A 56731-nucleotide genomic window follows, 5' to 3' on the forward strand; every position below is an offset into this window, starting at 1 on the left:
CGGGCGTGCACGCCGGGCAGCCGGGCCTCGCCCTGGGCGTTGTTCTGCAGGACGAGCATCACCTGGAAGAGGGGGTGGTGGGCGAGGGTGCGGGTGGGGTTGACGGCTTCGACGAGTCGTTCGAAGGGGACGTCCTGGTGGGCGAGGGCGGACAGGTCGGTTTCGCGGACGCGTTCGAGGAGTTCGCGGAAGGTGGGGTCGCCGGAGGTGTCGGTGCGCAGGACGAGGGTGTTGACGAAGGGACGCCCGCCAAGCGCTCCGTCCAGTACTTGAGTTGAGTGCCGAGCGGGCTCCGCGGGTCGGCCTCGTCGCCGAGGGCCTCCTGCTGCCACAGGGCGTAGTCGGCGTACTGGACCGGCAGCGGCTCCCAGTCGGGCGTCCTGCCCTCCAGCCGGGCGGTGTAGGCGGTGGACAGGTCCCGCAGCAGCGGACCCGCCGACCAGCCGTCGGCCACGATGTGGTGCATCAGCAGGAGCAGCACGTGCCGCTTCGCGTCGACCTCGAACAGCGTGGCCCGGAAGGGCAGCTCGCCGCCCAGCGGGAAGGTCTCACGTACCGCGGCGGCCAGTACGGCCGCCGGCTCGCCCTCCGGCGTCTCGCGGACGGCGAGATCCGCTCGCGTGCCCTTCGCCAGGACCACCTGGTACGGCACACCGTCCCGCTCGGCGAACACGGTCCGCAGGCTCTCGTGCCGGTCCAGCACGTCGCCGAGCGCCGCCCGCAGGACCGGTACGTCCAGGGGTCCGTCCAGGCGCAGCGCGAGGGGGATGTTGTAGGTGGGGCTCGGACCCTCCAGCCGGTTCAGGAACCACAGCCTGCGCTGGGCGGGGGACAGCGGCAGTCGCTCCGGGCGGTCCCGGGGCACCAGCCGGGGGCGTGCCTGCCCGGCGCCGCCGTCGAGCCGGGCCGCCAGCTCGCGGACCGTGGGGGCCTCGAACAGGGTGCGCAGCGAGAGGCCGGTGCCGAACACGGTCCGGACGCGGCCGATCAGGCGGGTGGCGAGCAGCGAGTGGCCGCCCAGGTCGAAGAAGCTGGTGTCCACCGGGACCTCGGCCACGCCGATGACCTCGGCGAACAGTCCGCGCAGGATCTCCTCGCGGGCCGTGCGCGGCCCGGCGCCCGCCGCGGTCCGGGCGGGCTGCCGCTCGGGGGCCGGCAGGGCGGCGCGGTCCAGTTTGCCGTTGGCGGTCAGCGGCAGCTCGGCCAACGGCACGATCGCCGACGGGACCATGTACTCGGGCAGCCGTTCGGCGGCCAGCGCCCGCAGCTCCTCGACGGGTGCGTCGGAGACGACGTACGCGACGATCCGCCGGTCGCCGGGCCGGTCCTCGCGGACCACCACGGCCGCCTGCCGCACCAGCGGATGGCCGCCGAGCACGGTCTCGATCTCACCGGGCTCGATCCGGAAGCCGCGCACCTTGACCTGGTGGTCCACGCGCCCGACGAACTCCAGCAGCCCGTCCCGGTTCCAGCGGCCCAGGTCGCCCGAGCGGTACATGCGGTCACCGGGCGCACCGAACGGGTCCGCGACGAAGCGGCCCGCGGTGAGCGCCGGCCGGCCGTGATAGCCGCGGGTGACCAGGTCGCCCGCGATGTAGAGCTCGCCGGGCACCCCGGCGGGCACCGGGCGCAGCCGCGCGTCCAGGACGTACATCCGGGTGCCCCGCACGGGCCGCCCGATGGTGACGACCCCGGCGGGCACCGGCTCGCCCGGCGCGATACGGAACTCGGTGCAGCCGACGGTGGTCTCGGTCGGGCCGTACTCGTTGACGACGGTCGCCCCCGGATGCCGCTCGCGCCACTGCTCCAGCACCTCGCCCATCAGGGACTCGCCGCCCAGCACCAGCTGGCGCACCGGAGAGAAGCGGTCGTCGGACTCCAGCAGCAGCGGCAAGTGGCTCGGGGTGGCCTTCACGAAGTCGGGCCGGGCCGCGGGCGGCTGCTCGGCGCGGCCGTCCAGGTCGACCAGTTCGACCGTGCCGCCCGCGGTGAGCGGGGCGAAGATGCCCGTGACCGTCAGGTCGAAGGCGACCGGTGAGTGCACCAGCGCCCGGCCGCGCACACTGTCGTACGCCTCCCGGGCCCAGCCCAGATAGGCGGCCAGGGAGCGGTGTTCGACGACCACGCCCTTGGGCCGGCCGGTGGAGCCGGAGGTGAAGATGACGTACACCGGGTGAGCCGGGGTCAGCGGGCAGGTGCGGTCGGCGTCGTTGACGTCCTCGGCGGACAGGTCCGCCAACCGGCGCCGCTCCTCGGGTGAGTCGAGCAGCACCCGCCGGATGCCCGCGGGCAGCAGGCCGGAGTGCGCCCGGGCGGTGACCGCGGCGACCGGGCGTACGTCGTCCATGACGAACGCGATCCGCTCGGCCGGGTGGGCGAGGTCCAGCGGCAGATAGGCGGCGCCCGCCTTGGCGATGCCGAGGAGTGCGGCGATCTGGTCGACCGAGCGGTCCAGGGCCACGGCCACATGGGTCTCGGGGCCGGCGCCGAGCGCGATGAGGCGGCGGGCGATCCGGTTGGCGCGCGCGTCCAGCTCACGGTAGGTGAGGACGGTTCCCGCGTGCTCGACCGCAGGGGCGTCCGGGGTGCGCCGCACCTGGGCGGCGAACAGCTCGGGCAGGGTGGTGCCGACGGCCTCGGCGGGCGCGCCCTGCCAGCCGTGCAGGAGCTGGGCGCGCTCGGCCTCGTCCAGGATCTCCAGGTCCCCGATGGGCCGCTCGGGCGCGGTGGTGGCCGCGTCCAGGAGGCGCACCAGACGGGCGGCGAGCCGCTCCGCGCTGTCGCGGTCGAACAGGTCGACGGCGTACTCCAGGGTGCCGGCGAGTGCCTCCCCGTCCTCGGCGAACAGGAAGGACAGGTCGACCTTGGCGGAGTCGCGCTCCGCGGTGTCCACGGCGACGCGCAGCCCGGGCAGGTCGTAGCGGACCCGTTCGGCGCCCTGAAAGGTCAGCATCGTCTGGAACAGCGGGTGGTAGGCGAGCGAGCGCGCCGGGTTGAGATGCTCCACCAGCCGGTCCAGCGGCAGGTCCTGACGGGCGAAGTCGGCGAGGTCCCGGTCACGGACCCGTCCGACGAGCTCGGTGAAGGACGGGTTGCCCGAGGTGTCGGTGCGCAGGCACACGGTGTTGGCGAAGCAGCCGACCAGCCCGTCCAGGAGCTCGTCGGCACGGCCCGCGACGGCGGTTCCGACCGGGATGTCGCCGCCCGCGCCCAGCCGGGTCAGCAGCGCCGCCAGGCCGGCCTGGACCGTCATGAACACCGTGCTGCCGGTGCGCCGGGCCAGCGTGGCCAGCCGCGCGTGCAGCCCGGCCGGCACGGTGAACCGCACCCGGCCGCCACGGCCTGAGGCGACGGCCGGACGCGGCCGGTCGGTGGGCAGCTCCAGCACGTCCGGCAGGCCGGCCAGCCGCTCCTCCCAGTACGCCAGGTCCTCCTCGGGCCGCTCGACCGCACGCTGCCACAGGGTGAAGTCGGCGTACTGGACGGGGAGGTGCTCCCAGTCGGGGGCGCGGCCCGCGAGCCGGGCGGTGTAGGCGGCGGACAGGTCCCGGGCCAGCGGGCCCGTGGAGGCGCCGTCCGAGGCGATGTGGTGCAGCAGCACGAGCAGGGTGTGCCGCTCGGGGCCGGTGGCCAGCAGGACCGTGCGCAGCGGCGGGCGGGCCGCCAGGTCGAAGCGGTGGCGGGCCTGCCGGGTGAGCTCGGCGGCCGCCTCCTCCTCGCGGACGTCCAGGACGTGCAGCTCGGGGCGGGCCGAGTCCAGGACGACCTGGCAGGGCTCGCCGTCCTCGGCGCGGTAGACGGTGCGCAGCACCTCGTGCCGGTCGGTGAGATCGCCGAGCGCGGCGGCCAGCGCCGTCCGGTCCAGCGGGCCGGTCAGCTCCAGGGTGAGCGCGATGTTGTACGAGGTGTCGTCCGCGTCGAGCTGCTGCACGAACCACAGGCGGCGCTGCGCGCTGGACAGCGGCAGCCGCTCGGGCCGCTCGGCGGGGGCGAGCTCGGGGCGTCCGGCACCGGCGGCGGTGTCCAGGGCACGGGCGAAGGCCGCCGGGGTGGGCGCGTCGAACAGGGTGTTGACGGGCACGGACACACCGAGCAGCCGGCGCACCCGGTTGACCAGGCGGTTGGCGCGCAGGGAGTGTCCGCCGTGCGCGAAGAAGTCGTCGTCCGGGCCGAACCCGTCCGTGCCCAGCACCTCGGCGAACAGCCCGCACAGGATCTCCTCGCGGGGATCGCGCGCGGCCCGCCGGGCGGTCGCGGGGCGGTGGGCGGCCAGCGCGGCCCGGTCGGTCTTGCCGTTGGCGGTGAGCGGCAGCGCGTCGTGCACGACGACGGCGGCCGGGGCCGCGTGGTCCGGCAGCAGACCGGCGGCGAAGTCCCGTACGGCGTCCGCGTCCAGGGCGTGGCCCGGGGCCGGTACGACATGGGCGACGAGGGTGTCGTCGTGGGCGACGACGGCGGCCCGGGCGACACCGGGGGCGGTGAGCAGTACGGCCTCGGTGCCCGCAGGCTCGACCCGATGCCCGCGGATCTTGATCTGGTCGTCCCGGCGGCCGGTGAACTCGTGCGTGCCGTCGGGCAGTTCACGGACCAGATCGCCGGTGCGGTAGCGGCCGCCGAAACCCCGCGGCGCGGAGTCGTCGGCGTAGCGCGCCAAGTGGCGGGTGACGACGACGAGTTCGCCGTCCTCGACGGCCAGCTCCACCCCGTCGATGCCCGGGCCGAGCGGTACCCGGGCGCCGTGCCGGGTGCCGGCGGGGCGGCCCGGCCCGGCGGCGACGTGCACGGAGACGGCCTGCGGGGTCTCGGTGGTGCCGTACAGGTTGAGGATCCTGGCGTTCGGGGCGCGGTCGGCCCAGGTGTCGACGGTGCGCCAGGTCAGCGCCTCGCCGCCGAAGCCCACCAGCCGCAGCTCGGGCCAGCCTCCCTCGGGCGCGGCGTCGGCCAGGACGTCACCGAGGCCAGGGGTGAGATGGGCCAGGGTGATCCGCTCGTCGGCCAGCCAGCGGGCGATCGCGGCCGCGTCGCGCACGTCGGCCTCGGGGAAGACGACCGTGCCGCCCGCCCACAGCGGCACGAACACGTCCCGCAGCAGCGGGTCGTGCCCGAGCCCGGACAGCACCGCGCCGCGCACCTCGCATCCGATGCCCTCGGCGGCGGTGTACCAGCCGAGGAAGTGCTCGACCGGCCCCCAGCCGCCCAGGATCCGCCGGGGCTCACCGGTGGTGCCGGAGGTGTGGGCGACGTAGGCGACGGGGGCGTGGGCGGGAGCTCCGGCGTGCGTGTCGTCGCGGACGCCCGCGTTCGTGATCTCGCAGGAGGCCACGTCCGGTGCGTCGAACTCGGCTGTGAGCACCGGAAGTTCCGGGCCCGCCAACTCCTTCGGCAGCCCCGCTGGACCGCACGCGAGCCACGCCTTGACCCCCGAGCGCTCCGCCTGGCGGCGCGACTGCCGCACCGGGTGGGCGGCGTCGCAGATCAGGAAGGCGGCGCCGGTGCGGGCCACGGCCACCAGGGCCAGGGCGAGTGCGGGGGTGCGCAGCGCGTGGATCGCGACGGTGTCCCCGGGGCCGACGCCGGCCGATTTCAGCCGCTCGGCGAGCCGGGCCGTCGCCGACTCGAAGGCGCGGTAGCTCCACCGCTCCCGGGCCCCCGACACCGCGAGGGCGTCGGGTGTGCGGGCCGCGTGCTCCGCGAGCCGTCCCAGCAGACCGGCCGGCCCGCCGGCCGTGGACCGTCCCAGGTCCCCTATCGCCACACCTGACATGGATCCGACTCCTCAGCTCGCAGTCCACATGCCGGTGGACGTTAGGAGGGCGCTTTTTCACCGCGTTATCGCGCGCGTTTCGGCCATGCCGGGCGCGAGCGGAGCCGGCCGGGACGGGAGCGGAGCAGGCCGGGGCGAGGAGCGGAGCAGGCCGGGGCGGGGCGGGGAGCGGGCCGGGGCGGGGAGCGAAGCCATTCGATAAGCCATCGATAGAGGGGCTCCGTAGCGTCCCGGTTCGCCGCAGCAACCGCGGACCCTGAGAGGACCCGATGACGATCACGACCCCGGCGATACGCGCAACAGACCTGGTGAAGCAGTTCGGTGACACCCACGCGGTGCGGGGCGTGTCCTTCGAGGTGCCCGAGGGCACCGTCCTCGGGCTGCTGGGACCGAACGGAGCCGGCAAGACGACGACCGTGCGCATGCTGTGCACCCTCGTCAAGCCGGACGCGGGGCAGGCCTTCGTGCACGGCTACGACGTGGCACGCCAGTCCCGCGAGGTACGCAACCTGATCGGCATGACCGGCCAGTACGCGGCCGTCGACGAGGACATCTCCGCCTGGGAGAACCTCTATCTGATCGGCCGCCTGCTGAACCTGGGGCGGGCCGCCGCCCGCGCCGGCGCCGACGCCATGCTGGAGCGGTTCCGGCTCACCGAGGCCGCACACCGCCCCGCGAAGACCTACTCGGGCGGCATGCGCCGGCGGCTCGACCTGGCCGCGAGCCTCCTCGGTGACCCGAAGGTGCTCTTCCTCGACGAGCCGACCACCGGTCTCGACCCGCACAGCCGCAACTCCCTGTGGGAGGAGGTGCGTTCCCTCGCCGGCCGGGGCACCACGGTGCTGCTCACCACCCAGTACATGGAGGAGGCCGAGGCACTCGCCGACTCCCTCGTGGTCATCGACCGCGGTCAGGTCATCGCCTCCGGCACCGTCTCCGAGCTGCGCGAGCGCATCGGCGGCCCGGTGCTCCACCTCACCCCGCAGCACACGGCCGACCTGCCCGCCGTACGCAAGGCCCTGCAAGCCGCGGGCCTCGGCCCGGTCGCCGTCGACGAAGCGGACGGGCTGGTCCGGCTGCCGCTGGACCGGGAGGGGCGCACGGTCACCGCGGCGGTACGCGCGCTCGGTGCCTCCGGCATCCCCATGGCCCGCGTCGACACACGCACCCCGAGCCTCGACGACACCTTCCTCACCCTGACCGGCACCGCGCCCGTCACCGCGCTGACCGGCGCCGGCCACGCCGACACCGACACCGAGCCCAGGACCGAGACCGCCAGGAGCGCCGCATGAGCGCCGTCATCGCCCCGGGCCTGCTGCCCGGGTCCCGCCGAGCCGTCGGCCACACCCTGGCCATCACCCGGCGCAATCTGCGCAAGGTGCTCTCCAGCCCCGGCCAGGTGCTGGACGCCACCCTGATGCCGCTGGTGTTCGCGCTGATCTTCGTCTACATCTTCGGCGGCGCGATCTCCGGGAGCAGCGGCGCCTACCGGCAGTATGTGATGCCCGGCATCATGGCTCTGACCACCACCATCGCCTCCCGCACCTCCGGCATCAGCCTCAACACCGACTTCCACAACGGGGTGATGGACCGGTTCCGCACCCTGCCGATGACCGCCTGGGCCGTGCTCGCCGGGCGTATCCTCGCGGACACCCTGCGGATGCTGGTCAGTCTGCTGGTGGTGTTCGCGTTCGCCCTGCTGATCGGCTTCCGGGTGCACACCGGCCCGCTCCAGGCCGTCGCCGCGATCGGGCTGATCCTGCTCTACGGGGTCGCGCTGGCCTGGCTGCACGCGCTGATCGGACTGACCGCGCGCACGGTGGAGACCGTGCAGAGCGTGGGCATGCTCGCCATGGTGCCGTTGCAGTTCGGCAGCTCCATCTTCGTCGCCCCGGGCACCATGCCCGGCTGGCTGGGCTTCCTCGTCGCGCACAACCCGATGAGCTCGGTGGTCGACGCCTCCCGCGCGCTGCTGACCGGCGGCCCCGCAGCCGGCCATGTCACCGCCGCGCTGGCCTGGAGCCTCGCCCTGATCGCCGTGACCGCCCCGCTCGCCGCCCGCCGCTTCGCCAGGCGGAGGTGAGCCCGGTGACGCCGTCCGTTCCCGCACGCACCGCCGCTGCCCGGTCGCGGGCCGGGGAGCCGTTCGCTCCGTGGCGTGTGCCGCACCGCCTGGTTCCCCAGGGGTGTGCCCTGGCCGGCCCGGACGCCGGGCCGCTCGCCGGGTGCCGCCTCGGCGGGGGGAGGCGGGTCCGGTGACCGTGACCTCCCTCCCGTCCACTGCCGCCGCATGGCTGCGCGTCCTGCACGCTCCCGAGCGCCCGCTGCACCGCCTGGTCTGCTTCCCGCACGCCGGCGGAGCCGCCAGCTTCTTCCGTGCGTGGCCCGCCCTGCTCGGCCCGGACACCGAGGTGCTCGCGGTGCGCTACCCGGGCCGCGAGGACCGCATCCTCGAGGGACCCGCCCGGACCATGGACGACCTGTCCGGTCCCGTCGCCGCCGCGCTGGCCGCCCTGCCCCCGCTGCCCACCGTCTACTTCGGCCACAGCATGGGCGCCTCCGTGGCCTACGAGGTGGCCCGCGAGACCGCCCCGCGGCTGCTGCTCGTCTCCGGACGGGCGGCCCCGCACCGGCTGCCGCGCTTCCGGTACGACGACGACGCCGCGCTTCTCGCGGACGTCCGCCGGCGCGGCGGCCCGCTGGCCCCCGCGCTCGACGATCCCGACCTGGTGGAGCTGGTCCTGCCCGCGCTGCGCGCCGACTACGCGCTGCTGGAGGACTACGCGGCGAAGGCCCGCGCCGAGCGCCTTGACCTCCCGGTCGCCGCCTTCTACGGCGAGGCGGACCCGGACGTTCCCGCGGACGCCGTCCTCGCCTGGGCCGATGTCGCCGCCCGTGGCGCCTTCACCAGCCGCGCCTTCCCGGGCGACCACTTCTACCTCGTGCCGCACGCCGCCGAGGTGACCGGCGACATCACGGCACACCTGTCCGCTCTGTCCGTCCCCATGGCACGAAGGAACACCTGACATGCAGATTTCGGCCCCCGAGGTCGAGGCCCGCCATCTGACCAAGCGGTACGGCCACAAGACCGCCGTCGACGACCTCAGCTTCACCGTCCCGCCCGGCAAGGTGACCGGATTCCTCGGTCCGAACGGCGCCGGCAAGTCCACCACCATGCGGCTGCTGCTGGGCCTCGACCGGCCCGACGGCGGCAGCGCCCTGATCGGCGGCCGCCCCTACGGCGAACTGCGCGGCCCGCTGCGTACCGTCGGCGCCCTGCTGGAGGCCCGCGCCTTCCACAAGGGCCGCAGCGCCTACGCCCACCTGCGCTTCCTCGCCCACACCCAGGGGCTGCCCGCCTCCCGCGCCGACGAGGTGCTGGAGCGGGTCGGTCTGAGCGAGGTCCGCACGGCCCGCGCCGGGGGCTTCTCCCTCGGCATGGCGCAGCGCCTCGGCATCGCGGCCGCCCTCATCGGCGACCCGCGGATCCTGGTGCTGGACGAGCCGGTCAACGGGCTCGATCCCGAGGGCGTGCTGTGGATCCGCAATCTGATGAAGTCCCTCGCCCAGGAGGGCCGTTCGGTCTTCGTCTCCAGCCATCTGATGAACGAGATGGCCGTCACCGCCGACCATCTGATCGTCATCGGCCGTGGCCGGCTGCTCGCCGACTGCCCGGTCGAGGAGTTCATCGACCGCAACTCGCGCGCCGACTCCGTCCTGGTCCGTACGCCCGCGGTCGCCCGGCTCACCTCCCTGCTGGCGGCCGAGGGCGGCACGGCCCGCGCCGAGGGCCCCGACCGGTTGTCGGTCACCGGCCTTCAGGCCGCACGGATCGCGGAGCTGGCGGCGGCGGAGCGGATCGTCATCCACGAACTGACCCCGCAGCGCGCCTCGCTGGAGGAGGCGTTCATGCGGATGACCGAGACCAGCGTCGAGTACGGCGGCCCCGCCGGCTCTCCCCTCACCGAATGGAGCGCGGCGTGAGCGCCGAAGCCCTCGCCCCCGCCCGGCACGTCACGGCGAAGTCCCCGGGCCTCACCGGTCTGCTGCGCGCGGAGTGGGTCAAGATCAGCTCGGTGCGCTCCACCGCCTGGGTGCTGCTGCTGATGTTCGTCGCGTCCGTCGGGGTGTCCGTGGCGGCCAGTGCGGTCACCGCCGCCCAGTGGGGCTCGGCGTCGCCGCAGGACCGGGCCAGGGTCGTCGCGGACCCCCTCTCGGTGATCTTCAGCGCCTTCGGTGTCGGCGAACTGATCGTGTCGGTGCTCGGTGTGCTGGTCATCACGAGCGAGTACTCCAGCGGCACGATCCGCGCCAGCTTCCTCGCCGTGCCCCGCCGCACCCCGCTGCTCGTGGCCAAGGCGGCGGTGTTCGCCCTGGTGACCCTGGTGGCGGGCGAAGTCACCGCGTTCGCCTCCTTCTTCGCCGGATCGGCACTGCTGGACAAGCACGCCCCGGTCGCCCTCGGCGACCCCGAGGTGCTGCGCGTGGTGACCGGCAGTGGGCTGTTCCTGGCCGCGATGAGCCTGTTCGCCCTCGGTGTCGGCGCCCTGATCCGCCACACGGCCGGTGCGATCGCCGCGGTGGTCGGCTTCCTCCTGGTCCTGGCCCCCCTCGCCGGCAGCCTCCCCGGCACGGCGGGCCGCGACATCGCGGCCTTCCTCCCGGCCAACGCGGGCCAGCAGATCGTCTTCGCCCACCCCTCCCCGGACCATGTCCTCACCCCCTGGCAGGGCCTCGGCGTCTGCGCGCTGTGGGGCGTGGCGCTGATCGCCGTGGCCTCGGTCCTCCTCCGCCGCCGGGACGTCTGACCCACCAGCCACCCGTACCGGCCGCCCCCTCCGACGGCCGGTACGGGTTCCTCTTTTGACCACACGGGCTACGGCGGGGGAGGCCGGCCCGCCGGGATGTGATGGGGTCCGCCGCGCGCGATGGGGCCGGGGCTCCCGCCGGTGAAACCGGGGCGGGGCTGCGCGCGGCGGGACTGTGCGCGGAGCGTCTGTGCGCGGCGGGGTCGGCCCCGGAGCCCGCGCACAGGATCTACCCGACCGGGCCCGCGCCTCGCGTTCCTGCCCGGAGCCCGCTCCGTCCGCCGTCGGGCCGGGCGCGCGCCGTCCTCGCCCGCCGAACGGATCCGGACATCGATCCGCCCACTGGAAGGAGTTCCCATGCTCACCGTCACCCGTCCGCGCGACGGCGCCGAGGTGCTGGCCGTCGCCGGCGATCCCTGGACGCGGGAGTGGATCACGCCTGACTGGCGTGGTCCTGCCTGGGCTGTCGAAGGGGCCGTGGCGTACGGCTCCGGAAGTGCGGACGAGCCCGCCGCCGCCGTCACCGTCACCGGCGCCCCCGATGCCGCCGTGGCGCTCGCCGGGCACGTGCTCGACGCGCTGCCCGAGCCGCCGTACGTTCTGAACCTGCCACGCGGTGCGTGGCCGTTGCCCGAGGGCGAGCGGGAGGAGTGGGCGCTGATGATCGGCGAGACCGCCCCGGCCGCGCAGCCCGGCGAGGAGGACGTCGTCCTGCTGACGTCCGGGCCGGAGCTGTCCGCGTTGCTGGCCGAGGCTAGCCCGGGGCATCTGGTGCGGCCGGGGGATCCACAGGTCGAGGTGTGGGCGGGGATACGTGCGGCGGGCGGGGAACTCGCCTGCGCCGGTGCGCTGTTGCTGCGTCCCGGTACCGGCGCTCCGCACCTTGCCTCGATCGCCACCGCTCCCGCCCACCGGGGGCGGGGCCTGGCCGCCGCTGTCACCGCGTGGCTGACCCGCCGGGCGCTGGAGCGCGGGGCGCCCTGGTGCAGCCTGGCCCGGATGGACTCGGCCCGGACCGCGCACCGGCTCTACGAACGGCTCGGCTACCGCACAGTCCAGGAGTTCACGAGCATCACCCTCGACGTGTGGTGAGACGGGGAGACCGGACAGAACCGAACAGAAGCGAGGGAAGGGGGTGGCGCCGCGAGGTGTCACCCCCTTCGCCCGTCACGTCCGTTCACGGCTCCGCCGGGTCCTCCAGCAGGTGCTGGATCGCCCGCACACACCCCGCGACCTCGGTCACCTCGGCCCGCAGGTTCCGTTGTTCCAGGGCGAGTTGCTCCACGGCCGCATACCGCCTGCGGGAGTGCCCGGTGGAGAACCAGAACAGCGCCGCCACGACGACCATCGTGCAGCTGAGCATGATCGCGGCGGCGATGACCGCTCCGGCCGTGCTGTCCATCGTGGGCCTCCCCAGTGTTCCCCCCGTGCCGATCAGGTCACTCCGTGCAGGCTATCGACGGCACCGGGGCACCCGCCATGTGGGAAAACCGCCAGAACCGCCGGGGGGTTCGGGGGTCAGAACTCCTGAGGACCGTGCAGCGCACCCGCCTGCTCCGGCCGGGGCCGTGCGCCGATCCGGTCGAAGAGGGCTTGCGCGGTCTTCAGGTGGTCCTCGGCGCCGGGCCGCCCGAGCGCGTTCAGAGCCCGCCCGATGCCCAGATTGATCTGCCCCTCCACCAGCGGGCTGTCGATCCCCGAGACGATGTCCAGGGCGTCGGTGAGCGTGTCGAGGGCCTGCTGCCCCTGCCCGGCGGCCAGCCGGGTCTCGCCGAGCCCGTGCAGGGCGTAGGCGAGGCCGACCATGTCCGACTTCTCCTTGACGATGTGCACCACCCGCAGAAACGCTTCCTCTGCGAGCTGTGTCTCGCCGAGCGCGAGATAGACGTGGGCGAGCCGGTGCAGGCTCTGGGCGAGCCCACGGGCGCCACGGCCCTCACCGATCGCCTCGGACAGCCGTACCGACTCCCGGCCCAGGCCCATGGCCACCTCCGCCCGGCCGAGGTCGAGCTGGATCTGCGCCATGTTGTTCAGCACGTGCGCCTCGGAGGAGCCGTCGCCCGCCGACCGGAAGATCTCGCGCGCCTCCTCCAGCCGGGCCATCGCGGTGTCCAGTTCGCCCTGCATCCGGTCCCGGATGGCGAGGTTGCGCAGCACCATCGCCTCGCCGTACCGCTCGCCGACGTCGCGGTGCAGCTCCAGCGCCTCCTCCAGCAGGACCCCGGTGCGCCGCAAGTCGCGCAACCGCAGCGCGACCGCGCCGAGGTCGGCCAGCATCACGGCCTGCCCGCGCACATTGCCGGCGGCCCGCGCGGCCTCCAGCGCCCGCTGCGCGCACCGCCGCCAGTCCTCCACGTAGTTGCGGGTCTCGAACAGCACCACCATGGACGTCGTCAGGTCCCAGGCGATCTCGTCCAGACCGAGCTCGGCCGCCTGGTCGATGAGCGCGCGCAGCGAGAGCCGCTCGGCCTCGAACCACTCCAGCGGCGCCACCAGCAGGTCGTCGGTGAGCGCGGCCGCCAGCGGCCGGCGCGGCGTGCTGCCGTGCAGCACGCTGAAGTCGCCGCCGTACTCCCGGCGGTGGGCCTCCCCGGCCAGCGTCAGATAGGTGCGCAGGACCCGCATCCGCGCCTCGCCGATCCGCTCCTCGCTCTCCTCGTGCGCCGCGCACTCGGCGGCGTACAGACGCAGCAGGTTCTGCAGCCGGTAGCGGGTGTGCCCGGTGGCGTCGAGCCCGACCACCTCCAGGAACTGGGCGTCGACGAGCTGCTCGATGAACAGCTCGGCATCCGGCACCGGGCAGTCCAGCAGCGCCGCCGCCGTCCAGGCGGTGAAGTCGGGTGAGGTGAGCAGCCCGAGCCTGCGGTACAGGCAGGCCGCGTCGGGCGAGAGGTAGCGGTAGCTCAGCTCCAGCCCGGCACGCACCTGGGACTCGTCCTGGCTCAGCTCGTCCAGCCGCCGCTGCTCGTCGCGCAGCCGGGTCACCATGTGCCGCACCGTCCAGTGCGGCCGGGAGGCCAGCCGGGCGGCGGCGATCCGCAGGGCCAGCGGCAGCCGGTCGCACAGGTGGGCGAGGGTCACCGCGTCGGAGGGGCCGGCCGCGATCCGGGACTCGCCGGCGATCGCGGCGAGCAGTCCGACCGCCTCCCGCTCCGACAGCAGCCGCAGTTGGATGCGCGCCTGCGGCGGCCAGGTGACCAGGTCCTCCAGCGCCTCCCGGCTGGTGACGACCACACAGCACTCGCCAACCCCGGGCAGCAGGTCGCGGACCTGGGCGTAGTGGCGGACGTTGTCGAGGACGACCAGCATCCGGTGCCCGGCCAGCAGCGACCGGTACAGCGCGATGCGCTCCTCGTGCGCCGCCGGGACCAGGTCCGCGGCCACGCCCAGCGAGCGCAGGAAGCGGCCGAGCACGTCGCTCGCCTCGGTGGGCGTGTGATGGCCGTCGTAACCGCGCATGTCGGCGTACAGGCTGCCGTCCGGGAAGTGCTCGTGGACCCGGTGCGCCCAGTGCACGGCGATCCCCGTCTTGCCCACCCCGGCCACGCCGGTGATCAGGCCGACCCGGGGGCCGGGCGCGGACAGCAGGGTGTCCAGTGCGGCCAGTTCGGCGTCCCGGCCGACGAACCCGGGGATGCCGGGCGGAAGTTCGGAGGGCACCGAGCGCGGCGGGGCCGTGGGAGCCGCGGGCGTGGCTGAACTCTCGGGAGGGGCGAGCGAGGGGTCGTCGGCCAGGATCGCGTCGTGCAGGCTCTGCGCGTTCGGCCCGGGTTCGAGGCCCAGCTCCTCGATGAACTGCTTGCGGGCCGCGCGGAAGACCTCCAACGCCTCCGCGCGCCGCCCCGAGCGGTACAGGGCGAGCATCAGATGCCCGAGCGTCCGCTCCCGCAGCGGGTGTTCCCGTACGACGGCCGACAGTTCCGGGATGATCTCCTGATGCTGGTCCAGCGTCAGCTGTACGGCGGTGGCGTCGTCGAAGGCGTTGAGCCGGTACTCCTCCAGCCGCGAGGCCTCGTCCTCCACCGGGCGCCCCATCACCCCGGCGAGCGCGGGCCCGCGCCACAGGCCGAGCGCCTGCGCGTACCCCCGGGCCGACTCGGTCAGCGTGCCCTCGGACGCGTCCTGTTCGGCCTGCCCCACCAGCCGGGTGAACTCGACCCAGTCGACCTCGTGCCGGGAGGTTTCGAGCAGATAGCCGGGGTGGGCGGTGACGATCACGTCGTCTTCGACCCCGGCGGCCTTGAAGGCCTTGCGCAGCGCCGCCACACAGATGGCGACCTGGGTGCGGGCCGTCGAGGGCGGCCGGCCGTTCCAGACGACGTCGATGAGCGTGTCCACCGGCACCACCCGGTCCGGGTTGAGAGCGAGCAGCGCGAGGATGGCTCGTTGCCGTGCGCCGCCCACCGGCACGGACCGGCCGTCGGCCTCGACCGCCAGTGGTCCGAGCACCCTGAAAACGAGTCTTGCCCCCATGCGTGTCCCCCAACACCCGCACCATCAACTCCGGCAGCAATCATGCCGCATGCTTCCGACCGGGAATGAGCGGGAGCAAGGTGCATTACCGGCCAAGCGATCAGGGGGAACGCGGCTGGTTATGGTCCCTGCGGCGGGTCGGGGAGGCACCAGACGGCCACCGCGGTGAAGCCGGGCGGCAGGGCGAGGTCCATCTGCTCGCAGGCCGGGGCCGGCCCCGCGGGACCCCCCGCGCAGCGGCCGGTGGCACAGGCGTGGGCAGCCCGGCGGACCCTGTCGCGGAGCCGGTCGGGGGCAAGGGGGCCGTCCGGCCCCGGGTCGTCCTCGGCTGCCAGGGCGAGGCCGAGCGGGGTGTCCCCGAGGGCGTACAGGGAGAGGCCGTTCCGGGTGGCCGCGGCGAAGTGGACCCGGCGGCCGCCGACCGTCGCCGAGCCGTGGCACATGGTGTCGTGGCGGGCGATGCATCGGCGGGTTTCAGCCACTTGACCGAGGCCGAGATCGGCCTGCAGTAGGAGTAGGATTCCGGGCTCGAGGTCCGGATTTACCGTCCTCTTGCCTGGTCGCGGGTGGTGCGACAGCCAGACGGAGGGCCGCGTTCCGGGAGGTCGGAGGCGGACCGGCGCCCCCTCGGACGGCAGGGGGAGCGGGGGCACCCGCTCGCGTTCCTGTGGCCGGAATCCATCTTCCGGCAGGATGTGCGGCACCGGCCGGGCGGACGCCAGCAGGTCCGCCGTCCAGGGGGCGGGCAGCGGGGAGGGAACGCCGTCGGTACCGTCCGGGGCACCGCGTCGGCGGCGGGACGCGCGCCCTCGCCGCCCGGGTGACGGACTCTCGGACATGACGCCTCCCTCCCCGCCGGCCCCGGCCTCAGGGCCGGGCCGCCGCCAACTGGTTCACCATCGCGACGAGTTGCAGGGTGCGGTCGTCGAACCGGGGCGTGGCGATGTACGTCCCGTCGAAGACGGCGTTGACGCCGTAGATCTCGCCGACCTGGTCCACCGGATCGTAGTCCAGCAGCCAGGGCGAGCCGCTGGAGCCGCCGACCATGTTCGGGCAGCGGGCCATGATCAGGTTTCTGGGCACCGGGGTGGGCTCGCTGAGGTCCTTGCAGTACTCCTGGTGCTTGCCGTCATAGGCGCCCTCGGACGGGTACCCGATGATCGTCACCTCGTTGACGGTCCCGTGGCCGGACACGATGTCGAAGGCGCCGGCCGCATCGGCGACGTGCTCGCCCAGGCTGTTGTCGTACGTGATCGCGATGCCGTAGTCGTGGTTCTCGTCGGCGTCGCTGGCCCACAGGGAGTCGCTGGCGACGTTCCACACCGCGAAGGAGCCGAGCGGCGGGGTGGCGCTGCCGTCGTACGCCGGCACGAACAGGAAGTTGGTGTGCCACTGCCCGTTCGGCCCGCCCTCCTCCAGACAGTGCGCGGCGGTCAGGACCAGGGTCTCGGCGGTGGTGTTCAGCACCGAGCCCGAGCACACCGAGGGCTGGCCGCCCGGATAGGTGAAGAAGAGCTTGCCGACGGTGTCCACGGTGGCGACGGGCCCGTGTCCGTCGGGCAGCCCGGCCGCGGCGGCCTGCGCAGTGAGCCCGCTCGTGGCCGTGCCGTCGCGTACGGCCGCGTGGTGCACCGCCTGCCGCATCCGCCGGGGCGTCCAGTACGCGCGCAGGGCCGCGTCGGCCGCGGGCCCGGTGTGCGGCGCCCCGGGCAGGTCCACGCGCGCCGGTGCGCTTGTCATGATCCGCTGTGCCCCGCCCGCGGCGACGGCCGGACTTCCGCCGCCGAGCAGCGCGGCGACGGCGGCCAGCGCGAACAGGGCGGCGGCGACCGCGCTTCTCATGGACGCGGGCGTCCTGCCTGATCCATGTCCACCTTCACGTCTCTGTCTCACCAGCACGCTCCCTCAGGCCCTCGGCCGAATCGGTCGGATCGATCGGATCGGCTGGGACCGTAGGGGAGGGGCTTTTCGCCTCGTTATCCGTGGCGTGCTGAACAGGCCCTGGAGGAAGGGGACTCAAGGGAGCCGGGGGAGTTCAGGCCGGGGCGACGCGGGTGAAGCGGGACGCGGTGCGCAGGTCCGCCCGGACGCGGTCGGCGGTGGTGCGGAGCTCGGGCTGGAGGCTGCGGACGCGGTGCTGGCCACGTGCGGGCGGTGTTCGGGGGCGTCGGAGAGTTTCGCCTGGATGTTGGGGCCGCGGGTGCAGTCGCCGCGGTGGGGGTGGGTCACGGGACCGCGTCCGGTGTCGATCGTGCCGTCCGCCTTGTAGAGCCGTGCGGCTGCGCGCGTCGCGACCAGGGCCCTGCCGCCGACATCCGGCTACTCGGACGAAGGACGGTTCCCGGTCACCGAGCCGCCGCCGCTCACGCCATTCCCCGAACAGTGCCTCGGACGCCGGGCGGGGCCCCAAGAGCCGAAGCCACGCTCAGACACCGCCCGCGCCGCCCGCCGGCCCGTCGCTGCCCGTGCCCAGCGCAGCCCGCTTGCCGCTGCCTGTGCCCGGTGCAGCCGCCTCCAGCCACGCACGGCCTCATACGCCAAACGCCGCTTGCCGTTGCTCAGGCCAGCGCAGCCGCCCGCCGTCCTGTCGCTGCCTGCGCCCAGCGCTGCTGCCTGCCGCTGCCCGCGCCCAGCGCAGCCGCGGGTCGTTGCCTGTGCCCAGCGCAGCCGCTCGTCGCTGCCCGCGCTCAGCGCAGTCGCCCCCAGCCACGCACGGCCTCATACGCCAAACGCCGCTTGCCGCTGCTCAGGCCAGCGCAGCCGCCCGCCGTCCCGTCGCTGCCTGTGCCCAGCGCAACCGCTCGCCGCTGCCCGTGCCCAGCGCTGCCGCTTGCCGCTGCCCGTGCCCAGTGCAGCCGCCTCCAGCCACGTACAGCCTCACACGCCACACGCCGCATGCCGCTGCCAAGGCCGGCGCAGCCGCGGGTCGTTGCCTGTGCCCGGCGCAGCCGCCCGCCGAGCCGTCGCTGTTCGTGCCCAGCGCCGCCGCTCGCCGCTGCCCGTGCCCAGCGCAGCCGCGCCCACGCAAAGCCACGCGCAGCCACTCGCGCCGCGCACCGGCCACCGTGCCCCCCGGCACAACCGTCGGCTCACTCCTCGAACAGCGTCTCCTGTTCGCCCTCCGCCCGCTGCCGTACCCGGCGGTTGCGGGCGCCCACCATCAGGGCCGTCGCCGCCGCCGTCACGCCGAGGGCGACCGGGACCATCCAGCCGCGGTCGAAGACGTGGCCGAGGGCGTGGTCGAGGGAGAGCCGGCCCGGGCCGCTGACGGCGAGGCCGGCCGCGGCCAGGCCGAGGGTCGCCGCGTACTCGTAGCCGCCCTCCTGCGCGAAGAATCCGTGGGGCATGTGCACCGCGGCCGCCCCCGCCATCCCGCCGGCCGCCGCCGCGCCCGCCGCCGGGGTCGCGAGGCCCAGGGCCAGCAGTGTGCCGCCCCCCGCCTCCGCCAGGCCCGACGCCGTCGCGCTCAGCTTGCCGGGGGCGTAGCCGATGGACTCCATGTACTGGCCGGTGCCCTCCAGCCCGTGCCCGCCGAACCAGCCGAACAGCTTCTGCGCGCCGTGCGCCGCCAGTACCCCGCCGGTGCTCAGCCGAAGCAGCAGCAGGCCCAGATCACGTCGGTCGTAACAGGTCACGGTGACTCCCCAGCAGACAGGCGGACATGTCCCCTCCCGCGCCCCCACCCTCGCACCGCCGACGCAGCCCGGCCCGTCCTGGCTGCCGTTCGGGTGGCGGTACCGCCGGCGCGGTGTGAGCCTGACGCCATGACGATTCAGCCAGCCAAGCTCAGCGACCCCGCGGTCCGGGCCTTCGTCCACGCCGTCAACGCCCACGACCGCGAGGGCTTCATGGCCCTGCTCACGCCCGGGGCGACCATGGCCGACGACGGCTCCGACCGGGACCTCGCCGACTGGATCGACCGGGAGATCTTCTCCTCGCACGGTCACATGGAGGTCGACAACGAGTCCGACGGCGGCCGGACCCTGCTCGCCCGCTACTGCAACGACACCTGGGGCGAGATGCGCACCCGGTGGAACTTCACCGTCGAGGACGACGGGCGGATCTCGCGGTTCGAGACCGGGCAGGCCTGAGAAGGCCCAGCTCCAAGAAGGCCCAGGCGTAAGAGAGCCCAGACCTCAGGAAACCCTCCGGAGGCTTGTGTTCGCGTGCACTCCAAGCCCTAGCGTCCCCTCCATGACGACACGGACGCTGGGACGCAGTGGCATCGAGGTGAGCGCGCTCGGTTTCGGGTGCTGGGCCATCGGGGGCGAGCACCAGACCGCCGACGGGCAGCCCGTCGGCTGGGGGAAGGTGGACGACGACGAGTCCGTACGGGCCGTCCGCCGGGCGCTGGACCTCGGTGTCACCTTCTTCGACACCGCCGACTCCTACGGCACCGGGCACAGCGAGGAGATCCTCGGCAAGGCCCTCGGCGAGCGGCGGGACGACGTCGTCCTCGCCACCAAGTGGGGCAACGTCTTCGACGCGGACACCCGCACCCTCACCGGCACCGACGCCACCCCGGAGTACGCCCGCCGGGCCCTCACCGCCTCCCTGCGCCGCCTCGGCACCGACCGCGTCGACCTGTACCAGCTCCACATCTCCGACGCCGACCCGGCACGGGCAGCCGAACTCCGGGACGCCTGCGAGGAGTTCGTCGCCGAAGGGCTCGTCCGCGCCTACGGCTGGAGCACCGACGACCCCGCGCGGGCCGCCGTCTTCGCCGAGGGCCCGCACTGTGCGGCCGTACAGCACACCCTCAACGTCCTGCAGGACGCACCCGGACTCCTGGCCCTGTGCGAGCGGCTGGAGCTGGCGAGCGTCAACCGCAGCCCGCTCGCCATGGGTCTGCTCGCCGGGCGGCGCGGCGGCTCGCTGGAGGCCGGGGACATCCGGAGCCGGCCGCCGGCCTGGCTCCCGGGATACGCGGACGACGGCTCCGGCGCCGATCCCGAGTGGCTGGCCCGGATCGACGCGGTCCGCGAGATCCTCACCAGCGACGGCCGCAGCCTCGCCCAGGGCGCCCTCGCCTGGCTGTGGGCCCGCAGCACGCGCACCGTGCCCATCCCCGGCTTCCGGACCGTCGCCCAGGCCGAGGAGAACGCCGGGGCGCTCGCGAAGGGGCCGCTCACCGCGGCACAGCTGACCGAGATCGACCGCCTGCTCGGCAGGTGAGCGGTCCTGAGGGCCGTACGGGGAGGTCGGTACGGACGCTGCCGCGGCCATGACGCGGTCACGTAACTCATCGGATTTTCATGACGCGGCAAATTCCGTGCCGTCTCGGCCCTCAGACCGCGAAGTCCCTGCTCGGCGCGGTGTACGGTCCCCGGGTGCGTGAATGTTCCCGGCTCAGCCGGCGTGCCGTCCTCGGGCTGACGGCCGCCGCCCTTCCCCTGTCCACGGCCACCCCCGCCGCCGCGGCGACCGTCATCGGCGGCGAGCGGCTGGCCCGCACCGGCGTCCAGGTCCGTGGCGCCACCGGACTGCCCAGGAAGCTCACGGCCCGCGCCTGGCTGGTCGCCGACTGCGAGAGCGGGGAGGTGCTCGCCGCGTTCAACGCGCACCGTCGGCTCGCGCCCGCGTCCACGCTCAAGATGCTGTTCGCGGACACCGTGCTGAGGAAGTTCGACCGCGCCCAGCGGTACAAGGTCACCGACGCGGACCTCGCCGACATCCCGGCCGGCTCCAGCCTCGTCGGCATCAGGCCCGGCCTCACCTACACCGTCGAGCAGCTGTGGCAGGGCGTGTTCCTGCGCTCCGGCAACGACGCCGTGCACGTGCTGTCCCACATGAACGGCGGCATAGCCAGGACGGTCGCCGAGATGCAGGCCAAGGCGGCGGACCTACAGGCCCTGGACACCCATGTGGTCAGCCCCGACGGCTTCGACCACAAGGGACAGCTCTCCTCGGCGTACGACCTCACGCTCTTCGCCCGTCACGGCCTGAAGGACCCCGACTTCCGCGGCTACTGCGGCACGCGGACCGCCGACTTCCCGGCGGGCGGGAAGAAGACGTTCCAGATCCAGAACACCGACCGACTGCTGACCGGGGCATGGGGTCTGAAGACCTACGACGGCCTGATCGGTGTCAAGAACGGCTACACCAGCCATGCCGGAAACACCTTCACCGGCGCGGCCACCCGGGGCGGGCGCACCCTGCTGGTCACCGTGATGCATCCCGACGCGGGCGGCAACGCCGTCTACGAGCACACGGCCGCGCTGCTCGACTGGGGCTTCACCCGCGGGCGTTCGGCCCAGCCGGTGGGCACGCTGGTCGAACCGATCAGCGCGGGCGGGGCGAGCGCGACCCAGGCGCCCGTGCGGAAGACGGTGCAGGCGGCGGCCGGCGCACCCGGCACGGCGTCCGGCGGCGGTTCGGCCTGGCGGATCGCGGAGGGCGCCGCCGGGGCGCTCGCGCTGCTCGGAGCGGGGGCCTGGACCCTGCGCAGGCGCCGGGCACGGACGGCGGAGACGCCGGCGGGCGAGGGAGCGGAGACGGGGAGCAGGCACCGGCGCTGAGCGGTCGTACCGCCTGCCCCGCAGCCGGGTCCGCCGCAGGCGGCATGTGGCGGCGGCCGTTCCATCGACCGGTGTGTACCCCGCGGCTCGCCGCGAGGTCCACCCCCAACTCCGGTCCGGTGGAACGGCCGCCGCCTCCCCCCTGGGCAGTGGCCGCGGAACTCTTGTGCTCCAACTGTGAAGCTTGCGTGGAGAAAAGTTGAGCACATGTCATCGATCGGCCGCAATAGCGCGGATGTTCAAATTCCGTTTGCGCGGGCCCGAAATCCGCGGCTCAGCCCCGCCCGATGTACGGCATCGCCGTCGCCAGTACCGTCGCGAACTGCACGTTCGCCTCCAACGGCAGCTCCGCCATGTGCCGCACCGTGCGCGCCACATCGGCCACGTCCATCACCGGTTCCGGGGCCACTTCACCGTTCGCCTGGAGCGCGCCCGTCCGCATCCGGGCCGTCATGTCCGTCGCCGCGTTGCCGACGTCGATCTGCCCCACCGCGATCCGGTACGGCCGCCCGTCCAGGGACAGCGACTTGGTCAGGCCGGTCAGCGCGTGCTTGGTCGCGGTGTAGGCGACCGAGTGCGGGCGGGGCGTGTGGGCCGAGACGGAGCCGTTGTTGATGATCCGGCCGCCCTGCGGGTCCTGCTCCTTCATCCGCCGGTAGGCGGCCTGCGCGCACAGGAACGCGCCGTTGAGGTTGGTGTCCACCACGTGCCGCCAGGCGTCGTACGGCAGTTCCTCGACCGGGACCCCGCCGGGCCCGAAGGTCCCCGCGTTGTTGAACAGCAGGTCCACCCGGCCGAAGCGCTCCACCGTCGCCGTGAACAGCGCCTCGACGCCCTCGGGCCGCGACACGTCGGTGGGCACGGCGAGCGAGGCCGCTTCCGGCACCAGCGCCGCCGTCCCGGCCAACGGCTCCGCGCGCCGCCCGGCCAGCGCCACCGACCAGCCGGCGCGCAGCAGTTCCACGGCGACGGCCCGCCCGATGCCGGAGCCGGCCCCGGTCACCACCGCGATGTTCGATTGCCTGTCAGTCATGGCTCCGCAGCGTAGGCGGGAAATCCGCGATGCGGAATCCACTGTCCGCCATACGGCTACCCGGCGAGGACGGCCACCTCGTCGGCCGCCGTCTCCTCCCCGGGGTAGCGCACCCCGATCCGCTCCCGCACCGCGTCCAGCGTCCGCATCACCGCGAGCGTGCCCTCCAGCGGCACCAGCGGCGACTCCTTCTCGCCCGCCCGCAGCGCCCGCATGACCTCCGCCGCCTCGTGCCGCAGGCTGGTGCGCGGACCGTCGGCCGGGTCGGCGGCGAACTCCTCGGGATCACGACCGTCCCGGTGCAGAACGAACCGGTCAGGATGGAAGAAACCGGGCGGGATGTCGATCCGGCCGCGGGAACCGGTGACCGACGCGGTGACCGGCGTACCCCCGACGATCGAGCAGTGCAGCGAGGCCAGCGCGCCGTTCTCCCAGGACAGCACCGCACCGGTCTGGAGGTCGACGCCCTCGGGCGACAGCACCGCGTTCGCGGCGATCCCGTCCGGCTCGCCCAGCAGGAGCTGCGCGAACGACACCGGGTACACGCCCAGGTCCAGCAGTGCCCCGCCGCCCAGCGCCGGATCCCGCAGCCGGTGCGCCGCCGGGAAGGGGCCGGCCAGCCCGAAGTCGGCGTGCACGGTCCGCACCTCGCCGATCGCCCCGTCCTCCACCAGCGCCTTCAGCCGCCGGACCAGCGGGTTGCAGTACATCCACATCGCCTCCATCAGGAAGCGGTCGTGCTCCCGCGCCAGCGTGACGAGCTCCTCCGCCTCGCGCAGGTTCAGCGTGAACGGCTTCTCGCACAGCACGTTCCGGCCCGCCGTCAGGCACAGCCCGGCCGCCGCCCGGTGCGCCGTGTGCGGAGTGGCGACGTACACGACGTCGACGTCCGGGTCCGCCGCCAGCGACTCCCAGTCGCCGTACGCCCGCTCCACCCCGAACCGCTCGGCGAACGCCTCCGCCGACTCCCGCCGGCGCGACGCCACCGCCACGATGTCCGCGTCCGGCAGATCGACCAGATCCGCCGCGAACGCCGCCGCGATCCCGCCCGTCGCCAGGATCCCCCACCGCACGCTCTCTCCCGCCATCCCACCCTCGCTCATCTGTGCCTCGACAGTGTGTACGAGCTGAGAGCATAGGTGCCGGTCGTGTCAGCGACACCGATGTCAAGGAAGCAGGGAGGGGCACATGCCGGAACACGCGGCGGCACCGACACCGGAACAGGACCAGCGGTCCGCCTCCGCCTCCGCACCGTCACCGGCCCGCGCACCGCGCCGCACCGGCCCCCTCGTCACCTTCCTCCTCGGCGGCCTCACCGCGACCACCCCGCTCGCGATGGACATGTACCTGCCGTCGCTGCCGGAGGTCACCCGCTCCCTGGCCGCCCCCGCCGTCACCGTCCAGCTCACCCTCACCGCCTGCATGGCCGGACTCGCGCTCGGCCAGCTGGTCGTCGGCCCCCTCAGCGACCGCTGGGGACGGCGCCGCCCGCTGCTCATCGGACTCACCGTCTATCTGGCCGCCACCACCCTGTGCGCCCTCGCGCCCACCGTCGAGACGCTGATCGCCTTCCGGCTGGCGCAGGGCCTCACCGGCGCGGCCGGGGTGGTCATCGCCCGGGCCGTCGTCCGCGACCTGTACGACGGCGTCGCCATGGCCCGCTTCTTCTCCACCCTCATGCTGATCTCCGGGGCCGCCCCGATCATCGCGCCGCTCGTCGGCGGGCAGATCCTGCGGGTGACGGACTGGCGGGGCGTCTTCGTGGTGCTCACGGTGATCGGCGCCGCGCTCACCGCGCTGGTCTGGACGCGGCTGCCGGAGACCCTGCCGCCGGAGGAACGGCACAGCGGCGGAACCGGCGAGGCCCTGCGAGCGATGCGCGGCCTCCTCGCCGACCTGCCCTTCACCGGCTACATGCTCGCCGGCGGCTTCGCCTTCGCCGCGCTCTTCGCCTACGTGAGCGCGTCCCCCTTCGTCGTCCAGGAGATCTACGGCGCCTCCCCGCAGACCTTCAGCCTGCTGTTCGGCCTCAACTCCGTCGGCCTGGTGGCCGCCGGCCAGCTCAACGGCAAGGTGCTGGTCGGCCGGGTCAGCCTGGACAAGGTGCTCGCCGGCGGCCTGACCGTCATCGTGCTCGCCGCGACCGCCCTGCTGCTGATGGCCACGGGCGTCTTCGGCGACACCGGCCTCGTCCCCGTCGCCGCCGCCCTCTTCGTCCTGATGTCCGCTATGGGCGTCACCCTGCCCAACGCCCAGACCCTCGCCCTGGCGCGCACCCGGCACGCCGCCGGCTCCGCCTCCGCGCTGCTCGGCACCTCCTCCTTCCTCGTCGGCGCCGTCGCCTCCCCCCTCGTCGGCGTCGCCGGGGAGGACACCGCCGTCCCGATGGCCGTCGTCCAGCTGACCGGAGCACTGGTCGCGGTGGCCTGCTTCGTGGGAATGTGCCGTCCCTGGGCGTCACGGGGTACCACCCGTGCGGGGTCGGAGGGAGACGAGAGCTGAGCGCACCGAGACTGCGCGCCGGCACACCGGAGCGGGCCGGGCTCGACGCCGTCGAACTCGGGCACCTGGCCGACGAGGTGCACGCCCTCACCACCGGCGAGCGCCCCTGGGCGTCCGGCGCCGTCGTACTGGCCGGCCGCGGACCCGTGATCGCCGTGGCCGAGGCCGCGGGCTGGGCCGTGCGCTACGCCGCCCACGACCCCGAGACCGGCGCCGCGGTGGAACTGCCGCCAGCCGCCCGGGTCCCGGCCACCGTCGACACCCCCTTCGACCTGGCGTCCCTCACCAAGCTGTTCACGTCCGTCGCCGCCGTGCAGCAGGTCGAGCACGGCACCCTCGGCATGGACGCCCGCGTCGGCGACTACCTGCCCGACTTCCACGCCGCCGCCGCGCACGGCATCACGGTGCGGCAACTGCTCACCCACACCTCCGGCCTGCGCCCCGAACTGCCCCTGTACGACTGCCCCGACGACGCGACCCGTCTCGACCTGCTGCGCGCCGAGGCCCCGTCCGGCGAGCCCGGCCACTACGTGTACTCGGACCTGAACATGCTCCTGCTCCAGTTCGTCCTGGAGCGCGTCACCGGGCGCACCCTCGACGTCCTGGTGCGGGACTGCATCACCCGGCCGCTCGGCATGACCGCCACCACGTTCGGGCCCTGCCCCGGCGCCGCGGCAACCGAGGACCAGCGGCGGCCGTGGGCCAAGGCCGACCGGGGGATGCTGCGGGGCGTGGTCCACGACGAGAACGCCTGGGCGCTCGGCGGGGTCGCCGGCCACGCGGGCCTCTTCTCCACCGCGCCCGACCTGGCCGTCTTCTGCCGCGCCCTGCTCGCGGGCGGCTCCTACGGCCCCGCGCGCATCCTCGGTCCCGACTTCGTGGAGCTGCTGTTCACCCCGCCCGGCCTGGGCTTCCACCTGGACCAGCCGTGGTTCATGGGCGAGCTGGCGGGCCGCGGCGCGGCGGGCCACACGGGCTTCACCGGCACGGCCCTGATCCTGGACCGGGCGACGGACACGTTCCTCGTAGTCCTGGCCAACACGGTCCACCCGAAACGCCGGACACCGGACAACGGCCCCCGGGCGAGACTGGCGACGCACCTGGCGCGGGCGGTGATCTGACCCCACCACCGCCTGCCCCGGAACCAACGGCGCCTTCCGCGCGGGCCGAGCGGGTTGGGGTGGCGGTGTGTTCGGGCCGAGCGAGCCGGACCGCTGGGCGGTGCCTTTCCAGCCGGCCCAGCCGGAAGCCGTGGCGGTGACTTCGCAGCCGACCGAGTCGGGTGGTGGGTGGGCATAGGCGGCCGGGGGTCTGGGGGCGGAGCCCCCAGCGGGTCGGCGCCGGCACCGGGCGCCATGAGGTCGAGCCCCGGCGGACCCGCACCGGTACCGGGCGCCATGAGGTCGAGCCCTGGCGGACCCGCACCGGCGCTGGGCGCCATGAGGGCAGCCCCCGGCGGACCCGCACCGGTGCCGGGCGCCATAGAATCGCCAGGTGAACGACCCCCTGCGCACAGCCCTGGCCGAGCTGCTCGACGGCCTGCCCCCCACGGAGGTCACCGCCGCCGTGGACCGGCTGATCGCCAACTACCGCGGCGACACCCCGACGCACGCGCCGATCCTCCGCGACCGCGCCGACGTGGCCGCGTACGCCGCCTACCGCATGCCCGCCACCTTCGAGGCCGTCCACTCCGCGCTGGAGGCGTTCGCGGCGACCGTCCCCGACTGGACGCCCGGCAGCCATGTCGACGTCGGCGGCGGCACCGGCGCCGCCACCTGGGCCGTCACCGCCACCTGGCCCGGCGAGCGCAGCGTCACCGTGCTGGACTGGGCCGAACCCGCCCTCGCCCTCGGCCGGCGGATCGCCGCCGCCAACCCGGCCCTGAAGGACGCCCGCTGGCAGCGCGCCCGGATCGGCAAGGACCTCACCCTGGACGCCACCGACCTGGTCACGGTGTCGTACGTCCTGAACGAACTCGCCGAGACCGACCGCGCCGCCCTCGTCGACGCCGCCGCCTCCGCCGCCCGGACCGTCGTGATCGTCGAGGCCGGCACCCCGGCCGGCTACGCGCGCGTGATCGAGGCCCGCGACCGGCTGATCCGGGCCGGCTTCCGCATCGCCGCCCCCTGCCCGCACAGCGCCGCCTGCCCCATCGCGCCCGGCACGGACTGGTGCCACTTCTCCGCCCGCGTCGGCCGTTCCTCGCTGCACCGCCAGGTCAAGGGCGGCTCACTGGCGTACGAGGACGAGAAGTTCTCCTACGTCGCCGCCACCCGGCTGCCCGCCGAGCCGGCCCCCGCCCGCGTGGTCAGGCGCCCGCAGATCCGCAAGGGCCAGGTGCTGCTCGACCTGTGCGAGACCGAGGAACGGCTGCGCCGGACGACGGTCACCAAGCGCCACGGCGACCTGTACAAGGCGGCCCGCGACGCGGACTGGGGAGACGCCTGGCCGCCGTACGACCCCGCGCCCTGACCGTCCCTCCTGAACTCCGCGCCCTGAACTCCGCGCCCTGACTCGTGTCGTGGCCCGCCCCCGCCGCTTGTTACTTTCGACCCCATGGTCAGCAAGCCCGCCCCCGACGCCACCCGCCGCAGCGAGAGGTCCCGCCGGGCCATCTACGCAGCCGCCCTCACCCTGGTCGGGGAGGTCGGGTACCCGAAGACCACCGTCGAGGCCATCGCCGCCCGGGCCGGGGTCGGCAAGCAGACCATCTACCGGTGGTGGTCGTCCAAGGCGGACGTCCTGCTGGAGGCCTTCCTGGACCTCGCCGAGCAGGCGGCCCGCGCGGCGGGGCAGGAGGTGGACGCCATCCCGGACACCGGTGACCTGGCCGCCGACCTGAAGGCGGTGCTGCGGGCCACGGTGGACGAGCTGCTCGACCCGCGCTTCGAGGCGCCCGCGCGGGCACTGGCCGCGGAAGGGGTGGTCAACGAACAGCTCGGCCGCGAGGTCGTGACCAAGCTGCTCGAACCGCAGCTTCGGCTGTACGTCGCCCGGTTGCGCTCGGCGCAGGAGGCGGGGGCCGTACGGGCCGGCGTCGACCCCCGGATCGCGCTGGAGTTGTTCGTCTCCCCGCTCGCGCAACGCTGGCTGCAACGGACCGGGCCGATCTCGTACGCGTACACGGACACCCTCGTCGAGTACGCCCTGCACGGAATCGCCCGGCACTGAATGCCCCGCCCGCCCACCGGTGACGGTCGGCCACTCGCCTGCGGCGACCCCCCGAAGCACGCGAAGATGGGACGATAAGGCATGCTGTCCGCACACCAGCGAGGCGACCACCAGACCGAGGGGATAGATGAGCGCGACGTTCGGCGGCCGGAGCGGCCGGCAGGGCAAACTCTCCCAGTGGCTGCTCGGACGCCGCCCGAAGGACGCGGCCGCCGACGACAGCGGCCGTGAGACCCTGCTGCTCGCCGCCGCGGCGGCGGGCCTGCCCCTCGCCCCCGCCGCGCACCCCGCCGACGGCTACGGCTGCTCCTGCGACCGCGTGGGCTGTCCCACCCCCGCCCGGCACCCGGTGTCGTTCGCCTGGCAGACGCAGTCCACCACCGACCGCGCCCAGATCGAGCGCTGGGCCCGGCACCAGCCCGCGGCGAACTTCATCACCGCCACCGGCATGGTGCACGACGTGCTGGACGTGCCCCTGGAGGCCGGCCGCGAGGCGCTGGACCGGTTGCTCGGCTCCGGCGTCGAGGTCGGCCCGGTCGCCGAGAGCGACGACGGCCGCATGCTGTTCTTCACCCTCACCCGCGGCACCCCCGAGGACGAGGACGAATGGTGGCCCTGCGAGCTGGACTGCCACCCCGAGACGATGGACGAGCACCCCGGGCTGCGCTGGCACTGCCGTGGCTCCTACGTCCTCGTACCGCCCGCCCGGCTGCCCGGCGACGCCGACCAGCGGGTGCGCTGGGTGCGCGGCCCGGAGCATCGGCTGCCGGACCCGCTGAGCCTGCTGGAGGCGCTCACCGACGCCTGCGCCCGGCACCCGGGCACCGGGACGGGCCACCACGGCACGGCCTGGCCCCTGCACCACTGACGGCCCGGCGGGACCCGCCCCGCTCGCCCTACGCGCCCTGCGCCGACGTCAGCCCCTGCACCCGCCCCAGCACCCGCACCGGGCCACTGCCGGCCGGGTCGAGCACGGCCTGGTTGGCGATCGACTCCAGCGTCAGGGACTGCTTCACCTCGCCCTTGATCAGGGCCTGCACGTCCTTGTTCGGGACCGGCACGGTGGCGCCCGTGTAGGCGGTCTGCTTCTCGTAGTGGTGGGTGGTGAAGAACACCAGCGCCCCGCCGTCCGCCGTGCGCAGCGCGAGCGGCGCGTAGTCGCCGTGGGTGAGCGGTTCGTCGATGAACTGCCGGACCAGGCCGGGCTTCTTGGCCTCCTTCGCGCGGTCCGCGCGCAGCCCGCTGGTGTCGCGCCCGTCCGCGAAGGTCTTCCCGCCGTTCTCCAGGTAGTCCGCGTACGTCCTGCTCAGCTCGTCCGGGCGGACGGCCAGCCCGCCGGTGTCGGCCGGCACGGCCTCGGCCCAGCCGTCCTCGTCCGTCCTGAACTCGGGAACGGTGCCGGGGGCCATGAGCGTCAGGTAGCTCACCTGCCAGCGCTCGCCGAGGTCGCCCCGGGTGAAGACCAGCACCCAGCGGAAGTTCCCGCCCTTGTTGCCCCGGGCGTCGGCGACGAACCAGCGGGGCCAGCCTGCCTTCTCCGGGATCGTGATCTTCACGTCCGTCAGCGTCAGCGGGGTGTGGTTCGCGTTCCCCGACGGGCTGTTGACGTGCCCGGCCCTGAGCCGGGCGGAGTCGATGTCGGAGAGGGCGCCGGTGACGTAGGGGGCGTCCAGGGAGCTGTCGTAGGCCTTGTCGGCCTTGTTGTACGCGTCGGTGAACGCGGTGAGCGCCTTGGTGGCCTCGGCGCGGGTGGCGGCGGGAAGCACCACCCGCTCCCCGTGCACCACCACGCATCCGCTCGCGGTCAGCGACAAAGCGGTCAGCGAGGCCGCTATGAGTGCGTTCCGGTCACGCCTGCGAAGCCGGCGAGGGCTGCGTTCCCTGGTCATCGGGCTCCTTCACCTTCCCCTTTCCGGAGGCGAACCCTACCGGGGAGAGGAACAGCGCGAGCACCGGGACCAGGTACAGCGCCCACACCGTGATCTGAAGGACCGTCGGGTCCGGCTGGAAGTTGAACACGCCCTTGAGCAGGGTGCCGTACCAGCTGTCCGGCGGGATGACGCCGCTGATGTCGAAGGCCAGGTCGGTCAGGCCCGGGATCCAGTCGGCCTCCTGGAGGTCGTGGAAGCCGTACGCCAGCACGCCCGCCGCGACCACGACCAGCATCCCGCCGGTCCAGGTGAAGAACTTGGCCAGGTTGATCTTCAGGGCGCCCCGGTAGAACAGCCAGCCGAGGAGGACGGCCGTGGCGAGGCCGAGGGCGACGCCGATCAGCGGACGCGGGGTGCCGTCGCTCGCCGCGTGCACCGACGCCCACACGAACAGCGCGGTCTCCAGGCCCTCCCGGCCGACCGCGAGGAACGCGGTGGCGACCAGCGCGCCCGTGCCGAGGGCGAGGGCGGCGTCCAGCTTGCCGTGCAGCTCCGACTTCAGGTGCCGGGCGGTGCGCCGCATCCAGAACACCATCCAGGTCACCAGGCCCACGGCGACGATCGACAGGGAGCCGCCGAGCGCCTCCTGCGCCTGGAACGTCAGCTCCTGGGAGCCGAACTCCAGGGCGCAGCCGAAGCCCATGGCGATGACGATCGCGATGCCGATGCCGATCCAGATCGGCCTCAGGGCGTCCCTGCGGCCGGTCTTGACCAGGTAGGCGATCAGGATGCAGACGACGAGCGACGCCTCCAGACCTTCACGCAGACCGATCAGGTAGTTGGAGAACACGGGCTACGCCTCCTTCGAGAACAGCGTGCGGCCCCACCAGTCGCCGGAGTCCCGGACGCCCGGCGGGATCGCGAAGACCGCCGAACCCACGTGCTGGATGTACTCGTTGAGCGCGTCGTGCGCGGCGAGGGTGCGCTGGAGCGGGATGAACCCCTTGCGCACGTCCCGCTGGTAGGCGAGGAAGAACAGGCCCGCGTCGAGCCGGCCGAGGCCGTCGGTGCCGTCGGTGAAGGAGTAGCCCCGGCGCAGGATGGTGATCCCGTTGTTGGAGTCGGGGTGCGCGAGCCGCACGTGCGCGTCCGGCTTCATCGCCTTCAGGAACGGCTCGTCGTGCTCCTTGGCCTTGCCGACCGGGGCGCCCTCGCGCTTGTCGCGGCCGAACACGTCCTCCTGCTCCTGGAGCGAGGTGCGGTCCCAGGTCTCGATGTTCATGCGGATGCGCCGGGCGACCAGGTACGACCCGCCGGTCATCCAGTCCGGCCCGTCCTCCTCGCCGACCCACACGAACTTCTTCAGCCGGTCGGTCTCGGTGCCCGCGATGTTGCGGGTGCCGTCCTTGAAGCCCATCAGGTTGCGCGGGGTCTGCGCGTCCGGGGTGGTCGAGGAGGTCTTGCCGAAGCCGAGCTGGGACCAGCGGATGGCGACCTTGCCGAAGCCGATGCGGGCGAGGTTGCGGATGGCGTGCACGGCGACCTGCGGGTCGTCGGAGCAGGCCTGGACGCACAGGTCACCGCCGGTGCGGGACCTGTCCAGGTTGTCGCCGGGGAACTTGGGCAGGTCGACCAGGGCCTCGGGCCGCCGGTCCTTCAGCCCGAACTTGTCGAAGAGCGACGGGCCGAAGCCGATGGTCAGCGTCAGCCGGGACGGCTTGAGCCCGAGCGCCTCACCGGTGTCGTCCGGCGGGGCCTCGGCGAGCCCGCCGTAGGCGCCCTCGCCGACGGCCTTCCCGACGGTCATCCGGCGGGCCGCCGCGGTCCAGTCCTTGAGCATCTGGACGAACTCTTCGCGGTCCTCGGTCTTCACGTCGAACGCGGCGAAGTGCAGCCGGTCCTGCACCGGGGTGGCGATGCCGGCCTGGTGGGCGCCGTGGAACTCCACCGCGCCGCCGGTCTCGGCGGCGGCCGGGTCCATGTCGTCGCCCGTCCTGGCCATCGCCACGGCCCCGCCGGCCGCGGCGGCCCCGAGCGCGAGCCCGGCACCGCCCCAGCCGATCAGTGCGCGGCGCGACGGATTGCTGCCCTGGGTCTCGGTCATCGCCCCTGCCCCCTTGCTTACTTCACGACCGCGGCGGCGAGCTTGGACAGCGGCTCGGCGAGCGCGTTCACCGCGTCCGACAGCTCCTTGCGCTGGTCCTTGGTGACCTTGTCGTAGGAGACGAAGTCGTACGCCGTCTTGTCCGTCCGGTACTTGTCGAGCAGCGTGTTCAGCGCGGCGAACTGCTTGTCGAGTTCCTTGGTGAGCGCCGGGTCGTTCTTCGTGGCGACCGGCTTCAGCAGCTCGTAGGCCTTCTGGGCGCCCTCGACGTTGCCCTTGAAGTCGACCAGGTCGGTGTGGGCGTAGCGGTCCTCCTCGCCGGTGACCTTGCCGGTGGCGACCTCGTCCAGCAGCTCCTTGGCGCCGTTGGCCATGGAGGTGGGGGTGATCTCGGCCTTGCCGACCCGGCCCTGCCAGTCCTTGAGGTCCGTCAGCAGCCGGTCGGCGAGGGTCTTCTCCTCGGCGCCGATCTTCTTGTCCTGCCAGAGGGCCTTCTCCAGCCGGTGCCAGCCGGTCCACTTCTGGCCGGGCTCCAGGCCGTCCTCGCGGACGTCGACCTTCGGGTCGATGTCGCCGAAGGACTCGGCGACCGGCTCGGTGCGCTCCCAGCCGAGGCGGGAGAGGCCGTAGGCCTTCTTCGCGGCCTCCAGGTCGCCGTCCTTGACCGCCTTCACGAAGGTCTCGGCCTTCGGCAGCGTCTCGTCGGCCTGGTCCTGGGCGTACTGGCGGTACTCGGCGACGGCCTGGTCCAGCTTCGGGTCGCGCTTGGCGGTGCTGCCGCCGCCGGTCACGGTCAGCTTCTGCCGGACGCCGTGTCCCTTCATGCCCGGACGGCAGGCGATCTCGTACGAGCCGGCCTTCACCTCGGCGGTGAGCGTGTACTTGGTGCCCGGACCGATGTTCTCCTTCTCGGAGACGATCCGGTCGTCCGGGAACAGGATCTCGACCTCGGTCGCCTTCGAGCCCTTGTTCTCGATCTTCAGCGTGACCTGCCCGGCCGGCACGGACGTGCTGGAGGTGTCGCACTTGGAGTCGGCGGCCGTGACCTGGATGGCGTCGCCGTCCTTGGCGTCGCTTTTCGCGGTGCAGGCCGAGAGGGCGGTCAGAGCCGCCGCGGTGGCGGCGGCGGTGACGGTCAGTCGGACGGCGCGCATGCAGGCTCCAAGCGGATCTGGTCTGGTGAGGCTGCCCTAACTTACATGAGGCTATCCTCACCCATACCCCTGCCTCCCGTGATTCAGCTCTCACGGAAAGATCGCGAAGCGGTCCCCGGGGCCGCGGTGCTTCAATTCCCCGGTGACTGACTACGACGTACTCCGCGTCTTCTGCGGGCCGAACGGCGGCTACGGCAATGAGCTGGGGGTCGTCCGCGACGGCTCGGTGCTGCCCGAGCGGAGCGACCGGCAGGAGCTGGCGGCCAAACTCGGCTTCAGCGAGACCGTGTTCGTGGACGACCCCGAGCGCGGAGTGATCGACATCTATACGCCCACCCTGCGCCTGCCCTTCGCCGGCCACCCTTGCGTGGGCACGGCCTGGCTGCTCGACGTGCCCGAACTGGTCACCCCCGCCGGGGTCGTCGGCACCCGCCTGGACGGCGAGTTCACCTGGATCGAGGCCCGCGCGGAGTGGGCGCCCCCGCGCACCCTGCGCCAGTACGCGAGCGCCGCCGAGGTGGACGCCCTCGACGTGCCGCCGCCGGGGGAGTGGATCTACGCCTGGGCCTGGGAGGACGAGGCGGCCGGGCGGGTGCGGGCCCGCGCCTTCCCCGGCCGCGACGACAGCATCGAGGAGGACGAGGCCACCGGCGCGGCGGCGCTGCTCCTCACCGACCGGCTGGGCCGGGCGCTGAACATCACCCAGGGCAGGGGCTCGCAGCTCCTGACCGCCCCGCAGCCGCACGGCTGGATCGAGGTCGGCGGACGCGTCCACCTGGAGCGCTGACACCTACGCACGTCCGGGGGATCCTTCGAGTCCCCGTTCGGGTGGATCCGCGTGTGCGCGCGAAGGCCGACGGGGACGAACGGGGACCTCTGGGCGTGACCACTGACGCCTCCCTGAGAGGAGCACCATGCGCATCAGATCAGTCCTGGCCGCGACCGCCCTCGCCGCCGCCCTCGCCGCGTCCGGCGCGACGACGGCCAGTGCCGCCCACAACGACACCAAGACCGACGACGAGGCCGTCTGCAGCCCGTACGCCGGCACGCTCACCTCGCTGGAGAACCACCTGACCTGGTCGGGCGCCCACTGCGGCGACTACCTGCGCTGATCCGGCCCGGGTCCCCTCCCGCGCGCGGCGGGGGACCCGGTCGCGCGGGGCTCAGGCGGACCGCGGGAACTCCTCGCCCAGGGCCCGGAACACCGCCGTGTTGAGCGTGAACGCCCGCTCGCACTCGGCCACGACCCGCTGCCTCTCCAGGTCGTCCACAGCGATCCCGTCCAGCAGTTCGCGGTACCCCCGCTTGAACGCGCCCGGGTTGGCGATCCGCTCGAAGACGTAGAAGCGGACTCCGTCGCCCTTCCTCGCGAAGCCCCACGTCCGCTCCGCCGTGTCCCGGATGATCTGGCCGCCGGAGAGGTCGCCCAGGTACCGGGTGTAGTGGTGGGCGACGTAACCGCCCGGCCAGCGTTCGGCGCACTCCCGCACCCGGTCCGCGTACGCCCTGGTCGCGGGCAGTGCGCTCAGGCCCGCCCGCCAGTCCGGGCCGCGCAGATGGGCGAGGTCCCGCTCCAGCGCGGGCAGCCGGAAGAGTTCGGGCCGGATGAAGGGGCCCGCCACCGGATCCGCCGTCAGCCGCCCGGCCGTGGTCTCCAACGCCTCGTAGACGAACCAGAGTTGCTCGGTGTACCGCGCGTAGGCCGCCATGCCGAGCCGGCCGCCGAGGAGGTCGCTCATGAACGGCGCGGTCCGCACCGCCGCGTGCTGGTCGTGGGAGGCGGTGCGAATGAGGGACGAGAAGGAGTCCATGAGCACGTCCTCTTTGCCGACAGCCTGTCGGTAAAAGCCTACAAGAGAAAGCCCGCCCCGGCAGGGAGCGGGCTCGCCGCGGGTCGAGCGGCGCTCAGGGGAGGGTCAGGATCTCCGCGCCGGTCTCCGTGACCACCAGCGTGTGCTCGAACTGCGCGGTCCGCTTGCGGTCCTTCGTCACGACCGTCCAGCCGTCGTCCCACATGTCGTACTCGTGCGTGCCCAGCGTGAGCATCGGCTCGATCGTGAACGTCATCCCCGGCTGCATCACGGTCGTCGCGTGCGGGCTGTCGTAGTGCGGGATGATCAGCCCGGAGTGGAACGACGTGTTGATGCCGTGCCCGGTGAAGTCCCGCACCACGCCGTAGCCGAACCGCTTGGCGTACGACTCGATGACCCGGCCGATGACGTTGATCTGCCGGCCGGGCCTGACGGCCTTGATCGCCCGGTTCAGCGCCTCACGGGTGCGCTCCACCAGCAGCCGCGACTCCTCGTCCACGTCACCGACCAGGTAGGTGGCGTTGTTGTCGCCGTGCACCCCGCCGATGTACGCCGTCACGTCCAGGTTGACGATGTCGCCGTCCCTGAGGACCGTCGAGTCCGGGATGCCGTGGCAGATGACCTCGTTGACCGAGGTGCACAGCGACTTCGGGAAGCCCCGGTAGCCGAGCGTCGACGGGTAGGCGCCGTGGTCGCACATGTACTCGTGGGCGACCTTGTCCAGCTGGTCCGTGGTGACCCCCGGCGCGATGGTCTTCGCGGCCTCCGCCATCGCCTGCGCGGCGACACGGCCGGCGATCCGCATCGCCTCGATGGTCTCGGGAGTCTGCACCTCCGGCCCGGTGTACGGCGACGGCGCGGGCTTGCCGACGTACTCGGGGCGGCGGATGTTTCCGGGCACCGGACGGGTGGGAGACAGCTCCCCTGGAACGAGCAGCGACTGGCCAGACATGCAAGCGAGTCTAACCAGCGGACATGGGGGAACATGTCGGTGGCGAGAGGAGCTGTTCATGGCCCTGTTCAAGAAGCGCACCGTCGGCAAGCCGGGCGAGTGGTACTACTGCCTGGAACACAAGAAGGTCGAGGAGGGCCCGGACTGCCCGGGCAAGGACCGCTTCGGGCCGTACGCCTCCCCCGAGGAGGCCCGGCGGGCGATGGAGACCGCCGCCGAGCGCAACCTCCAGTGGGAGAACGACCCGCGCTGGCACGACGCGCCCGCGGCGGGCAGAACCGACGAGGACTGATCACGCCGATACGGTTGCGCGCCGCTCGCGCATCCGTACCGCGTGCTCGTTCGTCCGGGCGTCGTACGTCATCAGACCGGGCAGGCACAGCGCCAGCAGCCCCACCGCGCCCGCGCACGCCAGACCACCGGACCAGACCGAGGTCCGTACGCCCGCCCACGCGGCCATGCCGCCCGCCCGGACCTGGCCGAGCTGCGGGCCGACCGAGTACGACAGCAGTTCGATCCCGGCGAGCCGGCCGCGCAGCTCGTCCGGGATCGTCTGGTTCCACATGGCCGCCCGGAAGATCCCGCTGACCATGTCGAAGCCGCCGCCGACGGCGAGGAACAGCAGCACCAGCCAGACGTTCCCGCAGACCCCGGCCGCCGCCACCGCCAGGCCCCACCCGGCGGCCGACAGCACCACCAGCAGCCCGTGGCGGTGCACCCGCGAGGTCCAGCCGCTGGTCAGGCTCACCAGCAGCGCCCCCGCCGGGACCGTCGCGTACATCAGCCCGAGCGCCCACGGGGCGTGCAGGTCGTCGGCGAGGAACGGCAGCACGGCCAGCGGCATGGCCAGGAACATCGCGGCGAGGTCCACGGCGTAGGTGCCGAGGAGTTCCTTACGGCTCCACGCGTACCGGGCGCCCTCCGCGATGGCCTTCAGATCCGGCTTCGCGGCCTCCTCGGCGGCGGGGGAGGGGGCGATCCGCGCGATGTACGCCAGCGAGACGGCGAACGTCAGCAGATCCGCCGCGTACGCCCAGCCGAGGCCCGCGTAGGCGACGACGACGCCCGCGACCGCCGGGCCCGCGACCCCGCCGACGGTCCAGCGCAGCGAGTTCAGCGAGGCCGCCGCCGGCATGTCGTCGTGGGCGACGATCCGGGGCCACAGGGAGTCCAGGGCCGGGCGCTGCACGGAGACCAGGGCGGAGGAGAGGGCGGCGACGACGTACAGCGGCCAGACCGCGGGGCGCGGGAGCAGAGCGTTCAGCAGCAGGGCCGCGCTGAGCAGGCCCTGGCCTGCCTCCGTCCACACGATGAGCTTCCGCTTGTCCAGGGCGTCGGCGAGGGCGCCGCCGTAGAGACCGAACACGATGAGCGGCAGCAGTTCCACGGCGCCGATCGCGCCGACCGCCGCCGCGGACTCCGTCAGGCCCTTCAGCTGGACCGGCAGCGCGACGAAGGTCAGGAAGCTGCCGAAGTTGCTGATCAGACCGGACTTCCACAGGCGCCGGAAATCGGCGGAGGCTTTCCAGGGGGCGAGGTCGGGCAGGAGGGCACGGTTCACTGAGGCATGCTCGACGCCCCGGCACCCCCGGGCAACCGTTTTTCCCCCGCCTTCCCACCCACGGGCCGCAAGGGGGCCGCCGGCCGAGGTGGGTCAGCCGGCCGAGGTGGCTCAGCCAGACGAGGTGGGTCGGTCGGTGTCGGAGGTGGGCTGGGGTTACCTCTTGGGCGAGCGAGTCGGTGGGCTGCGAGTCACCAAGGGGCCGGCGGCGGAGCCGTCAGCGCTTCCGTCAGCCGTGACAGGCGGTCCCGGAACCCCCGCCTCCTCCTCGGAGAGCCCCCGTTCTCCCCGGCCGCCGCGCTGACCAGGTGCTGCACGCTGTCCAGGTCCAGCTCCGCCCCCTGGGGCACGGCCAGCGTGTCATGTGCCATCGCGGCCAGCTCGCCCCCGCCCGCGCCGAGGGCCAGCACCGTCACCCCGGCCCGCCGGGCGTCGTGCACCCGCTCCAGCAGCGGCGCCGGCTCCTCGGGCGCCACCACCAGCAGGGTCTCCCCGCGCCGCGCCGCCGTGATCCGCCCCGGCCCCACCGCCAGATGCGCGGGATCGGAGGGGCGCGCGTGATGCCGTACCAGCGTCGGCGCCAGCTCGGGCGTGCCCGACCACGCGGCCTCGTCCACCAGGTGCGCGGCCAGGTGCCACGGCTCGTACTCCGGCGTGCCCACCAGCAGCAGCCCGCCCCCGTGCGCCACCACCGACCCGCGCAGCACCCCCGCGAACCTCCGGGTGGCCCCCAGCCACTCGGTCCCGGCGAGCACTTCCCGCAGCAACGCGACCCGTACGGCGTCCATGCGACCGCATACTGCCGCAACCGTCCACTCGTGACCCGGAGTTCACCCGGAATTCGCCCGACCCGGGGAGGGGTGACGGACCACCGAGGCCCGAGGAGCCGCCCGATGACCGACGTGACCGTCCCCTTCCGCGCGGGCCACGAGGGCTACGCGAGCTTCCGCATACCGGCCGTCGTCGCCACCGGCTCCGGCACCCTGCTCGCCTTCTGCGAGGGCCGCGTCGACTCCGCCGCCGACCACGGGCACATCGACATCGTGCTCAAGCGGTCCACGGACGGCGGCCGCACCTGGGGCCCGCTCCAGATCGCCGCGAGCAACGGCGCGAACCTCGCCGGGAACCCCGCCCCCGTCGTCCTGGACACCGGCCGCATCCTGCTCGTGCACGTACGGGCCGCCGCCTCCGCCACCGAGGCCGCCATCCTGCACGGCCAGGTCGGGGACGCCGACGGGCGGCGCGTGTGGGTGCGGCACAGCGACGACGACGGGGTGACGTGGTCCAAGCCCCGGGAGATCACCAAGCAGGTGAAGAAGCCGGGCTGGCGCTGGTACGCCACCACCCCCGGCCACGCCCTCCAGCTCACCTCCGGCCGCGTCCTCGTCCCGGCCAACCACACCCTCCCGCCCACCGGCACCGACACCGGCGCCGAGGCCAAGTACAACAGCGGGCACTGCCTGCTCAGCGACGACCGCGGCGAGACCTGGTACCTCGGCTACCTGGACGAGAACACCGACGGCTACGTCAACGTCAACGAGACCACCGCCGCCGAACTCCCCGACGGCCGCGTCTACCTCAACACCCGCAACGACTCCCCGTCGCCCGGCAACCGCGCCGACGCCTACTCCACGGACGGCGGGAAGACCCTCGTCAAGCCGTTCCGGCCGCAGGCCGGGCTGACCGCGCCGGTCTGCGAGGCCTCCGTGCTCCAGCTCCGCGACCCCGACCTGCTCCTCTTCTCCGCCCCGGCCGACCCCGCCGCCCGCGCCCTGATGACGATCCGCGCCTCCGACGACGGCGGCATCACCTGGCGCCCGGCGTTCACCGTCGACGGGCTGCCCGCCGCCTACTCCGACCTGGTCCGCGTCGACCCGCACACCGTCGGTCTCCTGTACGAGACGGGCGACTTCGGCGCCTACACGACGATCACCTTCCGCCGGGTGCCCGTACACCGGCTGACCTGACCCGGTACGGACCCGGCGGCGGACGTAGAGTCGGCCCATGACCTCTACCGACAGCGCACAGACCCCCGGCAAGGCCCCCGCCAAGGACCCCTGGGACCTGCCCGACGTCTCCGGCTACGTCGTCGGCGTGCTCGGCGGCACCGGACCGCAGGGCAAGGGCCTCGCCTACCGCCTCGCCCGGGCCGGCCAGAAGGTGATCATCGGCTCCCGCGCCGCCGAGCGGGCCAGGGCCGCCGCCGAGGAACTCGGCCACGGCGTCGAGGGCGCCGACAACGCCGAGACCGCGCGCCGCAGCGACATCGTGATCGTCGCCGTACCGTGGGAGGGCCACGGCGACACCCTCGAGTCGCTGCGCGAGGAGCTGGCCGGAAAGCTCGTCGTGGACTGCGTCAACCCGCTCGGCTTCGACAAGAAGGGCGCCTACGCGCTCAAGCCGGAGGAGGGCAGCGCCGCCGAGCAGGCCGCCGCCCTGCTGCCGGACTCCCGGGTCGCCGCCGCCTTCCACCACCTGTCGGCCGTCCTGCTCCAGGACCCGGAGATCGAGCAGATCGACACCGACGTCATGGTGCTCGGCGAGGAGCGCGCCGACGTGGAGATCGTGCAGGCGCTGGCCGGGCGCATCCCCGGCATGCGCGGCGTCTTCGCGGGCCGGCTGCGCAACGCCCACCAGGTCGAGTCGCTGGTCGCGAACCTGATCTCCGTCAACCGCCGGTACAAGGCACACGCCGGGCTCCGCGTCACCGACGTGTGAGCCGGGTTTGGCCATGGGGGACACTGGTGACCGCAAGCAGTGTCCCCCGACAGGATCCGGAGTCGGCCCTCATGCCCCGCATCGCCCTCTACACCCTGATCGTCTGCCTCCTCGCGGTGGCAGCGGCCGTCGTCTCCTTCGTCCAGGGCAGCTGGCTGGGGATCGTCTGGGTGCTGCTGGCGGGCCTGTCGTCCAACATGACCTGGTACTACGCCAAGCGCGGCAGGACGCCCCGCGACGGGTCCGTCACGAGCTGACCGCGGAGCAGTACTCGTCGGCGCCCCGCCAGAACCGGTACAGGTCCTGGCCGCAGTAGCGGGAGACGTCGTCGACGTTCAGCGCCCGCATGACCGAGTCGATCACGTCGAAGAACGCGCTGTTGACCGACGGCAGCCACAGCAGCGCGAACACGAACAGCAGGCCGAACGGCGCGAACGGCTCCACCTGCCGCTTCACGTTGTACGACAGCCACGGCTCGATCACGCCGTAGCCGTCGAGGCCCGGCACCGGCAGGAAGTTCAGCAGGGCCGCCGTCACCTGGAGCAGCGCGAGGAACGCCAGCGCGAACCGGAAGTCCGCGGGGACGCCGTCCAGCGCGTGCAGCCAGAACGGGGCCGTGCACACCGCCGCGAACAGCACGTTCGTCAGCGGGCCCGCCGCCGAGATCAGGCTGTGCCGCCAGCGGCCCCGGATGCGTCCCCGCTCGATGAACACCGCGCCACCGGGCAGACCGATCCCGCCCATGATCACGAACAGCACCGGGAGCACGATGCTCAGCAGCGCGTGCGTGTACTTCAGCGGGTTCAGCGTGAGGTAGCCCTTCGCGCCGACCGTGATGTCCCCGCTGTGCAGGGCGGTGCGGGCGTGCGCGTACTCGTGCAGGCACAGGGAGACGATCCAGGCCGCCGTCACGAACAGGAACACCGCGATGCCCGGCTGCGCGGCGAACCCGCTCCAGGTGGCCCAGCCGGTCACCGCCGTCACGGCCAGGATGCCGACGAACACGGGACTGACCTGCCGGTCGCCGTGACGGGTGGTGGCGGTGGTCATGGGCGAGCTCCTGTGCTGCGGGCGGGACGGTCGGGAACTGCGACCGTACCGGCCGCGGACACGAGGGGAAAACGTCTCGCGGTGGCCGTCCGGTTCCGGGAGGGTGAAGGAATGCCACGGATGAGGGTGTACTACGCGGATTGGCAGATGGAGTGCTGCGGCACACCGTTCGCCGTCGGGGACGAGATCGCCTGGCGGCTGCTGCCCGCGGCGCAGGAGGACGACTGCTACGGCGCCACCGCCCGGGTGGAGCACCACGGCGGGCCCGACCGGGAGACCGTCGGGCGGGTCCGCGCCATCGAGCTGGTGCGTCAGCTGTACGTGGTCCACACCGACCCGCGCGTCCGCGAGCGCCTCGACCGAGCCCTCGAACCGGACCAGGAGTCCGAGGGGCTGGTCCTGCTCCCCTCCCCGTACACGTGGGAACCGGTTCCCGGCGCCCACACCCTGGATCCGGTGGCCGCCTGCCCGAGGTGGTTCGAGCAGGAGGAACCCGGCCGCGACCCGGGCCCCCAGCGGATCCGCCGGACCACGGGCGCGCTCGTCACCCTGGACGTCACGGGGACCGGGCCGCTCCCCCCGAAGGCCTCCGGCGCGGCGCCGGACGAGCCCGGTGACTGGCGCTGATCCCTCCAGGGACAATGGACCCCGTGCGTTATCGGCTGCTCGGCACCACCCAGGCGATCCGTCCCGACGGTACGGCCGTCCCGGTCGGCGGGGCGCGGCTGCGCGCCCTGCTGTGCGTGCTCGCGCTCCGGGCCGGGCGGACCGTGCCCGCCGGCGTGCTGGTGGACGAGGTGTGGGGCGCCGACCCGCCCGCCGACGCCACCGGCGCCCTCCAGGCGCTCGTCGGCCGGCTCCGCCGGGCCCTCGGCGCCGACGCGATCGTCTCCGCCGACGGCGGCTACCGGCTCGCCGCCGCACCCGACGACGTCGACCTCGGCCGCTTCGACCGGCTGACCGGCGACGGCCTCGCCGCCCTCGCCGACGGCGACCCGGCCAAGGCCGCCGCCGTCCTCGACGACGCCCTCGCCCTGTGGCGCGGCCCCGCCCTCGCCGACCTGCCCGACCGCACCGCCGAGGCGGCCCGCTGGGAGACCCGCCGGCTCGACGCCTTGCGCGCCCGGCACACCGCCGCCCTCGCCCTCGGCGAGGCCGAGCGGGCGCTGCCCGAGCTGACCGCCCTGTGCGACAGCCACCCGCTGGACGAACCGCTCCAGGCGCTGCGCCTGCGCGCCCTGCGCGACACCGGCCGCCCCGCCCAGGCGCTCGCCGCCTACGAGGACGTACGACGCCTCCTCGCGGACCGGCTCGGCTCCGACCCCGGCCCCGAACTGCGCGCCCTGCACGCCGAGCTGCTGCGCGAGGAACCGGCCGAGCGGCCTCCCGCGGCCCGCCCGGGCAACCTGCCCGCCCGGCTCACCTCCTTCGTCGGCCGGGAAGCCGACCTCCGCACCATCGGCGCCGACCTGGCCACGGCCCGCCTGGTCACCCTCCTCGGGCCCGGCGGCGCCGGCAAGACCCGGCTGTCCCAGGAGGCCGCCGAGGCGGTACGGCACACCGTCCGGGACGGGGTGTGGCTCGCCGAGCTGGCCCCCGTGGACGCCCCGGACGCCGTACCGCAGGCCGTGCTCACCGCGATCGGCGCCCGCGAGACCGTGCTGCACGGCGCCGGCGTGGACGGCATGCGCGCGGTCTCCGACCGGCACGGCGACCCCGTCGAACGGCTCGTGGAGCACTGCGCCCGGCGCCGCATGCTGATCATCCTGGACAACTGCGAGCACGTCGTGGACGCCGCCGCGCGGCTCACCGAGCACCTGCTGGCCCGCTGCCCGGAGCTGACCGTCCTCGCCACCAGCCGGGAACCGCTCGGCGTGCCGGGGGAGCTGGTGCGGCCCGTGGAGCCGCTGCCCGAGCCGGTCGCGCTCCGGCTGCTCGCCGACCGGGGCGCGGCGGCCCGCCCCGGCTTCCGGGTGGAGGACGACCCGGAGGCGTGCGCCGAGATCTGCCGCCGCCTGGACGGACTGCCCCTCGCGATCGAGCTCGCGGCGGCCCGGCTGCGCATGCTGACACCCCGCCAGATAGCGGACCGGCTGGACGACCGCTTCCGGCTGCTCACCTCCGGCAGCCGCACCGTGCTGCCCCGCCAGCAGACCCTCAGAGCCGTCGTCGACTGGTCCTGGGACCTGCTGGACGCCGCCGAACGGGACGTCCTCGCCCGGCTTTCGGTGTTCGCCGGCGGCTGCGACCTGGCCGCCGCCGAGGCCGTGTGCGGGCCGGCCGCCCTGGACGCCCTCGGCTCCCTGGTCGACAAGTCCCTGGTGGTCGCCGCCCCCGCGGCCGACGGCGGCATGCGCTACCGGCTGCTGGAGACCGTCGCCGAGTACGCCGCCGCGCGCCTCACCGAGACCGGCCACCGCTCAGAGGCTCAGCGCGCCCACCTGACCTACTACCGGGAACTCGCCCGCGCCACCGACCCGTTGCTGCGCGGACACGAGCAGCGCGCCGCCATCGACCGGTTCCAGCTCGAGTACGAGAACCTGCGCACCGCGTTCCGGCACGCCGTCGCCGAACGCGACGAACAGGAGGGACTTTGCCTGGTCCTGTCCCTGCTCTGGTTCTGGCAGATCCGCGACCAGCGCATCGAGACCCGCACCTGGTGCCGGGAGGTCATGGCGCTCGGCCCCGACCCGTTCACCGAGCCGGTCCGCCGCGCCGAACCGGTGTGGCAGCGCTGCACCGACAGCCCGCCGCCGTACACCGGCGAGATCCTCGCCGAGGCCCGGCGCGGGGTCCACCTGGCCCATCTGGCCTGCATGGACACCGAGATCGACGTCTGGCAGACCCCCGAGGCGCAGGCGAAGCTGCGCGTCGTCGCCCAGGTCTACGAGCCCGGCCTTCCGCAGACCTGCCGGCCACCGGGCATGCTGTGGTTCTTCGCCGAGCTGCTGACCGGCGGCGCCGACCGGCTGCGCGCCATCGTGGACGCCAGTGTGCGGACGTGCCGGCAGACCCCGGGCTACGAGTGGGAGCTGGCCGGCGCCCTCCACCTGCGCGCCAACCTCCTCGCCAACCGCACCGCCTGGGCCGGCGACGCCACCCGCGACGCCGACGAGTCCCTGGAGATCTTCCACCGCCTCGGCGACGCCTTCGGCACCACCGAGGCACTGTCCGCCCGCGGCGAGGCCCACGAACGCAGGGGCGCCCACCGCGAGGCCGCCGCCGACTACCGCGCCGCCATCGAACACGCCGAACGCCTCGGCGCCCGCGCCCAGGTGGCCGTCCTGCGGGCCCGGCTCGGCAACCTGCTCATGGAGGCGGGCGAGGCCGAACGCGGCGAGCGGATGCTCCGCGACGTCATCGCCAGCCAGGACGGCGTCCACAACGAGGCGCTGCCCGCCGCCCGCCTCTTCCTCTCCTGCTGGCTCGGCCTGACCGACCGCACCGCGGAGGCGCGCGAGCAACTGCGGCTGCTCCGCGAAGAGGTCACGATCGCGCACTTCATCGTCTTTGACACCATCATCCTCTGTCAGAAGGCCTGGCTGGACGCCCTGGACGAGCACACCGAGGAGGCCCTGACCGGGGCCCGCGCGGCGATGCGCCTCGCCTCCGACCCGCTGTCCGAGGCCGTCACCCCGCACATGCGGTCCGTCGTCCTCACCGTCGCCGCGCTGGCCCTCGCCCGCGCCGACGGCGGCAGCCGCGCCGCCGACGCCGCCCGCTGTCTTGGCGCCGCCGACGCGCTGCTGCCGCCGGGCCACGTCCCCTCCGGTGTGGAGCGGCGGTGCCACGCCATGACCGAGGCGCGGATCCGGGAAGGGCTCGGCCCGCGGTCGTACGAGACCGCGTACGCCGAGGGCGGTGGCCTCTCCCTCGCGGAGGCCACCGCCCTGATCTGAGCGCCGGGATGCGTCAGCTCTTCGTGCGGAACTTGTGGATGGCGACCGGAGCCATGACCGCGGTCAGGCCCACCGACCAGATCAGCGTCACCCACAGGTCGTGCGCGACCGGGCCGCCCTCCATCAGGCCGCGCGCGGTGTCGGCCAGCGAGGACAGCGGGTTGTAGTCGGTGAACGCCCGGAGCCAGCCCGGCATCGAAGCGGTCGGCGCGAAGATCGACGAGCCGAACTGCAGCGGCATCAGCACCAGGAAGCCCATCGCCTGCACCGACTGGGCGTTCTTCATCATCACGCCGAGGGTCAGGAACACCCACATCAGTGCCGAGCCGAACACCACCGACAGCCCCACGGAGGCCAGCAGACCGCTCCAGCTGTTGATGTCGTAGCCCACGAGGAGGGCCACCACCATCAGGACCACGGTCGCGAACAGCATCCGCATCAGCTCCACCGCGATCTTCGCGAAGAGCACGGAGCCGCGCCCGATCGGCAGGGACCGGAAGCGGTCCATGACACCGGAGTTGAAGTCCTGGTTGAAGCCGGTGCCCACGCCCTGGGCCATGTTCATGCCCATCATGGCCATGAGGCCGGGGATGACGTACTGGACGTACTGGTCCTGTCCGCCGCCCAGCGACTTCCCGATGGAGCCGCCGAAGACGTACACGAACAGCAGGGTGAAGACGACCGGGAACAGGATGGCGTCGAACATCGACTCCGGGTCCTGGCGGATCCACAGCAGGTTGCGGCGGATCAGCGCGCCGGTGTGGCGCAGATGGGCCCGCAGCGGGATCGGCGTGTCGGTCTTCGCGGCGGCCGGGGACAGGGTGGCGGCGGTCATACGGCGACCTCCTGACGGTCGTCGGCGGGCACGGCGTCCTGCGGGGCACTGGCGCGGTGGCCGGTGAGCGACAGGAACACCTCGTCCAGGCTGGGCAGTTCGGTGGTGATGGAGGAGATCGTGATGCCGCGCGCGGTGACCGCGCCGACCACCGCGGTGAGCTGCTCGTCGCTGAGGATCGGCACCAGCAGGGCCCCGCTCTCGGGGTCCACGGTGGTCGCGGCGAGCCCGGTGATGCCCAGCTCGTCCAGCATCGTGGCGAGCGGACGCAGCTCCAGCGGGTCCACCGGCCGCACCCGCAGCGTGCGTCCGCCGACGCGGGCCTTCAGCTCCTCGATCCCGCCGTTCGCGATGACCTTGCCCCGGTCCACCACGGTCAGCTCGGAGGCGAGCTGCTCGGCCTCCTCCATGTACTGGGTGGTGAGCAGCACGGTGACCCCGTCGCCGACCATCGCCTTCACCTCGTCCCACACCTCGTTGCGGGTGCGCGGGTCGAGGCCGGTGGTCGGCTCGTCCAGGTACAGCACGGCGGGCCGTCCGATCATGGACGCGGCCAGGTCCAGCCGCCGCCGCATACCGCCGGAGTAGGTGCTCGCCGGGCGCCGGGCGGCCTCCGTCAGGGAGAACCGTTCCAGCAGCTCGTCGGCGCGGGCGCGGGCGTCCTTGCGGGACAGGTCCAGCAGCCGGCCGATCAGGTACAGGTTCTCCCAGCCCGGGAGCTTCTCGTCCACCGAGGCGTACTGGCCGGTCAGCCCGATCACCCGGCGCAGCTGACGGGGCTGCCGTACGACGTCGTAGCCGGCCACCGTGGCCTGCCCGGCGTCGGGGGTGATGAGGGTGGACAGGATCCGTACGAGGGTGGTCTTGCCGGCGCCGTTCGGCCCGAGCACACCCATCACGGTGCCCTCGCGCACGTCCAGGTCGACACCGTCCAGCGCCTTGGTCTCGCCGTAGTGCTTGACCAGTCCCCGTACGGTCACGGCGGAACGTCCGCCGACGGGGTTGTCGTCGATGCGTGTCATGCCGATGACAGTGCCAGGCCCCACCGACAAACCACCGACAGCCGGCCGACACCACCGACACATCCCCGACGATCACCGCAACCATCAATTGAGGTACCACGACGGCGAGCAACCACGTCCGCGAGAGCGGCGCCGGCTTAGGCGCAAAGGGGGGCAGCCCGCCGACGGGGGATGATCGGCGGGCTGCCCGGTGGTGCCGCGATGGCCTAGTGCACGGAGTGTTCCTCCAGCGGGAAGCCCCCGCCGACGACGTCCTCCGCGAACGCCTTCGCCGCGTTGCCCATGACCTCACGCAGGTTGGCGTACTTCTTCACGAACTTCGGGACCCGGCCGGAGGTCAGCCCCAGCATGTCCGTCCAGACCAGGACCTGCGCGTCCGTCTCCGGGCCCGCGCCGATGCCGACCGTCGGGATGTGCAGTACCCGCGTCACCTCGGCCGCCAGCTCCGCCGGAACCAGCTCCAGCACCACCGCGAACGCCCCCGCGTCCTGCACGGCCTTGGCGTCGCGCAGCAACTGCTGCGCGGCCTCCTCGCCGCGCCCCTGCACGCGGTAGCCCATCGCGTTGACGGACTGCGGGGTCAGCCCGATGTGGGCCATGACCGGGATGCCGGACTCCACCAGGAGCCGGATCTGCTCGTGCGACCGCTCGCCGCCCTCCAGCTTGACCGCGCCGACCCCGGCCTCCTTCACCAGCCGGGTCGCCGAGCGCAGCGCCTGCACCGGGCCCTCCTGGTAGGAGCCGAAGGGCAGGTCGCCGACGATCAGGGAGCGGGTCGTGCCGCGTACGACGGCCGCCGACAGCATGGTCATCTCGTCGAGGGTGACGGGGACGGTGGTGTCGTACCCGAGGTGGCAGTTGCCCGCCGAGTCGCCGACCAGGATGACCGGGATCCCGGCCTCGTCGAAGACGGACGCGGTCATCGCGTCGTAGGCGGTGAGCATGGGCCACTTCTCGCCCCGCTCCTTGGCGAGGGCGATGTCCCGGACGGTGATGCGGCGGGTGCTGCCCTTTCCTCCGTAGAGGCCCCCGTACAGCGCCTTGCTGCCGTCGGAAGGCTTGTTCTGGGCAGCCGAAAGCTGCGTCATGGCAACGGCTCCTTCAGTCATCTCGAGGCGCCCTGACGGCGTCCCCGGACCGACTCCATGGTGGCACCTCGTGCCATTCGGGGCCAGAGGTACCCCCTTGTGAGCCGGGCCGCGTAAGGCCTTGGTAAAGAAATAAGATACGAGACGGTTCCGTATCGAAATGATCGTAGGCTCGAACACATGACAAGTCCCGTCCCTGCCTCCCGAATACCGGAAGCGGTGCACCGGCGCCGTTGGGCGATCCTCGGCGTGCTCATGCTCAGCCTGCTGATCGTGGTGCTCGACAACTCGATCCTGAACGTCGCCATCAAGACCATCGCCACCCCGGCGCCGACCGGCCTCGGCGCCACGCAGAGCCAGATCGAGTGGGCGATCAACGCCTACACCCTCGTCTTCGCCGGCCTGCTGTTCACCGCCGGACTCGTCGGCGACCGGCTCGGCCGCAAGAAGGTGCTGCTCGGCGGCATCCTCGTGTTCGGCATCGGCTCCGCGCTCGCCGCCGAGTCCGGCTCACCCGGCCAGCTCATCGCCTACCGCGCGCTGATGGCCCTCGGTGCCGCCTTCGTCATGCCCGCCACCCTCGCCGTGCTCATGAACGTCTTCGAGCGCGAGGAGCAGCCCAAGGCCATCGGCATCTGGGCGGGCGGCGTCGGCCTGGCCATCGCCATCGGCCCGATCACCGGCGGCGCGCTCCTCGACCACTTCTGGTGGGGCTCGGTCTTCCTCATCAACGTGCCCATCGTGATCGTCGCGCTCGTCCTGATGACCTGGCTCGTGCCCGACTCCCGCGACCCGCGGCCCGGCCGCCTCGACCCCATCGGCGTGGTCCTGTCCGTCGTCGGTCTCGTGCTGCTCGTCTACGGCATCATCAAGGGCGGCGAGCTGGCCGACTTCACCGACGCCAAGGTGCTGGCCACCATCGCCGGCGGGCTCGTCGTCCTGACCGGCTTCGTCGTCTTCGAGAAGCGCAGCGACCACCCGTCGCTGGACGTCACCTACTTCCGCAACAAGGTCTTCTCGGCCGCCATGAGCGCCATCGCGCTCGTCTTCTTCGCGCTGATGGGCGTCACCTTCTTCGGCGTCTTCTACACCCAGAGCGTGCGCGGCTACTCCCCGCTGGAGTCGGGCGTGCTGATGCTGCCCCTCGCCGCCGCCCAGCTGATCTTCGCGCCCCGCGCCCGGCTGCTGGTCGACCGGTTCGGCAACAAGGCCACCACCACCGGCGGTCTGGTGCTGATCGCCGCGACGCTGGCCGCGTTCGCCACGTTCGAGGCCGACACGCCGATCTGGCTGCTGGAGGTCGTCTTCTTCCTCATGGGCACCGGCATGGCGCACATCATGACCCCGACCTCGGTCGTCATCATGCAGGCGCTGCCCCGCGAGAAGGCCGGCTCCGCCTCGGCGCTCAGCAACACCTTCCGCCAGGTCGGCGGCGCCCTCGGCATCGCCGTCCTCGGCTCGGTGCTCGCCACCGCGTACCGCAACGGCATCGAGGACAAGCTCGGCCTGCTGCCGCCCGGCCTGCGCGAGACCGCCGGCGAGTCCATCGAGGCCACACTCGGCGTCGCCGAGAAGCTCGGCCCGCAGGGCAAGGCCCTGGTCACCCCCGCCAACGACGCGTTCCTGCACGCCATGCACGTCACCGCCCTGTGCGGGACGGGCGTCGCGCTGATCGGCGCCGTGGTGACCTTCCTGTTCCTGCCGGGCAAGCCGCCCGCCGGTCAGCGGCAGGACAAGGAACCGGAGTTGGTCACCGCCGGGGAGTGAGGTCCGCGCGCGGTTCCACGGGGGAAGGAGGCGGCTGCGGGACAATCTCCGCAGCACAGTGAGAGGACGGATCGTCGTGAGCCTTGCCGAGAGCCGGCCGCGCCCGGACGGACCCCCGCGGGGCCGGCCGCGCAGCGAAGCGGTGGAACACGCCATCCTGGAAGGCGTGATGAAGCTCCTGGAGGAGGGCGTGCCCCTCGCCGAGCTGTCCATCGAGCGGGTCGCCCGCACGGCCGGGGTCGGCAAGGCCACCATCTACCGCCGCTGGAGCGGCAAGGAGGAACTGTTCGTCGACGTCGTACGCGCCGCCGAACCCCCCGACCCCGAGCTCCCCGGCACCTCCCTGCGCGACGACCTCGTCGTGCTGCTGGAGTCCCTGCGCCGGCGCGGCCTCGTCAGCCGCTCCTCGGCGATCCTGCACAACGTGTACGCGCAGATGAAGAGCAGCCCGCGGATCTGGGCGGCGTACCACGCCAACGTCATAGCGCCCCGCCGCGACCTCGCCCTGGACCTGCTGCGCCGCGCGCAGGCGAACGGCGAGATCCGGGCCGACATCGACCTGGACCTGGCCAACGACATGTTCGTCGGGCCCATGCTCGTCCGCTCCGTCATGCGCCCCGACGCCGATCTGCCCGAGGGACTCGCGGAGCAGATCGTCGACGCGGTCCTGGACGGCCTACGCCCCGTCAGGTCCACGGTGCCGTAGCACTAATGTGCGCGTTTCGTCACAGACCCCGCGCGCCCCGGGGGTCACCGGAACTCGCGGACCCGGCTCGTTCGTCCTCGTCTTCCGTACGGCCGTCATGGGACGGCGGAACGGAGCCGATCATCCCCTAGGGTCGGAAGAGCACGGGGGCGAACGGTGTGCACGGCAGGCAGTGAGGCAGACGGTATGGCGCAGCAGGCGTACATGACGGAGACGGTGGACGACGGCTCGGGGCCCGAGCGACCGGGATCCCGGCTCCGACGCCTCACGCACCGCCTGTTCACCGGGTGGCGGAACGATCCGCGCGTCTGGCGGCGCGGCGTGGTCCTCGCCGTACTCGCCCTGCTGCTCGCCCTGGTGATGCTGCTGCACGCGCACATCCCCAACGCGGTGGGCAACCTCGGCTCGCTCACCGAGACGTTTCTGCCCTGGCTGGGCCTGGCCGTCCCGGTGCTGCTGGTGCTCGCGCTGGTCCGCCGGTCGGCGACCGCGCTGATCGCGATCGTGCTCCCGGCGATCGTCTGGCTGAACCTCTTCGGCGGGCTGCTGGCCGACAGGGCGGGCGAGGGCGGCGACCTCATGGTGGCCACCCACAACGTCAACGCCGACAACCCCGACCCGGCCGCGACCGCCACCGACGTGGCCGCGTCCGGCGCCGACGTCCTGGCCCTGGAGGAGCTGCCCGCCTCCGCCGTGCCCGTCTACGAGAAGGCGCTGGCGTCGACGTACAAGTACCACGCGGTCGTCGGCACGGTCGGGCTGTGGAGCAAGTACCGGATGACCGGCGTCCACGCCGTCGACATCAAGCTCGGCTGGAAGCGGGCGATGCGCGCCACGGTGGCGACGCCCCGGGGCCCGGTCGCGGTCTACGTCGCCCACCTGCCCTCGGTGCGGGTGAAGATGGAGGCCGGGTTCACCGCCCGGCAGCGGGACAAGAGCGCCGACGCGCTCGGCGAGGCCATCTCCGACGAGCCCCTGGAGCGGGTGGTGCTGCTCGGCGACCTGAACGGCACCATGAACGACCGCGCGCTCAACGCCGTCACCGCCCAGATGCGCTCCACGCAGGGCGCGGCGGGCAGCGGCTTCGGCTTCAGCTGGCCGGCGTCGTTCCCGATGGCGCGCATCGACCAGATCATGGTGAAGGGCGTGCAGCCGGAGAGCAGCTGGACGCTGCCGCGCACCAACAGCGATCACCTGCCCGTAGCGGCCCGTGTGAAGCTCGACACAGGCTCTTAACCTGCCGGAATACTGGACCTGAGAGAGTTTGTTCCGTCCAGGAACATAATGCGAGACTCGAACCTGTACGGCACTCCGCTCTCTGAAAGGTCCCTCATGCCCCTGGCCCTGCTCGCCCTTGCCGTGGGTGCCTTCGGCATCGGTACGACCGAGTTCGTGATGATGGGCCTGCTGCCCGACGTCGCGGACGACCTCCACATCTCGATCCCCGCCGCCGGCCACCTGGTCTCGGCGTACGCGCTGGGCGTCGTCATCGGCGCCCCGCTGCTGGCCGCACTGACCGCACGGATGCCCCGCCGCACGGTCCTGATCTCCCTCATGGCCCTGTTCGTCGCGGGCAACGCCCTGTCGGCGTTCGCCCCCGGCAACGGCTCCCTGCTGGCCGCCCGCTTCCTCAGCGGGCTGCCGCACGGCGCCTTCTTCGGCGTGGGCGCGGTCGTCGCCACGGCGATGGTCCCACCGGAGCGCAAGGCCCGCTCGGTGTCCCTGATGTTCCTCGGCCTCACCGTCGCCAACATCGCGGGCGTACCCGTCGCCACCCTCATGGGCCAGCACCTCGGCTGGCGGGCGACGTTCCTGGGCGTGAGCGTGATCGGCATCGCGGCGATCGCCTCCCTGGCGCTCCTCATCCCGCACGACCGGAACCACGCGGCCGCCTCGACGGGCCTGCGCGGCGAACTGGCGGCCCTGAAGTCGGTGCCGGTCTGGCTGGCGCTCGGTACGACGGTGGCGGGATTCGGCGCGCTCTTCGCGGCCTACAGCTACGTCACCCCGATGCTGACCGACGCGGCGGGCTACGCCGACACCAGCGTGACCCTGCTCCTGGCCCTGTTCGGCGTCGGCGCCACGGCGGGCAACCTGCTGGGCGGCCGACTCGCCGACCACTCGCTGCGCGGCACCCTCTTCGGCGGCCTGGGCTCCCTGGGCGCGGTGCTCCTCCTCTTCCCGGTGCTGATGCGGGCGGAGTGGAGCGCGGCCCTGGCGGTGACCCTGCTGGGCATGGCGGCGTTCATCACCGGCTCCCCGCTCCAGCTCATGGTGATGGAGAAGGCGTCGGCGGCCCCCTCCCTCGCCTCCTCGGCCAACCAGGCGGCGTTCAACCTGGCCAACGCGGGCGGCGCCTGGATCGGCGGCCTCGCCCTGGCGGCCGGCTTCGGTACGACGTCCCCGGCACTCGCGGGAGCGGCCCTGGCCGTCCTGGGCCTGGGCGTGGCGAGCGTGGCGTACGCGGTGGACCGCCGCCGGGAGACTCCGTCGGTGGGCCGGGTGATCACGTCCCACGTCCCGGAGGTGGAGGCGGAGGGCTCGGGGGCGCTGTACCGCTGAGGGGGGCGGTGGCTGGTCCCGGGCTGGTCACCGGGCCGGGTCGGGAGCTAGTCACCGATGAACCACAGGGAACTCCCCGGCGTGGCGACGCAGACCTCCAGCATCTCGGCGAGATCGAGGAGGGCGGCCTGCCCGGCCCGCACCTCCAACTCGATACCCACGGCACCCCCGCACGGCTCGCTTCACCTGCCCGAGCCGCCAAGGTGACCGTTGGTCCGCTCGCTTCTCGGCCAGTGTCGGGCTTCCGCGAGGTGAGTCAAGGGCGCTACGCGTCGCCTCCGGCGATGGCCCTCCGGGCCACCCTTGACACACCTCGCTCCAGCCCGGGGAAGAAGCGAGCGAGCGGCCCGAAACAGCGGTGGCCCCAGCGGCAACGGGCCCCGAGGCCACCGCCCCCCACTGTCGGCGAGGGCACGCGGTCGCACCTCGCATGGACGCCGGGTGGGTTTGGCGGCTTGCGGTCGGTGGGTGGGGCGTGGTCGCGGATTGCCTGGACGCCGGGGCGGCGGGGGTGACGGAGGGCCGTGGGGGAGGCGGAGTTGTGGGTGGCCGGGGCTCCCACTGACCACCGGAGGCTGTGATTGGCGGATTTGTGCCAAGGGGCCCGGCAGTGGTGCAGGTCAGAGCGGTGGCTGTGCGGCAGGAGTGGTCCAAATATGCCAATCACCCGTAGCCGACCCGGTCACGGCACAGGTCGCCTGCGAAAAGGGTTCCGCTGGCGAGGGCCCTGGTCCTATCGTCTGAGCCCGTGATCGGAAAAGGTGCTCCACTGCCCCCGACGGTCTTCCCGCTCGCCAAGGGACGTGCGTGGGCCATGCTGGCCGGCTCTCTGGTCTTCGTCGCACTGGGCGTTGTTTTCCTGGTCGCTCACAGCACCGTGAAGATGACTGTGGCGGGGGCGCTGGCCGTGGCCTTCTTCGGGCTGTGCTCGGCGATCTTCATCCAGCGCCTGTTCCGCGACCGGCCGGAGTTGGTACTGGACGACGCGGGAGTGGACCACGTGCGGCTGGGCCGGTTCGGCTGGGACGAGATAGCCGCCGTGCGGATACGCGAGCAGCGGGTACGCAACACCTCCCAGCGGTTCATCGAGCTGGTGCTGCACGATCCGGACGCCTACCTGGCCCGAGCGCCCAAGGTCGTCCGCAGGACCGCGTCCATGAACGCACGACTCGGCTTCGGTCCGGCCAACATGGCCACGAACACCTTGCCGGCGCCGCCCGAGGCGGTCCTGGACGCGATGCGGCGTCACTGCCCCGGACTCCCGGTGCAACAGCACTGAGCGCGCCCCCGTCCCACCATCCGTAAGCCGCCAAGCCGCCAACCCCCGTGTGCAGGCGAGGCACGAGCGCGCCCCGCCCACCCACCGTTCGCCGCCAAACCGGCCCGGCGTGCTGGCGAGGCGCGACCGCGTGCCCCTCCCGACGGCGCGCACCCAGCCGACCCCAGGGCCCATTGCCGCTGGGCCACCGCTGTTTCGGGGCGCCCGCTCGCTTCTTCCCCGGGCTGGAGCGAGGTGTGTCAAGGGTGGCCCGGAGGGCCATCGCCGGAGGCGACGCGCAGCGCCCTTGACTCACCTCGCGGAAGCCCGACACTGGCCAAGAAGCGGGCGGCCCTACGGCCACTTCTCAGCCTCCGCCCACGTCAGTTCCCCGCAGTCCCCGCCTCAGTTCCTCAACTCGCACCACACCGTCTTCCGGTCCGGCCCCTGTTCCACGCCCCACCGTTCGGCGAGCGCGTCCACGAGAGCCAACCCCCGCCCCGACTCCGCGACCTCCGTGGCGGACATCAGGACGGGCAACGCGCGCGGGTCGGGATCGGTCACCTCGATGCGGGTACGGTTCCCCGCCGCCGTATCCCCGACCCGGACGGTCACCGGTGTTCCCTCGCCCAAGTGGTCGATGACGTTCGTCAGCAGCTCCGTCGCGCACAGGCGGACGTCGAAGCCGTGCCCACGGAGGTGGTGGCGCAGTTCCGGTGCGGCCTTGGGCGTGGCCAGCAGGTGCAGCTCCAGCGGTGTCATCGGCGTCGTCACTCCGCCGCCGCCTTCCTCAGCACGGCGGCCAGCGCTCGCGCCGTGGCCGTGTTGCAGTTCCCGAGCGTGACGAGTCCGGCGGGAGGGGCGTACGTACCCGCGAAGCTCGGCAGGTCGACGCGGAGGGAGGGGAGCGTGATGCCGTGCAGGGCGAGGGCGGCGCGGAGGTCCTCGACGCAGAGGGTGACGTCGTAGGCGGTGGGGGAGCGGTCGGGCATGAGGGGCGGCAACCTTCTGTGCGGTGTGTGACGAACTCCTCACAGGGTGTCGCCGGTCTCGCTACCGTGGAAGAGGTTTCGCGTTCGCGACCAGGGCAGCGGAGGAGAGTGAGCGGTGGCTCGGGGCAAGGACATTGACGGCTCGATGAGCGTCCCGACCTTCTACGGCAAGGAGTTGCGGTGGAAGCGGGAGGCGGCCGGCCTGTCGCTGGAGGCGTTCCTTGAGGGCAGCTTCTACGGCAAGACCTACCTCAGCGACATCGAGCACGGGGAGCGGAGGATGCCCATCGATCTGGCTCGGCATGCGGATCGGGGTCCTCAACACCGACGGCTTCTTCGAGCGCCATTGCGAGGATGTGCGGAAGGCTAAGAGGGGCGGGCATGCCGAGTACTTCGAGAAGGTCCTGGAGGCCGAGAAGTATGCCCTGACCATTGAGGAGTGGTGCCCGATCCTCATTCCGGGGCTGCTTCAGACTGCGGCCTACGCGCGAGCCGTCATCCTGGCGGGCTTCCCGCTGTCCCTCGACGAGGAGGTCGAGGAGAAGGTCAGCAGCCGAATGGCCCGTGCCGAGCTCTTCGATCTGGACCACCGGACCCCGGGGTACTGGGCGATCCTGCACGAGTCGCTGATCACCGACCCGATCCTGCCGCCGCACGAGATGGCGGAGCAGCTCGACCGCATCGTGGAGTTGGCTGAGCGTCGCCGGATCACTCCGCAGCTCATCCTGCGGAAGGTCGGTGCGCATCCACTCATGACTGGTCCAGCGAAGATCATGACCTTTGCCGATGCCCCGCCGCTGTTCTACACGGAGGCGCTGCACAGCGGTGACACCATCGATGATCCGGCCCTCGTGGCGCAGTACCGCTGGTCGTACGATCAGCTCAGGGCCGTCGCACTATCGCCGAAGGCGTCCCTGGCCATGATCAAATCAGCGGCAGAGGATTACCGAAATGGCAAGCAAGCGGATCGACTTGAGTGACGCGCTCTGGGTGAAGAGCAGCTACAGCAACGCGGGCGGCGGGGACTGCGTCGAGGTAGCCCACAACATCCCCAACCTCATCCCCGTCCGCGACTCAAAGCTCCCCCACGGCCCAGTCCTCCTCCTCCCCCC

The 56731-nt window shown here is 73.0% G+C and carries 49 protein-coding genes and 3 pseudogenes (1 of these 52 cut by a window edge); 29 read left to right on the forward strand and 23 right to left on the reverse strand.

Annotation, left to right across the window (positions count from 1 at the left end; all coding sequences use genetic code 11):
• A pseudogene (locus OO52_RS50010) lies at window positions 1–3931 on the reverse strand (amino acid adenylation domain-containing protein); the annotation flags it as partial.
• A gap of 105 nt (window positions 3932–4036) precedes the next feature.
• Window positions 4037–5764 (reverse strand): annotated as a pseudogene (locus tag OO52_RS54690) (non-ribosomal peptide synthetase); the annotation flags it as partial.
• A gap of 269 nt (window positions 5765–6033) precedes the next feature.
• Here OO52_RS54690 and OO52_RS29255 point away from each other — a divergent pair.
• The 6 genes from OO52_RS29255 (at window position 6034) to OO52_RS46175 (ending at window position 11664) form a co-directional block, all read left to right on the forward strand.
• The gene (locus OO52_RS29255; protein ID WP_051818846.1) at window positions 6034–7056 is read left to right on the forward strand and encodes an ATP-binding cassette domain-containing protein; all 1023 of its coding nucleotides are present in this window, start codon (window positions 6034–6036) and stop codon (window positions 7054–7056) included.
• Window positions 7053–7847: an ABC transporter permease gene (locus tag OO52_RS29260; protein ID WP_030653509.1), complete on the forward strand. Its 795-nt coding sequence runs from the start codon at window positions 7053–7055 to the stop codon at window positions 7845–7847. The genes OO52_RS29255 and OO52_RS29260 overlap by 4 nt, the downstream gene beginning before the upstream one ends.
• Window positions 7848–8019: 172 nt before the next feature.
• The gene (locus OO52_RS29265; protein WP_051818844.1) at window positions 8020–8790 is read left to right on the forward strand and encodes a thioesterase II family protein; all 771 of its coding nucleotides are present in this window, start codon (window positions 8020–8022) and stop codon (window positions 8788–8790) included.
• A 1-nt stretch (window position 8791) separates the two neighbouring features.
• Entirely contained in the window at window positions 8792–9748 is a 957-nt protein-coding gene (locus OO52_RS29270) for an ABC transporter ATP-binding protein (RefSeq protein WP_030653502.1), read from the forward strand.
• On the forward strand, window positions 9745–10572 hold the full coding sequence (locus tag OO52_RS29275; RefSeq protein ID WP_030938584.1) for an ABC transporter permease: 828 nt from the start codon (window positions 9745–9747) through the stop codon (window positions 10570–10572). The genes OO52_RS29270 and OO52_RS29275 overlap by 4 nt, the downstream gene beginning before the upstream one ends.
• A gap of 357 nt (window positions 10573–10929) precedes the next feature.
• Entirely contained in the window at window positions 10930–11664 is a 735-nt protein-coding gene (locus tag OO52_RS46175; protein ID WP_051818840.1) for a GNAT family N-acetyltransferase, read from the forward strand.
• An 85-nt stretch (window positions 11665–11749) separates the two neighbouring features.
• Here the strand turns inward: OO52_RS46175 and OO52_RS29285 are convergent, their stop codons facing one another.
• The 5 genes from OO52_RS29285 to OO52_RS29305 form a co-directional block, all read right to left on the reverse strand.
• Entirely contained in the window at window positions 11750–11974 is a 225-nt protein-coding gene (locus OO52_RS29285) for a hypothetical protein (protein WP_030653494.1), read from the reverse strand.
• Between the two features lie 116 nt (window positions 11975–12090).
• Entirely contained in the window at window positions 12091–15021 is a 2931-nt protein-coding gene (locus tag OO52_RS29290) for an AfsR/SARP family transcriptional regulator (RefSeq protein ID WP_234339811.1), read from the reverse strand.
• A gap of 143 nt (window positions 15022–15164) precedes the next feature.
• Window positions 15165–15527, reverse strand: a complete 363-nt coding sequence (locus OO52_RS29295; RefSeq protein ID WP_158712576.1) for a hypothetical protein — start codon at window positions 15525–15527, stop codon at window positions 15165–15167.
• 385 nt (window positions 15528–15912) lie between these two features.
• On the reverse strand, window positions 15913–16887 hold the full coding sequence (locus tag OO52_RS29300; protein WP_030653486.1) for a trypsin-like serine peptidase: 975 nt from the start codon (window positions 16885–16887) through the stop codon (window positions 15913–15915).
• 1247 nt (window positions 16888–18134) lie between these two features.
• Window positions 18135–18680: a DoxX family protein gene (locus tag OO52_RS29305; protein WP_030653483.1), complete on the reverse strand. Its 546-nt coding sequence runs from the start codon at window positions 18678–18680 to the stop codon at window positions 18135–18137.
• 129 nt (window positions 18681–18809) lie between these two features.
• Here OO52_RS29305 and OO52_RS29310 point away from each other — a divergent pair, with 129 nt between their 5' ends.
• From OO52_RS29310 to OO52_RS29320, 3 genes are all read left to right on the forward strand, one after another.
• Window positions 18810–19136, forward strand: coding sequence for a hypothetical protein (locus OO52_RS29310; RefSeq protein ID WP_030653481.1), 327 nt, complete (start codon window positions 18810–18812; stop codon window positions 19134–19136).
• Between the two features lie 103 nt (window positions 19137–19239).
• A complete protein-coding gene (locus OO52_RS29315) occupies window positions 19240–20220 on the forward strand; it encodes an aldo/keto reductase (protein WP_030653477.1) in 981 nt (326 codons plus the stop codon).
• Window positions 20221–20375: 155 nt separating this feature from the next.
• Window positions 20376–21563: a D-alanyl-D-alanine carboxypeptidase family protein gene (locus OO52_RS29320; RefSeq protein ID WP_208618269.1), complete on the forward strand. Its 1188-nt coding sequence runs from the start codon at window positions 20376–20378 to the stop codon at window positions 21561–21563.
• A 274-nt stretch (window positions 21564–21837) separates the two neighbouring features.
• Here the strand turns inward: OO52_RS29320 and OO52_RS29325 are convergent, their stop codons facing one another.
• Window positions 21838–22596 (reverse strand): SDR family oxidoreductase, encoded by a 759-nt coding sequence (locus OO52_RS29325; protein ID WP_030653471.1) that lies wholly within the window; start codon window positions 22594–22596, stop codon window positions 21838–21840.
• A gap of 56 nt (window positions 22597–22652) precedes the next feature.
• The gene (locus OO52_RS29330) at window positions 22653–23684 is read right to left on the reverse strand and encodes a Gfo/Idh/MocA family protein (RefSeq protein ID WP_199819981.1); all 1032 of its coding nucleotides are present in this window, start codon (window positions 23682–23684) and stop codon (window positions 22653–22655) included.
• Between the two features lie 100 nt (window positions 23685–23784).
• Here OO52_RS29330 and OO52_RS29335 point away from each other — a divergent pair, with 100 nt between their 5' ends.
• From OO52_RS29335 to OO52_RS29355, 5 genes are all read left to right on the forward strand, one after another.
• Window positions 23785–25098, forward strand: a complete 1314-nt coding sequence (locus tag OO52_RS29335; protein ID WP_030653465.1) for a multidrug effflux MFS transporter — start codon at window positions 23785–23787, stop codon at window positions 25096–25098.
• Window positions 25038–26219, forward strand: coding sequence for a serine hydrolase domain-containing protein (locus OO52_RS29340; protein ID WP_234317121.1), 1182 nt, complete (start codon window positions 25038–25040; stop codon window positions 26217–26219). Before OO52_RS29335 ends, OO52_RS29340 begins: the two co-directional genes overlap by 61 nt.
• A gap of 373 nt (window positions 26220–26592) precedes the next feature.
• Window positions 26593–27570: a small ribosomal subunit Rsm22 family protein gene (locus OO52_RS29345; RefSeq protein ID WP_030653459.1), complete on the forward strand. Its 978-nt coding sequence runs from the start codon at window positions 26593–26595 to the stop codon at window positions 27568–27570.
• A gap of 84 nt (window positions 27571–27654) precedes the next feature.
• Complete coding sequence (locus tag OO52_RS29350; protein WP_030653456.1) at window positions 27655–28269, forward strand: TetR/AcrR family transcriptional regulator; 615 nt, start codon at window positions 27655–27657, stop codon at window positions 28267–28269.
• Between the two features lie 127 nt (window positions 28270–28396).
• Window positions 28397–29137, forward strand: a complete 741-nt coding sequence (locus tag OO52_RS29355) for a bifunctional DNA primase/polymerase (protein WP_030653454.1) — start codon at window positions 28397–28399, stop codon at window positions 29135–29137.
• A 28-nt stretch (window positions 29138–29165) separates the two neighbouring features.
• Here the strand turns inward: OO52_RS29355 and OO52_RS29360 are convergent, their stop codons facing one another.
• The 4 genes from OO52_RS29360 to efeO are packed head-to-tail and all read right to left on the reverse strand — an operon-like array spanning window position 29166 to window position 33398.
• On the reverse strand, window positions 29166–30158 hold the full coding sequence (locus tag OO52_RS29360) for a hypothetical protein (protein WP_078629759.1): 993 nt from the start codon (window positions 30156–30158) through the stop codon (window positions 29166–29168).
• The gene (gene efeU, locus OO52_RS29365) at window positions 30118–30990 is read right to left on the reverse strand and encodes an iron uptake transporter permease EfeU (RefSeq protein ID WP_030653448.1); all 873 of its coding nucleotides are present in this window, start codon (window positions 30988–30990) and stop codon (window positions 30118–30120) included. Before efeU ends, OO52_RS29360 begins: the two co-directional genes overlap by 41 nt.
• 3 nt (window positions 30991–30993) lie before the next feature.
• Window positions 30994–32244: an iron uptake transporter deferrochelatase/peroxidase subunit gene (gene efeB, locus OO52_RS29370; protein WP_030653443.1), complete on the reverse strand. Its 1251-nt coding sequence runs from the start codon at window positions 32242–32244 to the stop codon at window positions 30994–30996.
• A gap of 17 nt (window positions 32245–32261) precedes the next feature.
• Window positions 32262–33398 (reverse strand): iron uptake system protein EfeO, encoded by a 1137-nt coding sequence (gene efeO, locus OO52_RS29375; protein ID WP_030653440.1) that lies wholly within the window; start codon window positions 33396–33398, stop codon window positions 32262–32264.
• 142 nt (window positions 33399–33540) lie between these two features.
• On the opposite strand from efeO, the gene OO52_RS29380 reads away from it, so the two are divergent.
• Together OO52_RS29380 and OO52_RS29385 are read left to right on the forward strand one after the other, a co-directional pair.
• Window positions 33541–34185 (forward strand): PhzF family phenazine biosynthesis protein, encoded by a 645-nt coding sequence (locus OO52_RS29380; protein WP_030653438.1) that lies wholly within the window; start codon window positions 33541–33543, stop codon window positions 34183–34185.
• A 127-nt stretch (window positions 34186–34312) separates the two neighbouring features.
• Window positions 34313–34510, forward strand: a complete 198-nt coding sequence (locus tag OO52_RS29385) for a hypothetical protein (protein ID WP_030653436.1) — start codon at window positions 34313–34315, stop codon at window positions 34508–34510.
• Window positions 34511–34561: 51 nt separating this feature from the next.
• On the opposite strand, the gene OO52_RS29390 is transcribed toward OO52_RS29385, so the two are convergent.
• Together OO52_RS29390 and map are read right to left on the reverse strand one after the other, a co-directional pair.
• Complete coding sequence (locus tag OO52_RS29390) at window positions 34562–35209, reverse strand: heme oxygenase (biliverdin-producing) (protein ID WP_030653432.1); 648 nt, start codon at window positions 35207–35209, stop codon at window positions 34562–34564.
• Between the two features lie 94 nt (window positions 35210–35303).
• Window positions 35304–36161, reverse strand: coding sequence for a type I methionyl aminopeptidase (map, locus tag OO52_RS29395; RefSeq protein WP_030653429.1), 858 nt, complete (start codon window positions 36159–36161; stop codon window positions 35304–35306).
• A gap of 58 nt (window positions 36162–36219) precedes the next feature.
• Here map and OO52_RS29400 point away from each other — a divergent pair, with 58 nt between their 5' ends.
• Window positions 36220–36453 (forward strand): hypothetical protein, encoded by a 234-nt coding sequence (locus OO52_RS29400; protein WP_030653426.1) that lies wholly within the window; start codon window positions 36220–36222, stop codon window positions 36451–36453.
• Here OO52_RS29400 and OO52_RS29405 read toward each other — a convergent pair whose 3' ends face one another.
• Together OO52_RS29405 and OO52_RS29410 are read right to left on the reverse strand one after the other, a co-directional pair.
• Window positions 36454–37722, reverse strand: coding sequence for an MFS transporter (locus OO52_RS29405; protein ID WP_030653413.1), 1269 nt, complete (start codon window positions 37720–37722; stop codon window positions 36454–36456).
• 191 nt (window positions 37723–37913) lie between these two features.
• Entirely contained in the window at window positions 37914–38510 is a 597-nt protein-coding gene (locus OO52_RS29410; RefSeq protein ID WP_030653409.1) for a hypothetical protein, read from the reverse strand.
• A gap of 105 nt (window positions 38511–38615) precedes the next feature.
• Here OO52_RS29410 and OO52_RS29415 point away from each other — a divergent pair, with 105 nt between their 5' ends.
• From OO52_RS29415 to OO52_RS29425, 3 genes are all read left to right on the forward strand, one after another.
• Window positions 38616–39689, forward strand: coding sequence for a sialidase family protein (locus OO52_RS29415; protein WP_030653404.1), 1074 nt, complete (start codon window positions 38616–38618; stop codon window positions 39687–39689).
• A 37-nt stretch (window positions 39690–39726) separates the two neighbouring features.
• Window positions 39727–40440, forward strand: coding sequence for an NADPH-dependent F420 reductase (gene npdG / locus OO52_RS29420; RefSeq protein WP_030653402.1), 714 nt, complete (start codon window positions 39727–39729; stop codon window positions 40438–40440).
• Window positions 40441–40511: 71 nt separating this feature from the next.
• A complete protein-coding gene (locus OO52_RS29425) occupies window positions 40512–40697 on the forward strand; it encodes a hypothetical protein (RefSeq protein WP_030653400.1) in 186 nt (61 codons plus the stop codon).
• Here the strand turns inward: OO52_RS29425 and OO52_RS29430 are convergent.
• Window positions 40687–41490, reverse strand: coding sequence for a site-2 protease family protein (locus tag OO52_RS29430; RefSeq protein WP_030653398.1), 804 nt, complete (start codon window positions 41488–41490; stop codon window positions 40687–40689). The two genes, OO52_RS29425 and OO52_RS29430, sit on opposite strands and share 11 nt — an antisense overlap.
• Window positions 41491–41610: 120 nt before the next feature.
• Here OO52_RS29430 and OO52_RS29435 point away from each other — a divergent pair, with 120 nt between their 5' ends.
• Window positions 41611–42117, forward strand: coding sequence for a DUF6578 domain-containing protein (locus tag OO52_RS29435; RefSeq protein ID WP_199819982.1), 507 nt, complete (start codon window positions 41611–41613; stop codon window positions 42115–42117).
• A gap of 14 nt (window positions 42118–42131) precedes the next feature.
• Entirely contained in the window at window positions 42132–45389 is a 3258-nt protein-coding gene (locus OO52_RS29440) for a BTAD domain-containing putative transcriptional regulator (protein WP_030653395.1), read from the forward strand.
• Window positions 45390–45402: 13 nt separating this feature from the next.
• On the opposite strand, the gene OO52_RS29445 is transcribed toward OO52_RS29440, so the two are convergent.
• The 3 genes from OO52_RS29445 to panB all read right to left on the reverse strand — a co-directional run bounded on the left by OO52_RS29445 (window position 45403) and on the right by panB (window position 48334).
• Entirely contained in the window at window positions 45403–46224 is an 822-nt protein-coding gene (locus OO52_RS29445) for an ABC transporter permease (protein ID WP_030653393.1), read from the reverse strand.
• The gene (locus OO52_RS29450) at window positions 46221–47246 is read right to left on the reverse strand and encodes an ATP-binding cassette domain-containing protein (RefSeq protein WP_030653382.1); all 1026 of its coding nucleotides are present in this window, start codon (window positions 47244–47246) and stop codon (window positions 46221–46223) included. The genes OO52_RS29445 and OO52_RS29450 overlap by 4 nt, the downstream gene beginning before the upstream one ends.
• 206 nt (window positions 47247–47452) lie before the next feature.
• Window positions 47453–48334: a 3-methyl-2-oxobutanoate hydroxymethyltransferase gene (panB, locus tag OO52_RS29455; RefSeq protein WP_030653379.1), complete on the reverse strand. Its 882-nt coding sequence runs from the start codon at window positions 48332–48334 to the stop codon at window positions 47453–47455.
• Between the two features lie 180 nt (window positions 48335–48514).
• On the opposite strand from panB, the gene OO52_RS29460 reads away from it, so the two are divergent.
• The 5 genes from OO52_RS29460 (at window position 48515) to OO52_RS29480 (ending at window position 54648) form a co-directional block, all read left to right on the forward strand.
• Window positions 48515–50101, forward strand: a complete 1587-nt coding sequence (locus OO52_RS29460) for an MFS transporter (RefSeq protein ID WP_196945190.1) — start codon at window positions 48515–48517, stop codon at window positions 50099–50101.
• A gap of 76 nt (window positions 50102–50177) precedes the next feature.
• Window positions 50178–50807 carry a TetR/AcrR family transcriptional regulator gene (locus OO52_RS29465; protein WP_030653372.1) on the forward strand — a complete coding sequence of 210 codons (630 nt, stop codon included), beginning with the start codon at window positions 50178–50180 and terminating at the stop codon, window positions 50805–50807.
• 186 nt (window positions 50808–50993) lie between these two features.
• Window positions 50994–52043: an endonuclease/exonuclease/phosphatase family protein gene (locus OO52_RS29470; protein ID WP_030653370.1), complete on the forward strand. Its 1050-nt coding sequence runs from the start codon at window positions 50994–50996 to the stop codon at window positions 52041–52043.
• Window positions 52044–52139: 96 nt separating this feature from the next.
• Window positions 52140–53369, forward strand: a complete 1230-nt coding sequence (locus tag OO52_RS29475; RefSeq protein ID WP_030653368.1) for an MFS transporter — start codon at window positions 52140–52142, stop codon at window positions 53367–53369.
• Window positions 53370–54117: 748 nt separating this feature from the next.
• Window positions 54118–54648, forward strand: coding sequence for an STM3941 family protein (locus tag OO52_RS29480; RefSeq protein ID WP_234329179.1), 531 nt, complete (start codon window positions 54118–54120; stop codon window positions 54646–54648).
• Window positions 54649–55032: 384 nt separating this feature from the next.
• On the opposite strand, the gene OO52_RS29485 is transcribed toward OO52_RS29480, so the two are convergent.
• The gene (locus OO52_RS29485; protein WP_030653363.1) at window positions 55033–55389 is read right to left on the reverse strand and encodes an ATP-binding protein; all 357 of its coding nucleotides are present in this window, start codon (window positions 55387–55389) and stop codon (window positions 55033–55035) included.
• Between the two features lie 8 nt (window positions 55390–55397).
• Window positions 55398–55619: a hypothetical protein gene (locus tag OO52_RS29490; protein ID WP_030653361.1), complete on the reverse strand. Its 222-nt coding sequence runs from the start codon at window positions 55617–55619 to the stop codon at window positions 55398–55400.
• Window positions 55620–55764: 145 nt separating this feature from the next.
• Here OO52_RS29490 and OO52_RS29495 point away from each other — a divergent pair.
• Both OO52_RS29495 and OO52_RS29500 read left to right on the forward strand, forming a co-directional pair.
• Window positions 55765–56599: pseudogene (locus OO52_RS29495) on the forward strand (helix-turn-helix domain-containing protein).
• Window positions 56571–56731, forward strand: the 5' portion of a protein-coding gene (locus OO52_RS29500; RefSeq protein ID WP_030653358.1) for a DUF397 domain-containing protein. The gene runs 43 nt beyond the window's last position; 161 of the gene's 204 nt are visible here — the first part of the coding sequence; the start codon lies at window positions 56571–56573; the stop codon falls past the right edge of the window. Before OO52_RS29495 ends, OO52_RS29500 begins: the two are co-directional and overlap by 29 nt.

This window comes from Streptomyces flaveolus, assembly GCF_000716535.1.
Classification (GTDB): Bacteria; Actinomycetota; Actinomycetes; order Streptomycetales; family Streptomycetaceae; genus Streptomyces; species Streptomyces flaveolus_A.

Bases quoted from the DNA above. Each gene is read 5' to 3' on its own strand.
- OO52_RS29255 (WP_051818846.1), top strand. From the start codon at position 6,034: ATGACGATCACGACCCCGGCGATACGCGCAACAGACCTGGTGAAGCAG.
- OO52_RS29260 (WP_030653509.1), top strand. From the start codon at position 7,053: ATGAGCGCCGTCATCGCCCCGGGCCTGCTGCCCGGGTCCCGCCGAGCC.
- OO52_RS29270 (WP_030653502.1), top strand. From the start codon at position 8,792: ATGCAGATTTCGGCCCCCGAGGTCGAGGCCCGCCATCTGACCAAGCGG.
- OO52_RS46175 (WP_051818840.1), top strand. From the start codon at position 10,930: ATGCTCACCGTCACCCGTCCGCGCGACGGCGCCGAGGTGCTGGCCGTC.
- OO52_RS29285 (WP_030653494.1), bottom strand. From the start codon at position 11,974: ATGGACAGCACGGCCGGAGCGGTCATCGCCGCCGCGATCATGCTCAGC.
- OO52_RS29300 (WP_030653486.1), bottom strand. From the start codon at position 16,887: ATGAGAAGCGCGGTCGCCGCCGCCCTGTTCGCGCTGGCCGCCGTCGCC.
- OO52_RS29310 (WP_030653481.1), top strand. From the start codon at position 18,810: ATGACGATTCAGCCAGCCAAGCTCAGCGACCCCGCGGTCCGGGCCTTC.
- OO52_RS29315 (WP_030653477.1), top strand. From the start codon at position 19,240: ATGACGACACGGACGCTGGGACGCAGTGGCATCGAGGTGAGCGCGCTC.
- OO52_RS29325 (WP_030653471.1), bottom strand. From the start codon at position 22,596: ATGACTGACAGGCAATCGAACATCGCGGTGGTGACCGGGGCCGGCTCC.
- OO52_RS29330 (WP_199819981.1), bottom strand. From the start codon at position 23,684: ATGGCGGGAGAGAGCGTGCGGTGGGGGATCCTGGCGACGGGCGGGATC.
- OO52_RS29335 (WP_030653465.1), top strand. From the start codon at position 23,785: ATGCCGGAACACGCGGCGGCACCGACACCGGAACAGGACCAGCGGTCC.
- OO52_RS29350 (WP_030653456.1), top strand. From the start codon at position 27,655: ATGGTCAGCAAGCCCGCCCCCGACGCCACCCGCCGCAGCGAGAGGTCC.
- OO52_RS29355 (WP_030653454.1), top strand. From the start codon at position 28,397: ATGAGCGCGACGTTCGGCGGCCGGAGCGGCCGGCAGGGCAAACTCTCC.
- OO52_RS29360 (WP_078629759.1), bottom strand. From the start codon at position 30,158: ATGACCAGGGAACGCAGCCCTCGCCGGCTTCGCAGGCGTGACCGGAAC.
- efeB (WP_030653443.1), bottom strand. From the start codon at position 32,244: ATGACCGAGACCCAGGGCAGCAATCCGTCGCGCCGCGCACTGATCGGC.
- efeO (WP_030653440.1), bottom strand. From the start codon at position 33,398: ATGCGCGCCGTCCGACTGACCGTCACCGCCGCCGCCACCGCGGCGGCT.
- OO52_RS29385 (WP_030653436.1), top strand. From the start codon at position 34,313: ATGCGCATCAGATCAGTCCTGGCCGCGACCGCCCTCGCCGCCGCCCTC.
- OO52_RS29390 (WP_030653432.1), bottom strand. From the start codon at position 35,209: ATGGACTCCTTCTCGTCCCTCATTCGCACCGCCTCCCACGACCAGCAC.
- map (WP_030653429.1), bottom strand. From the start codon at position 36,161: ATGTCTGGCCAGTCGCTGCTCGTTCCAGGGGAGCTGTCTCCCACCCGT.
- OO52_RS29400 (WP_030653426.1), top strand. From the start codon at position 36,220: ATGGCCCTGTTCAAGAAGCGCACCGTCGGCAAGCCGGGCGAGTGGTAC.
- OO52_RS29410 (WP_030653409.1), bottom strand. From the start codon at position 38,510: ATGGACGCCGTACGGGTCGCGTTGCTGCGGGAAGTGCTCGCCGGGACC.
- OO52_RS29415 (WP_030653404.1), top strand. From the start codon at position 38,616: ATGACCGACGTGACCGTCCCCTTCCGCGCGGGCCACGAGGGCTACGCG.
- npdG (WP_030653402.1), top strand. From the start codon at position 39,727: ATGACCTCTACCGACAGCGCACAGACCCCCGGCAAGGCCCCCGCCAAG.
- OO52_RS29425 (WP_030653400.1), top strand. From the start codon at position 40,512: ATGCCCCGCATCGCCCTCTACACCCTGATCGTCTGCCTCCTCGCGGTG.
- OO52_RS29430 (WP_030653398.1), bottom strand. From the start codon at position 41,490: ATGACCACCGCCACCACCCGTCACGGCGACCGGCAGGTCAGTCCCGTG.
- OO52_RS29435 (WP_199819982.1), top strand. From the start codon at position 41,611: ATGAGGGTGTACTACGCGGATTGGCAGATGGAGTGCTGCGGCACACCG.
- OO52_RS29440 (WP_030653395.1), top strand. From the start codon at position 42,132: ATGGACCCCGTGCGTTATCGGCTGCTCGGCACCACCCAGGCGATCCGT.
- OO52_RS29445 (WP_030653393.1), bottom strand. From the start codon at position 46,224: ATGACCGCCGCCACCCTGTCCCCGGCCGCCGCGAAGACCGACACGCCG.
- OO52_RS29450 (WP_030653382.1), bottom strand. From the start codon at position 47,246: ATGACACGCATCGACGACAACCCCGTCGGCGGACGTTCCGCCGTGACC.
- panB (WP_030653379.1), bottom strand. From the start codon at position 48,334: ATGACGCAGCTTTCGGCTGCCCAGAACAAGCCTTCCGACGGCAGCAAG.
- OO52_RS29460 (WP_196945190.1), top strand. From the start codon at position 48,515: ATGACAAGTCCCGTCCCTGCCTCCCGAATACCGGAAGCGGTGCACCGG.
- OO52_RS29470 (WP_030653370.1), top strand. From the start codon at position 50,994: ATGGCGCAGCAGGCGTACATGACGGAGACGGTGGACGACGGCTCGGGG.
- OO52_RS29475 (WP_030653368.1), top strand. From the start codon at position 52,140: ATGCCCCTGGCCCTGCTCGCCCTTGCCGTGGGTGCCTTCGGCATCGGT.
- OO52_RS29485 (WP_030653363.1), bottom strand. From the start codon at position 55,389: ATGACACCGCTGGAGCTGCACCTGCTGGCCACGCCCAAGGCCGCACCG.
- OO52_RS29490 (WP_030653361.1), bottom strand. From the start codon at position 55,619: ATGCCCGACCGCTCCCCCACCGCCTACGACGTCACCCTCTGCGTCGAG.